This is a genomic window from Flavobacterium pasteuri, from assembly GCF_048286615.1.
Taxonomy (GTDB): Bacteria; Bacteroidota; Bacteroidia; order Flavobacteriales; family Flavobacteriaceae; genus Flavobacterium.
Genome location: NZ_JBLVPN010000007.1, coordinates 57,672 through 115,342, shown reverse-complemented (window position 1 = coordinate 115,342; position 57,671 = coordinate 57,672). Strand labels below are relative to the sequence as shown.

The window sequence follows — 57,671 nt, the reverse complement described above, 5'->3', positions numbered from 1 at the left end:
GTTGCCGAAAATAATCCGCCAATAACTACGGTTGCTAATGGTTTTTGTACTTCGGCACCGCCGCTGGTTGATAATGCCATAGGTAAAAATCCCAGTGAGGCAACCGCAGCAGTCATTAAAACCGGTCGAAGTCTAACTTTAGTCCCTATCAAAACTCGTTGCAAAGGGTCTGTAATTCCTTCCGTTTTGAGTTGGTTGAAATAAGAAATCAATACAATTCCGTTTAAAACTGCAATTCCAAACAAAGCAATAAAACCAATTCCTGCCGAAATACTAAAAGGCATTCCTCGTAACGATAAGGCAAAAACACCTCCTATGGCAGATAGCGGAATGGCTGTAAAAATTAGGCCTGCCTGTTTAACGCTTTTGAATGTAAAAAACAATAACACCAATATTAAACCCAATGCAATTGGCAATGCTACTGATAATCGTTTATTTGCTTCGACTAAATTTTCAAATTGTCCACCATAAGTAATATAATATCCAGAAGGAAGCTTGAAATCTTTATCCAGTTTTTGCTGAATTTCTTCTACTACACTTTTGATATCTCTCCCTCGAACATTTAAACCCACCGTAATTCGGCGCTTACCATCTTCACGGCTTACTTGAACCGGACCTTGCTCATAATTCACAGAAGCGACTTGTGAAAGAGGTACTTGGTTACCATTTGGTAAAGGAATAAATAAATTGCTCACATCAGTTATATCGCTTCGATTGGCTGCATCCATACGAACCACTATATCAAATCGCTTGCTTTCCTCGTAAATTTTACCGGCACTTTCTCCGGCAAAAGAGGAACGGATAATTTGGTTTATATCCGTTATATTCAAGCCATACAAAGCGATTTTATTGTAATCATATTTTACGGTTATTTGAGGTAAACCCGTTACTTTGTCCGCTTTTAAGTCTCCAATACCTTCAATATTATTGACTTTTGTAATCAATTCTTTTGCCTTAGTATCTAAAATTTCTAAATCGTCTCCAAAAATTTTGATGGCAATGTCACTTCGGCTTCCCGTCATTAATTCATTAAAACGCATTTGAATGGGTTGTGAAACTTCAATATTTGCACCAGGAATGGCCTCCATTTCCTCTTTCATTGCATTCGCCAAATCTTCCCAATTTTCATAATCACCAGTCCATTCACTTTTGTCTTTAAGCACAATAATCAAATCGGCACTTTCTATCGGCATCGGGTCAGTCGGGATTTCACCACTACCAATTTTTGAAACTATGGTTTTTATTTCCGGAAATTTTGCTTTTAAGATTTTTTCATACTCGGTAGTGGTTTTAACCATTTGCGAAAGCGAACTACCTGTCATAATTGTAGCATTAATAGCTAAATCACCTTCTTCGATTGTCGGTATAAATTCGCCTCCCATATTTTGGAAAACAATAACTGCAAAGACAAACATTCCTAGAGCAATTGCTAAAACTGCTTTCTTGAAACGCAAGGCGCTATCTAAAAATGGTGCATATATTTTTTCAAACCACGCCATCATTTTGTCACTAAAATTGGGTTTGTGTTCGGTGTTTTTTGATAAAAACATTGCACTCATCATAGGTACGTAAGTAAGTGAAAGTACAAATGCTCCAATAACTGCAAAACCTACGGTCATGGCCATGGGTCTAAACATTTTTCCTTCCGTTCCTACTAATGCCAGTATAGGAAGATAAACGATTAAAATTATGATTTCACCAAAAGCAGCACTGTTCCGGATTTTGGATGCCGATTGATATACTTCGCTATCCATTTCCGTTTGTGTTAAAGCCTTTTGCCTTTTTAGTTTTTGTAAATGGTGCATTGTGGCTTCGACTATAATTACCGCACCATCGACTATAATTCCAAAATCGATCGCTCCTAAACTCATTAAGTTTCCGCTTACGCCAAAAGCATTCATTAAAATTACTGCAAAAAGCATGGACAACGGAATTACGGAAGCGACAATTAATCCGGCCCGAAGATTTCCAAGAAATAATATCAGTACAAATATTACTATTAATGCACCTTCCAATAAGTTTTTGGTAACAGTTCCTATAGCACTATCTACTAATTTTCCTCTGTCTATAAAAGCTTCGGCAACCACTCCCTCTGGAAGGGTTTTGTTGATTTGCTCCATTTTTTCTTTCACTCTATCAACAACCGCACTAGAGTTTTCTCCTTTAAGCATTAGTACTAACCCGGAAACAATTTCGCCTTTTCCATCTTTGGTTGAAGCGCCATAGCGCAATGATATTCCTTCATTTACTGAAGCCACATCCCGAACCAAAACTGGTGATCCGTTTCTGTTTTTGACCACTATATTTTCTAAATCTTTGATTCCAGATGCCATACCAACACCACGAATGAAATAAGCATATTGGTCTTTCTCGATATAGGCACCACCAGTGTTTTGATTATTTTTTTCTAAAGCTTCAAAAATTTCAGTTATTGTTACTCCTAAACTATTTAAGGTATTAGGATTAACTGCAATTTCATATTGTTTTAGTTTTCCGCCCCAAGTGCTGACTTCGGCAACACCTTCTATACCTTGTAGTTGCGGAATAATAATCCAGTCCTGAATGGTTCGTAATTTGACTGCATCGTATTTATCTTCATAGCCCTTTTTGGCATATACATCATATTGGTATATTTCTCCTAGACCGGTAGATATTGGCGCTAATTCTGGTGAACCTGCATATTTTGGTATGTTTTCTTCGGCTTGTTTTATGCGTTGAAATATTTGTTCTCTCGCCCAATAAATATCTACATCGTCTTTAAATACAACAGTAACCACCGATAATCCAAATCGAGAAATACTTCGTAACTCTATGACTTTTGGAATGGTTTTTACAGCTTGTTCAAGCGGATATGTAATTAATTGCTCTACTTCCTGACTGGCCAATGTAGGAGCAGTAGTAATGATTTGAACCTGATTATTAGTTACATCAGGTAATGCATCAAGCGGCAAATTTTTAATGGAATAACTTCCCCATGCTATAAGTACGAGGGTAAATAAAAGTATAATGAACTTGTTCTTTATACTAAACTGTATGATTTTGTCTAACATTGAAAATATTATAATGAATTAGAAATTAGCAAATAGAATATTTGCCATTATTTGTGATAAGATCACAACTTTCTAACCCGAATCCCAATAGCTATCGGGACGGGTATCATTATGCTATTTGAGGGGGTTGCCAAATACTTCCGAAGAAATTGGATGCAAAAATAGATTTATAGAATGGCTCTTTGGTTTTAATAACCGTAAAAATTAAAGGAAAATCGAATTTAATTGGAAAATGACTTAATATTTGCACTCCACAACAATTGCAAGCGCAGAAAGGAGAACACAAATCTTTTTCTTTATTGTGGGAATGGTTTTCTTTATAGGAGGAAAGTTCCTTTGATATATGTACCAAACTATTTACTTCCAAATCAGCACAAGGCAAAAATGAAAGTGCTGTTAGATAAATTGATAGTATGATGTTCATCCATTTCACTTAGGCAAAAGTAGCAATAAAATTTTTATGATTTAAGGATTAATTAATTTTATTGTCATATTTTTATTTAATACGAAATATTTATTTAGTTCTGCCTAAAAATACTTTTTTGCAAATAAAAAACATTTCTTTAATTTATAAAATTACTGCATTACTATTATTAATGGATTTTACATCATGTGAACCCACTTTTACAGATATTCCAGCTGATGATGAAGTTTTAGACGGACCCATTGATGGTCTTTCCCATGAAGAGTCAGCTCGTTTCTTAAAAGGTGACGTTGCATTTAGTGAAGTTTTTACTCGCGAAACAGGCCTTGGATCAACATTTGTTGCAGCAAGTTGTACTAGTTGTCATGCAGGTGATGGTAAAGGACACCCCTCAACCACACTTACTCGGTTTGGACGAATTGATGAAACCGGAAATTTATTTCTAAATCAAGGAGGTCCACAATTACAAAATAGATCATTACCCGGATATTTACCCGAACAAATTCCATTTGGAGCTACTTTTTCTAAATTTACTCCGCCCGCTAATACAGGTCTTGGATTTTTGAATTTTGTAACTGACGATATTATCATCGCAATGTCTGACCCAAACGACAGCAATGGTGATGGGATTTCTGGTGTTCCAAACTGGATAGTAGCTCCATCCTTTATTACACCGAATACTGATGCAATTTCACAAAACGGAAAATACATAGGCCGTTTTGGCAAAAAAGCCGCGGCTTTTAATTTATTTCATCAAACAGCTAGAGTTTCGTTACGTGCGTAGCATGAACAATGAAACTCTAGCTGTTAACAACAGTTATTATTTTTCAACAACTAAGTAGATTAAGAAAAATTCCGAAATTTTATATTTCTCATACCATTTTTCAACATCAATATTCCCTTTTGATACTTCACAATATCCTAAATTACCTTTATCGGGATTGTCATTTGGCGGAGTTATTAAAGCAATTTGTGTTTCTTTTCCAAGTTCAAAATCAATTTTATCAGATTCATTTCCGCTTACATCTCTGAGTAGAAATGAGCCATCTTTGAATTTCTTATTAATTTCAAAAATTTGTTTATTAAAAAAATTTGGAAAGTAAAATCCAATCTTTTCGTTTTGTAAAATATGCTGGCTTACAATTGAAAAATTGAAGTTTTTTCCAATTTTTGGTAGCTCTTCATTTTTAGTATCTATTACATTTTTTTCAATTTCTATTCTACCGTTTTTGTATTTACGAATAATTATTTTAAAGTTTTTATCTTTCAATTTTTCAGAATTTGAAAAAACAATATTTAGTTTTTCAATACCTTGAAAGTTCTGTATTATAAATTCTTTTGAACCAAATTCAGGATTGTCAAATTTGGATATCATTTGTATTTTTTCTTCCTGACCATAAGTTGATAAAGAAATAAGAGTTAAAGTCAATAATAATAGTTTCTTCATTGTATCGTTTTTTTATAATTACTGCTAACGTCAGTCTGTGAAAAAACCTCTGTTGTATTATGATCAAATATAACAAAATACTTGTATAAAAAGAAGATTTTTCGTATTTTTAAGAATGCAACACATCATAGGTATTTCCCTTCACCAAATGCGTTTTTCAAGTTTAGAAGAGACTATAAGTCCAGATAATCAGGTGCGATTTATAGATTCCTTTGTAGAGCTTAGTGATGTTTCTAAGGTTGATTTTGCTGTAAAAACGCTCAAGATCGAAGGTCGCCCGAGTTTCAATAGTAAAGTGTTTCTAAACATCTATTTATACGGTTGTCTAAACGGGTCATAAGTGTTCGAGATCTAGAAAAGGAATGTTTCAGGAACATTGCAATGCAATGGCTTTTAGAAGATATTCGTCCCAATTACCAAAGCATTACCGATTTCAGAAAATATACCCCAATCGTATCAAAGAACACTCTCAAACTATTTGTATCGTTCTTGAAAGATGCTGATTTGATAGGTTGCGAAACCATAGCTATCTATGGTTTTTTGGAGTTAGCCAAAATACAATTTCCTGTTAAAACTAATTTTATGGGTAAGGGAACTTGAGTTCAAAAGTGATGGAAATCACGAAAAAAACAAGCTAAAAACACTGTAAAAAAAAAGAGGCTCACTTGCCTCTTGATATTCTCTCTCAAAACTTTACGATAACTCCACAAGTGTTGACGGTATGTAATCGGTTCCGTTCAAAACGGGTTTCATTGGCCATTCTGCACCCGGAATGAAGTATAGCTGTTAAAATACCCACTCCTTTGTTTTCGGGCCGTTAGCAACATTTTTTGTCTTGCTGAATTGGTGGACAAGCAACACTTCCATAACTACAATAAACACAACAATCTCCTTGTTTTGGTTTAAGAACCTGTTTGCATTTTTCACAGTCGTAAAAAAATTGGCAAGCATCTGTCGGCATTGTTTCTTCTTTCTTGTGTCCGCAGTTTGGGCAAGTGATTGTTGATTGTAATTTGATTTCCATTTTAATTTTCTTTTTTGTCGGTTACAGAATATCCTGTTGAGTTTATTGTTTTTTCAATTTCAGAAATGTTAGTTTTTGAGTTGTCAAATTCTACGATTGCGTTTCCATTTTCGTAAGAAGAGTTTGAACTTATTATTCCTGTCAATTTATTTACTTCGTGATTTACGTGTTCGCCACAACTTGCACAAGTCATTCCGCTAATCGTAAATTCTACTTTTTGAATAGTAGATTTATCCACCACTTTGTTTTGCTTTTCTGTCTTTGGGTAGAAAATACTTGAATAGTATGGAAAGGCAAGCATAACGATTGCAAATGCTGTTACAATTCCTAAAAACATTTTTGACTGAATGAATTTTGGTTTTTCTTCTCTCTCGCAGTTGCAGTAAATTTGCTTTTTTGGTTTCAACTTTTGATACCAAGCAAAACCCAGCACTAAAATTGTCAAACCGATAAAATACGGTCGTAAAGGTTCGAGCCAAGAAAAAGTTGAAGCAAGTCCGCTTGTTCCTGCGATTAAAGCCAAGACGGGTGTAATACAACACAATGACGCTGCAATTGCTGACAAAAATCCTGCACCGATTAGTTTGTTGTCTGTTTTCATATTGTTTCTAAAATTTTGTTTTCGTCAAGTATTTTGAAAAATGGTTTCAGCATTTTTTCATACTCTTTTGTCAATGAGTAAAAAATGGTTTGAGCTTCTCGTTCTGATTCAATGAGTTTTCTGTCTTTGAGTTTACGCAAGTGTTGCGAAACTGCTGAAATTGTCATACCGAGAATGTCGCTTATATCACAAACACAAAGTCGTTTTTCTTCATAAAGCAGAAATAGAATTTTCAGTCTTACGTTGTTTCCCGCCAATTCAAGTCCGTTCGATAAATAGTCAAACGACCCGTTGAGTTCAGATACTCGGTCTTTACAGCGATTTATTTGTTTGATATCTGCTTGTTGTCGTTTGCAAGAATTATTATCCATAATGTAAATATAGTTAATTTGTTTATTTAAGCAATTACTTAAATACAAAACTTCAAAAAAAACCATTTGTTTGTTGGGGGTGTCAGTTACTCCCAAATTGACAAGTATTCGTTATAAAATAAAAAAAGATGCTTTAGCATCTTTTGGGAGTGGTATTAAATTAAGATCAAATTTTATTTTTTGTCAATTTCTTCAAAACTTGAAAAAAAATTGAACTAATTATTTATAACGGCTTTTCAGGCCAAAAATCTTTTGGTGAACAATCTAGAGCTTTTGCAATTAAATTTAAATTAACTACATTGTACTTAGCTTTTTTCGATGGAGCTTCTATTTGAGAAATAAATGTAATGTTTTTACCGATTGATAATGATAGTTCTTCTTGTGTAACTTTTTTAGTTTCTCTAATTTCTCTAACTTTAGAGATAACATAACGTTCTATTTCATCTAATGATTCATGCATAAGTCAAATTGAAACAAAAAATGATTAATATGTTATGTACTATAGTACATATTTAAAATATATTTATATATTTGTAATTGAATTACATTGAAAAATGTATTTTTGCGATTCTTCATATAAAATATTTGAAGCATTCGCTTAGAATCTCGTATCAGAAAATTGGCGTTTTATAACCACGAGATGATAAGTAAGATGCTCACGTCCCATGGCGTGGGCTCACTTATTTGTGGTTAAGGTATGCCAATGCCTCTGATGCAATAAGCTGAGTTCCATGCCATTTTTTATGCGCAAAAGTTACTCCCTTTTATTCTTAGCAAATCTTCTTTTGTACAGTATCGTAAATCAATTAATAGAATTAGTTTGTTTGGAAACGCACTGCCTGAGTTGGGCTGCAACTGGCAACGGCAGTGTACTTTCCTAAAAACAACATAAATTCAAAAGCCTTTGCACCCAAAAAAAGAGTGCTCTCAAGATCTGTGGTAACAGCAATAGCGCAAATCGAAATAATAAATTGAAAGACAGCAAACAACAACGAAAAGATGAAATACTATAAAACTATAAAAGTTACTTTAATTCTGGCTTTAATTACACTGATAATTTGTTGGCTTTCTGGTTCCAATGCTTTTATATAAACAGCAATAACTAAGAAAACTAACTATTTATTTTCAGATCACACGGCTTGCTTAGATGTGACAACACCTAATAAAATACAGATAACGCCTATGACTTAATAAAAAATAAAATCTATGCCTTAGCACTTTCGAGGCTAATCAGAAAAAAAAGGCCCTCTAACTCTTCTTGGCGGACGAATAGAGGACCAAAGCAAACTAAACCGAAGTCTAACTAAACCAATTCAAAAGTATGAAAAAAAAATCATTTTTGAAGTTTTGGACAACAACACAACTGTCCAAACTGTACTGCATCCTTTTCCTGTGCTTCATAACAGGATTAAATGCTCAAACACGATCTATCAAAGGCAAAATTACCGATGATACCGGCACAGTTCCCGGCGTAACCATCAAGGTTAACAATAAGCCAACAACAACATTTTCTGATGAAAATGGAAACTACACCATACTAGCCGCTGAGAATGATGTTTTGGTTTTTTCCTATCTAGGCTATAAAACGATTCAAATTGTAGTTGCAGATCAAGCAACTATCAATGTAAAATTGACTGAAGATGCAACGACTTTAAAAGAAATCGTAATCAATGCCGGATATTATTCTATAAAAGAAAAAGAGCAAACCGGTAGTATTGCAAGAATGACTGCAAAAGACATCGACAAGCAACCTGTCACAAATGTATTAGCCGCAATGCAAGGAAGAATGGCAGGTGTCAATATCATTCAAGATGGGGGAACTCCCGGCGGTGGTTTCCAAATTAAAATTAGAGGTCGCAACAGCATTCGTCTTGATGGAAATGAACCATTATACATTATTGATGGAGTTCCCTATTCAAACGAGTCTATAGGAAGTACGAACACTTCAACGGCATTACCAAGCCAAGCCAGTCCGCTCAACAGTATTAATCCCAATGACATTGAAAGCATCGAAGTATTAAAAGATGCTGATGCGACTGCAATTTACGGCTCAAGGGGAGCAAATGGTGTGGTCTTAATTACCCGAAAAAAAGGAAAATCAGGTAAAACAAACATTTCAGTAACTGCCTCAACAGCCGTTGGTACAGCGACTAAATTTGTAGATCTGATGAATACGCAGCAGTATTTGTCGATGCGTAAACAAGCATTTATCAATGATGGAATTCTAATATCGGATACCGATTATGATGTAAATGGAGCTTGGGATCAAACTCGATATACCAATTGGCAAAAGGAATTATTAGGCGGTTCATCAACAATCAATGACTTTAGAACCAGTATCTCTGGTGGTAGTGAAACAACGCAATTCTTGATTAGTGGGAATTACAGAACCGAGGGAACAGTCCTTCCGGGAGATTTCAGGTACATTAAAGGAGGTATTCTTAGCTCAATAAACCATACTTCTTTAGATAAGAAATTCAAAATCTCTTTTTCGGGAAATTACACGGCACAAGATAATCTACAAGCAGCGACAGATTTGACGTTAACAGCGCGTTATTTGGCACCAAACGCTCCCGCACTTTACGATTCAAATGGAAATCTGAATTGGGAAAATGATACCTTCGAAAATCCTTTGGCACCTCTAAAAAGTACCTACCGTGCGAACACCAATGACTTAGTAGCCAACAGCGTGTTGTCTTATGAACTACTTCCAGGTTTAGAAATAAAATCAAACTTTGGTTTTACCGATTTAAAAACCAAGGAAGTTCGAACGATACCATCCACCATTTACAATCCCGTTTACGAAGTTGGGAGTGACAATTCATCAATGTACTTCAACCTTACCAGCAGACAATCATGGATTATAGAGCCACAACTAAGAGGTTTCAAAAATTTTGGAAACCACAAATTTGATGTACTACTGGGGATGACAAGCCAACAGCAACGTACAGAACGCCTATTCCAATCAGGTATTGGTTTTGCAAACAACAATCTGATTAACAACTTAGCTTCTGCAATTACAAAAAACACAACCAATAGCGATACCTTTTTATACCGTTATCAAGCTTTTTTTGGTCGCATCAATTACAGTTACAACGAAAAATACTTTTTAAACTTTACAGGTCGTCGGGATGGATCCAGCCGATTTGGACCAGGCAAACAATATGCTAATTTTGGTGCTATTGGTGCTGCATGGATTTTTAGCAAAGAAAAATTCAATCCAGAAAATAGTAAAATGAGTTTTGGAAAACTCCGTTTTAGTTATGGAACTACGGGCAATGATCAAATTGGAGATTATCAGTTTTATGATACCTACGGTACAACTGGTGCTAATTATCAGAGCATAATTGGGTTACAACCTACACGACTTTATAATGCCGATTTTGGATGGGAAACCAATCGTAAACTAGAATTAGCTTTAGAAACTGGTTTTTTTAAAGACAGAATTTTTAGCACGCTAGCGTTGTATAGGAATCGTTCGTCGGATCAATTGGTGGGTATTCCTATGCCAGCTACAACAGGTTTCTTGTCATTGAATGCGAATCTTGATGCTACCGTTGAAAATTCAGGTTTTGAATTTTCCGTTAGAACCCTAAATATTGATTCAAACTCTTTTAAATGGTCAACAAACTTCAATGTGGCCGTTGCAAAAAATAAACTACTTTCTTTCCCGAATCTTTCAGGTTCCACTTTTGCAAATCGGTATGTGATTGGACAATCCATTGATATTGTAAAATTATACCAAAGCAAAGGTGTTAATCCACAAACAGGATTATACGATTTTGTAGATTTAAATGGGGATGGAAGCATAACAGCAGGCGACAAGCAAATTATCAAGGACTTATCTCCTAAATATTTTGGAGGCATCCAAAACCAATTGGACTATAAAAATTGGCAATTGGATTTTTTATTGCAGTTCGTAAAAAGAGATAATTACGATTACATTTCAAATGTTCCGGGAGGTGGTCCAGTAAACCAAAGCAACACTAGTGGTGATGCTTGGCAGCAAATTGGGGATCAAAGCAGTTCGCAACTGCACACTACGGGACTAAATGGTGCAGCGGTAAGCACCTATTATAGGTACATAGAAAGTGATGCCGTAATTACAGACGGCTCTTTTATCAGACTAAAAAATATATCACTTTCCTATGATATTCCGTTACAAGCGACCACTAATGTAAAATGCAAACTTTTTATTCAAGGTCAAAACCTGCTGACATTTACATCTTACAAAGCAGGTGATCCCGAGTTTAAGTTCTCAGGATTCCTCCCTCCGCTAAAAGTGATCAGTGGCGGAATGACATTAAACTTTTAATCCTCAAAAAATAGTAATATGAAAAATTTACAATTTATAACGGTACAAACAAAGCCATTTCAGGTGTATCGCATTCTTTTGGTTTTGGCACTGATACTGTCTTCAAGTTCCTGTAGTGATTTTGTGGAGGTTCCATTGCCTAATTCTCAGCTTACAGGAACTACAGTTTTTGAAAGTGAATTGACAGCAAATGCAGCAATGGCACAAATCTATGCACAACTTCGTGACGGCGGCATCCTATCTGGGTTACCTACTGGTGCATCTGTCAGAATGGGATTGTACGCGGATGAATTACAAGATTATACCAACTCTACAATTTCGCTACCTATTTACAACAATGCGCTTACGGCTGACAATGCTACTGTGGCGTCACTTTGGACTTCAAGCTATAGTCAAATATATAACGCAAATTCAGTTATTCAAGGTGTTGAAAATTCGACTGGGTTGCCTATTGTAGTTAAAAACAGAGTGTCGGGTGAAGCACTATTTGTTCGTGCTCTAGTGCATTTTTATCTGTTACAAATTTATGGTAGCATCCCCTATATTACAGGAACCAATTATGAAATTAATAGAAAAGTTACTCGCAGTTCTGCTGATGAAGTCTATGCAGCAATCGCGAAGGATTTAGAAAGTGCCAGTACTAGATTGCCTGAAAATTATAGTTCTTCGGATCGTGCCAAACCCAATAAAATGGTGGCCAAAGCTATGCTGGCCAGAGTATATTTATACATGAATAAAAATACAGAAGCAGCAAATGAAGCAACTACTGTTATCAATAGTCCGCTTTATGCTTGGGAAACGGATTTAAACAAGATTTTTCTAAGAAATAGTAAAACCACTATTTGGCAATTAGCATCAGCAACAGCGGTACGAAACAGTAATGAAGGTACAACTTTTATTTTCGTATCAGGGCCACCACCAGTTTGTGGGCTTCGTACTGATTTTATGAATGCATTTGAAACAGGCGACCAACGCAAAGTGAATTGGACAAAGTCAGTTACCACCGGACTAAATACTTGGAATCATCCCAATAAATACAAACTGCGCACCGCAACTACAAGTTCGCAGGAATATTCTATTGTGTTGCGCTTAGCAGAACAATATTTGATTAGAGCCGAGGCAAGAGCAAAACTAGGCGATTTAGCAGGCGCAAAAGAGGATTTAAATAAGATAAGAACGACCGCTGGTTTACCAATAATTACCTCAACTATTGCAACTGAAATTTTATCTGAAATTCAAAAACAAAGAAGATTTGAATTTTTTACGGAACACGGTCATCGCTTTTTTGATTTAAAGCGCAGTGGAACAGTCGATGGAGTACTATCTGTTTCAAAACCAGGCTGGAACAGTTCAGATATTTTGTGGCCTATTCCAGAGCTAGAATTGAACGCAAATCCAAATTTACAACCACAAAACACAGGATATTAAAGTTATGAAGCTATTAAAAAACAATAGTACTATCGCTTTCAGTTATTCTTGTAAAAAAACAATTTTGTCATTTTGGATAGTAATATCCTGCTCTATTTACGGGCAGGATCATTCCAAAAAGAATATTGCTGAAGCAGAGTATGAAAGGTGGGGCAAATTAGAAAACAGGGCTATTTCCCAGAAAGGAAACTGGATATCATTTGATATGCAGTATAGCAATGGTTCAGATACACTCTTTGTAAAACATACGCAGAAAAATATTGGATTTAGTTTTCCACAAGGAACACAAGGCAAATTTGGTGGTGAAATTGCATTTGGTGCCTTTCAAGGAGATAAAGTAATAGTAACTAACTTAGAAAATAGTGCAAACATTATTATATCAAATTGTACTGCTTTTGAATTTGCCAACAGCGGAAAAATTATTGTGAGCTATTCCAATGATGGGGAATTAATGGTGAGGACCATAAAAAATAAAGAAATCATCCAACTTCCAAATGTAACAGAATACCAATTGGACCAGCCTAACAATATCCTGACTTATCTCACTAACAATAATGGGAAAAGTAGTTTCGGAACAATAAATCTTAGAACAAACCAAAAAACAGAATATCACACAACGCAAAACAAATTATCTGGTCTGACACTAGCAGAATATGGAAAAGGTGTTTTTTGGCTCGAAGAGGGCGTCAACGAGAAATACACAAAACTGAACTTCTACAAAAACCAAGATAACAGTATTCAAACCTTTGAACCAAAATCATTCTCAAATTTTCCAGAAAAGCATGAAATTGTTACCACAAAATCTTTCAAAATTTCAAGTGATGGTAAAAGAGTGTTTTTTGGAATCGCGAAAGTCAAAGAAGAGGCAACACCAAAAAAAGACGATGTTGAGGTTTGGGATACAGAAGATTTATGGATTTATCCAAAAGCAAGCAGGGAAAATTTAGAAGGGTATTCCACTTTATCGGTTTGGTTTATTGAAGAAAAGCACTGGAAAACGATTACAAATAAAGAACTCCCTTTTGTACAGCTTAACGGCAGTAAATCAGTTGCATTACTTTACAATCCAACTGCATATGGGCCTCATTTTAAGCGCTATGGTGAGGTTGACTATTTCTTGTACAATCTGGCTGATGGTACCAAAAAGTTATTTTTAGAAAAGCAACCTGGCGAAAATTACTTATTGTCTTTTTCCCCAAATGGAGCGTACATATGTTATTTTAAAGATAAAAAATGGTGGCTGTACAATATAAAAACACAATCTACGGTGTCAATTGTGCCACCTGCAGGTTCTGAATGGGTTTCAAATGATTTAAAGTACATAACAAGACCACATGTTTTTGGAATGAAAGGATGGAGTGATAATGGAGAATACCTTTTGCTACAAGATGAATTCGATGTCTATCAATTTGACATTAAAACAAATAAACTAAAACGCATTACTAACGGACGAGAAAGCGGTACTTACTTCACTGTAGATGGTTCAAATATCAAGCAAATAGGAAATGATAATTACAATGGCTGGGCACTAACTGAAATTAATTCAGCTAATGATTTAATTGTTTCAGCAAGAAATGCGACCACCAAAGCACAACAATTCAAATTAGTTTCTACATCCAACACTTTAATTCCACTAGCAAATAATGCTACAAAATCAGATGAATTGCGTAGAGCCAATAATGAAGTCTATGTCTATCGAGAACAATCGCATAATGAGTCTCCAAGAATTGTATCATTTAAAAATGGTGTAAATAAAGTTCTGTTTGAAAGCAATAGCCATGATAAAAATTTCAATCAAGGAAAGGTAGAACTAATTTCATTTTCGAATTCAAAAGGAGACAAACTGCAAGGTTTATTATATTATCCTGTAAATTATGAAGTAGGCAAAAAATATCCGATGATTATCAATGTGTACTCGCAAATCACGAACGCACTGCATGAATATTGCATTCCGACTTTATACAACGATACCGGTTTTAATGTGAAACATTTTGTGCAACGGAATTATTTTGTCTTATTACCAGATGTGAAATATTATGAAGGAGAAACCGGAAATAGTGCACTGGATTGTGTTGTTGCGGCAAATAATGCCGTTGTAAAAACAGGAATGATTGACGCAAAGCATATTGGCTTAATAGGGCATTCTTTCGGAGGTTATGAAACAAATTACATTATTACAAAATCGAAAATTTTTGCAGCGGCAGTATCGGGTGCAGCAATTTCAGACATGGTAAGTTGGTATTTTAGTAACTCAAAAAGTCTCAATATCCCAGAATTATGGCGAAGTGAATCGCAACAATGGAGAATAGGAAAATCTATTTTTGAAGACAAAGAGTTGTACCTAAAAAATTCACCAATACTTTATGCAGATAATGTTACTACACCATTACTGTCTTGGGTGGGTAAAATGGAGACTAATTTACCCTACGAACAGAGCTTACTTTTTTATAATGCATTGAGGAGAGCCAAGAAAAAGAATGTTTTATTGGTTTATCCAAAAGACCAGCATGTAATTGTAATCAAGGAGAATAAAATGGACCTTACAAAACGAATTACCGATTGGTTTGACCGATATTTAAAGGAATAAAATAAATAAGTGCAGTTTGAAAAAACTGCACTTATTCGTTAATCTACGGATTAACAGTTCTAAAAAGCGGCGTAGAACAGGTCGTTTCACTATCTTTATCGAATACTTGTGAAGAACCACTCATACAAAAAGCATTTCCAGTAACATCGCAATCTACGTTTACCAGTTTACAACTGGAAGGGAGTGGTGAATGGATATAACCATTAATAATTGCAGTAGCCGTTTGGCTTTCTTTAGCCTTACTAGTGGTTACAGCAGCAGCACTAGCCAATGAGAATGCTACCATTGGAAGCACCATCAATTTTAAAAAATCTGTTTTCATAATAAAAAAATTAATAATTATTATTTCGATCTACTCTTTTCTACAGGTTTTCGATCTTACCCCTGATACCGGCCAGTATATCTTTCATTTTATTTTTTTAGTTGCGTTAACATTGGGGTCCCAAAAGTATATTTTACAATTTGATGTCCTACTATTGCATACAAGGCCTTTTCAGTTATCAATAAATCACTCATTTTCATTTTATTTTCGTGGTAGATGTAGAAACTGAATAAATAGATTTTATTCGTAATATCATAAACATCAATTATAGACGCATAGTTCCAATTTTTTTTACTTTCATAACGACCACGAAGGCCAGATTGATTAAACAAAAGTTGATTAAAGGCCGCACTTCTTAAATTAACAGTATAAGGCGGAGCTGCAAGTTTACTATCCCCTGATTTTTTGACTCTGACTACTTTTAATTTTGCTTTGGTAGTGGTATCAATAGTCGTAACGTGATGGACAAGTTGCAAAGCTGTATCGGCTACAATAAATTGATTCCGATAGAAATACGTATAAACGATTTTCTTTAAACCCTCACTGTAAGTCAGGGTTCCGTCCGTGTCAAAAATACCGTCTATTTGTTTTTGTAATAAGTGCTTTTGCTTTCTAATTTTTAAAGAATCATCTAAAGCTATGGTACCCAATATATTTTCGTAAGTACCTAATTGTTGCCCTCTAAATACACAAAGAGTAGAATCAATTGGCTGTAATGTAGTAAAGTAAGGTTTTTTGGAAACCCAAATGGTAGCTTTCCAATCAGAAACTAAACCCCGATAAATGATAGGAATAGAACCATCATAAAGAAAAAAATGAGCACCCACAATTTTTGTTTTAACGACTCTAAAAGGTAAAGTATCCGGAATAAGTTGAATAGAATATTGTTTTTTATGTTGTAATGTGCTGTCAAACTCAATGATAGTTAATGGAGAAATGGTATTTCCTAAATAGATCTTTCCTTTAGAGCGGCCGGCAAAGTAAAATCCATAATTATTTAAGTTTTTTGTTAAAGTCCTTGATGCAACGTTGGGAGTAAATCGACGAATAAATGGATTTTGCTTCTGCATAGTACCCTCAGATGATAGAAATAAAAAAACAACGAAAAGTACACTTGATACTACTATTAATAACAGTGAGATAATCCCTTTTTTATCATATTGATGAAGCAACAGACTACAACTACCTATGAAAATGAAAAAAAGGTTGAAAATCAAGTGTTCAGTCCATCCTAACTTTTCTAAAATTCCACCACAAGAGCATGGAATAAACGAACTAAAATTCAAAATCAAAATAATATATGTAGTAAAAACAGTCATTAAGCCCACTGATAAATAAAGTGCCTTTATTCGACTTACTCGCAGAGATAAAGCAAGTACTAGTCCCAATTCCGCAAAAATTACAAGAAACGAGATAGAAGCAGCATAAGCACTTAAAAGTGGAGACTGGCCTAATTGTGTTTGAAAGTTTTCAAAATCAATTAGTTTACTGATTGCAGCATACGTAAATAAAATGATATACAGGAAGCAGACCATCTCTAAAAATCCATTTTGTAATTTAATATTCAGTTTCATAGTACTTTTTATTTAAAGCAAAATTCTGAATTATAAAATGACTATAGTTGTCTTTTTGGGAGTAAGAGATGACTAAAACGGATAACTTTAATCCTCAACTGACGAAATAAAACCAACTTCATTTCGCTTTAATTCGTTGGGAGAAAAACCAAATTGTTTTTTAAAAGATTTTGAGAAATTGGGATAATTATTAAAACCATTCATGACAGAAATGTTTTTTAACGGTATTCCAGTATGTTCAATCATAAAGAAAGCTCTTTTGAGTCGCTCTTGATTATAAAACTGATAAATACTAGTCTTAAAAAAATGGCGAAAACCATCTTTTAATTTATGTTCATTAGTACCAAATTTAGAAGAAAGTACCTTTAAGGAGGGAAGGGGTTCTTCAAGGTGTGCTAAAATATAATCATAAAGTTTTTGAATCAATAATGCATCTGCCTTTCGAGTTTTATTATGTTTCTCGTTTTCATTCCCATACAGTAAAGGACTATAAGTATCTTGACGTGCAGGAGTAACCAGATTTATTATAATTTCCGAACGATTAACCAACCTTACAATGTTACTGGCAATCGAAATAGGTAAATGTTCTTTAGGTGTAAAATCTAATGTAATAGTTATAGGCAAAGTACTATTTGCATCAAGTACTTCTTGAAGTTGTTCAAAAGAAACTGTAGTAATAATGTCCGCCAAAGATAGGTTTATCAACTCAGATTCGGAATGACCCAAAAAGGAAGTAACTTCAGGAGTAAAGCTCTTGATTAAAAAAGAGAAATCTAAAACAAATGTACTTAGAGCTGTAACTTGAAAGGTCTTATGTGTATTAATGTAACCAATTTGAAAAACCGACTCCTTCATTTCTTCCGCTACCATATTAATTAAAACAACTATCGTTTCCAATTCTTCATCATTTGAACTTAAAGGAATGCGAGTGTTGAAATTGCCACGTGCCATCTCAAATAACATTTGATGAATTGTAACAATACGCTCTTCGTTGTATGTTTTATTCATAAGATTCAACTTTTAATTCTTTTTTCTTAAATTAAACGCTAAACAAACCCTTTTAGATAAATTAAAGCGTCATCTTCTTTCGTGAAAATTTGAGTAGGTACAGAGGGCTTACTAATCTCTACATAAAAAGTACTAATAATCAAGGAAAGTTTTTCATGTACAATAAGTGCTACTGCTTGCGTCAAAATAGAGCCCGACTGTGCTAAATGATCTCTTCCAGCTTTCTCAGTAGCAACAACACCTCTAATATCACATAAAATAGGATAAGTGCATTCGTTTTGAAAATGAATTCTATCGGTTACAACGCACTGGGCTACTCTTAAATCAATAGTAGTGTTAGGTTTGTATTCAAAAAAGAGAATGCCCCCAGAGATCCAAAACCTGGCAAAATCATTCTCATAAAAATCATGTGCTGCAATCATGTTTTATGGATTTAATTTTTCTAATTTAACAAAAATATAAACATCTATTAATAAGTCACTTGCCAATTTGGGATTATTTGTTGCAATTTGGATGTTTTAGTTGTCAATTCGGGACTTTGACTTGTTATATTGGGAGTATTGAGGTATTAGATGAAATAACTTTCAATTTTTATGATGAATTTTAGATATCTAATTTTTAAAACAACCTAAACAATTTAAAAATGGCAAAAATTAAGCACAATAATTTCATAGACACAGTTGATGAGGTTTTATCAGGAGCAAAAAAAGAAGGAGTACTACATCTATATGCAGAAGACAAAAAATTGACAGGTAGGACAATCCAAGTTAAGGGAAAGGAAATGTTTCATTTTGGTACAACAGGTTACTTGGGACTCGAACAAGACATTCGGTTGAAAGAGGCCGCAATAGCAGCCATAAACAATTATGGTACACAATTCCCACTTTCAAAGTCATATATTTCGCATCCGCTTTACAGTGAACTAGAGCAAAAAATTGAATTAATGTATGGTATACCGCCCATTATAACAAAGAACAGTACATTAGGACATTTAGCTGTTATCCCGACATTGATAAGAGATGAAGATGCCGTAATAATGGATCATCAAGTACATTGGAGTGTACAAAATGCGTGTCAGCTTTTAAAGCTACGGGGAATTCCAGTGGAGATGATCAGACATAGTAATTTGGAAATGTTAGAAGATAAAATCAAACAATTAACTACCAAATGCAATAAAATCTGGTATATGGCTGATGGTGTATATTCCATGTTTGGTGATTATGCACCTATCCCAGAATTATTGGCTTTGACTCAAAAATATTCTCAGCTTAAACTCTATTTTGACGATGTTCATGGTATGAGTTGGCGAGGTAAAAATGGAACTGGTTTTATTTTTGATACAATAGAAGAACTTCCCGAAAATTGTATTGTGGTGAGTACATTAAGCAAAACCTTTGGAGCCAGTGGTGCGACGGTATTTTGCAGGAATCAGAATCTAAGAGATAAAATCAAAAATTTCGGCGGACCATTAACCTTTTCCGCTCAGTTAGAACCTGCATCTGTAGCAGCAGCAATCGCTTCGGCAGACATTCATTTATCTCCTGAAATAGAATTGAAACAAAAAGGGCTAGCGGATAAAATCGATTATTTTAACCAGTTATTATCAAACGGAAACCTCCCCATAATTTCAAAAAATGATTCGCCAGTGTTCTTTTTGGGTATGGGTACGCCTGCAACAGCTTATAAGTTTGTGCATCGCCTATTTGAAGAAGGATTTTTTCTGAACTTGGGAATTTATCCAGCAGTTCCAATAAAGAATACAGGAATCAGAATAACATTATCGAGCCACAATAAGCTAGAAGATATTACAGCCTTAGCTGATGCAATGGAATACCATTTTCCCAAAGCTTTGGAAGAAACAAATAATAGTGAAATCAAAATCAGACAGGCTTTTGGAATGGACAATAAAAAAGCAGAAAATATTGCACAATCAAAAGAGCAGGAGCTTTTTATCGAAGAAAAAAATACCATTCAAGATATTGAAAAATCAGCATGGAACCAATACATGGGAAAACAAAATATCTTTGATTGGGAAGGACTGGTATATTTAGAAAAAGCATTTAGTCAGCATCCAGACTCAACCAACCAACAGGATTTTTACTATTATACCATTAAAGACAACAAAGGTACCATAGTATTAATGACCTTTGTTACCTATGGTCTTTGGAAAGACGACATGCTGGCTACTGAATCGGTCTCCATCCATTTGGAAGAAATAAGAAAGACTAATCCTTTATACCTCACCTCAAGAGTATTGGGTATGGGCTCTCTATTTACCGAAGGAGAACACTGCTTCATCAATCAGGAACATCCTTTGGCAGAAAAAGCATTGAAGCTATTATTGGATAAGCTGGAAGAAAAATACAATGACTTAAATGCAGACATGCTAGTTTTAAGAGATTTCGAAAAAGACAACAGCTACAACAAAACAATAGTAGATCAAGGTTATTTCAAAATAGACATGCCGGAATCCTGTGTAATTGAAAACCAAGTTTGGCATTCATACGAAGAGTTTACAAAAACATTATCGCTGCGTTCCCGTAAACATTTCAATAAAGAGATAGAACCTTATGAGAAGTACTATGATGTTTTGATAAAAGATAAATTGAGCAAATCAGAAATAGCAAGAACATATCAACTTTACAACAATGTAAAAGACAATAATTACGCTATCAATACATTCCGATATACGCAAGAAATTTTCGAAAATATGAATGAAAGTCCCAACTGGGAATTTATAATATTAACCTTGAAAGCAGAACCCGAAAATCCATTTGTTGGAGTTATGTTCTGCTACAAAAACGACAATCATACCTATGTCCCGGAATTAATAGGTATGGATTATAAATGGGCAAAAGAATACGAACTGTACAGGCAATTGTTATTTCAAACCATAAAAAGAGCTAATGAGTTGCAACTTCAAAAGATTGATTTTGGGGTGTCAGCCTCATTTGAAAAAAGAAAATTAGGAGCTAGGATAATACCAAAAGTAGCCTATGTTCAGGCAAGAGACAATTACGCAATGGAACTTATGAATACTTTGCAAAATGATTACAAATCAATTGCAAAATGACGAAAGATATTGACAACTAATATTTAAAAAGATGTTTGAAAAAGCGATCGAATCATTTAATGCTGTCTGCAATGAAATTTTAGAGGCAAACGATACAATGCAAAATAAGGCTTGCAATGGAATTGTATTGTGTAATAAAACATTAACGAACTTAAAAGAGATAGTTGATAAAAATGATTTCAACACCGTTCCGGAGGAGATCGATTTTTTCAAAAATATCAAACCCGTTCCTATGAGTTTATTGATCTATTTTACAGAAGTGCGTTCCTGCGAGCTAAGAATGCCAAAAGCGGGTAACACTTATAAAGTCGAATTCCTCCAAAAAGAATTGCGGAAAATTAATAAGTTCTTTTACAGAAATGCCGATTTTGTGCATTATATGGAACAAGGATACAGTTATCTGGATCATCAATTCTTTACTCGAAACCATCGCGATAATTTTCCCTTTACACCTATGACTGATTATTACCAATTTCCGGAATTTTCAACATCGCAAGACATGCTCTGGGCAAAAGTAAAGGCGATGTATCGATTTATTCATTACATCCGACAAGCACTAAAAAGACTAAAAGTGGATGATTCTGATATTTTTGAAGAAAAAAAGCATAAAGTATTGGTATGGACAGGGCCAAAAACAGCTTTGACAGAATTAATCTACGCCTTGTTTTCTAATGGAACAATCAATCATGGTGCGGCAGATATTAATATGATAACGACATCATTTGAAGATTTTTTCAACATCAAACTAGATAACATCTATAAAACCTATACTGAAATTAAAGCACGTAAAAGCAGTAAGACAAAATTTCTGGAGGAATTAACGCTAAACCTACAGCAAAAAATGTACAGAGAAGACCAAGAATAAAGCCTTAACCACTATGCCCACAAGCAGTAAATCCTAATTTAAAAGGATATACTGCTTTTTTTTATGCCAGAATCAATCAAAGAACAATTACCAGAAAAATTAAGGTTTTTACTTTTTTCGTACTACGAAAGCCATGGGGATAAAATCCAATAAAAGCTGCTGAATTTTATAAAAACATACTAAACAGTACTAATCTAAAAACAGAAATCATGGTTGCACTCATTTTTTATGACAAGATCACTCAAATAATTGGAGCCTAAAAAGATAATATTTTAAATCGAATAAGAAATCATCATTTTATGGAGAATTATTTTCCAGTAAAACCAAGGCTTTAAGAATTTTAAATGTTAAAGTTTTTCAGTACTACGAAAGCCATTGGGATAAAATCCAACAAAAGCAACTGAATTTTGTAAAAGCATTTTAAACAGTACCTCTATCTGGAAGAATTGCTACATACTGCGTATTGAACCTAAATTTTTGATTATGAATATCGACAGAATAGAATTTATGGCTTGGATGGAGCGAATCATGGAGCGATTTGACATCCTTATGGAATTGGCAAGTGGGACTAAAAATCAACATGCGATTATTGATGGAGAAGAGCTGTTGGACAATCAGGATATTTTACAAATACTGAAGATAAGCCCACGATCCTTGCAGCGTTACCGCTCTTCCGGTAAGTTACCCTATTATACAATTAGTGGAAAAATTTATTATAAGCTCTCAGATGTGCACCAGTTCATCAGAGAAAGCTTTACCGCTCCCATGTCCAAAGTAAAAGTCAACGGCTGACAAATGATGTCAATCAAAGCCAAACGAAGAGAAACAGTGACAACTTCTTTACTTTCGATATTGAAATAGAAAATATTCAGATTATGAGCGAAAAAACTTTAGATACACCAAAATCTCCCGAACAATTATCTCAGATATTATTGGTACTGGATAAAGAGAAAAATAAAATTCAGGCTGTAAAGGGCATTGATAAAAATGGCAAGCTGAAAACCGTTGAACCTATAAAGAAAAACCAGAACCAGTTTATGCGGGTGGATAAGAATGGCGATTTATTTTCTAACTTCTTTTCTAATTTTTTCAGCCAATTAAAGGATCCTAGTCGCTTTTCCTTTTTCAAAGTTCCTGAACCTGTTGCTATTGATATGGCAAAGGAAATGCAACAACAGATGGATAAACCAAGTCCCGAAGTGGAACAACTGATGAAGCAATACGAAGTGAAAGCAGAACCTGATAAAAATAATAATAAACAAGAAAATAAAAATAGTATGGCAACAACACAGACAACATCAGAAAAAAGCGAATACCGCTATAAACCAGAACAGATTGACTGGGAAACAATGAATAGTCTCGGACTGAACAAAGAAAAACTTGAAAAGATGAACCTCCTTGATCCTTTATTGAGAGGGTTTAAAACCAATGAGCTTGTACCTGTAAGCCTTAATCTAGGCACTGCCGTTACCCGTATGGATGCACGTCTGTCTCTGCAACAAAATGATGAAGGAGTGGTTGTGGTTGCCATTCACGGTATCCGCAAAGAACCTAACCTGAATTTTGCTTTTTTCGGTCATGAGTTCAGTAAGGAAGATAAAGAGAACCTGCTCCAAACAAGCAATATGGGGCGTGTGGTCAATCTGACTAATCCTAAAACGAATGAGACCATTCCCTCTATTGTCAGCGTAGATAGGCTGACTAATGAGCTTGTTGCTCTGCGAACAGACAAAATCAAAATCCCTGATGAGATCAAAGGAGTGAAACTGGATGATGTACAAAAGCAAACCCTAATGGAGGGTAAGCCGCTTCATATAGAGGGTATGACTTCCAAAAAAGGAACTTCGTTTGATGCAGAGGTACAATTCAATGCCGACAAACGTTTTGTAGAGTTCTTGTTTGACAGAAATAATACCAATAAGCAATTGCAAAACAATGAGCAAAGCCAGTCGAAGGAAACTCCGAAAACTTTTAGAGGAAAAGAACTGGATAATGAGCAATATCAAAAGTTCAAAGACGGTCAGACTGTCTATGTTAGTGGATTGGTGGATAAGAAAGGTAAGGAATACAATGGTTACATCACTTTCAACAAAGAGACAAACAAAACAGATTTTTCTTTTCAAAACCCGAACAAAATTAAAGAAGAGGCAAAACCTACTGAAGCTCATAAAACACAGACGGCAGTCAATTCTGAAGGCAAAACTGATGAAGCGACCAAGAAGATCAAAGAGACTTTAAAATCAGGACAAAAAAATCCCGACAGCAAGGAACAGCTGGAGGAACAGGAAGCAGCCAAAGCGCCGGCCAAATCTAAAGGACGTAAAATGTAATGTGCCATGAAATGCCTTTTGCATTCCATGTGACAAATAAAAAACAGTAAAAATAAACACATGAAAGTAGTTATTGCTGAAAAACCAAGTGTAGCAAGGGAAATAGCCAGCCTGTTGGGAGCCTCCGAAAAAAAGGATGGTTATCTGACAGGTAACGGTTATTATGTTACGTGGGCTTTTGGACATTTGGTGGGCTTGGGTATGCCGGAAGATTACGGCATTTCCGGGTTTCAGAAATCGTCCCTGCCGATACTTCCCAATCCTTTTTTATTGACCGTCCGAAAAGTCAAAAAAGACAAAATCTATGTAGCAGATACAGGAGCGTTAAAGCAGTTAAAAGTAATTGAACATCTCATTGATCGTAGCGAAAAGATAATTGTTGCAACCGATGCCGGGCGTGAGGGTGAACTGATATTCCGCTATATCTATGAATACCTCAAAAGCAACAAACCCTTTGAACGTCTTTGGATTAGTTCACTGACCGAAAAGGCAATCAAGCAGGGTTTTTATAGCCTAAAGCCTGGTAGCGATTTTGACGGATTATATCAGGCAGTACAGGGGAGGAGCCGAGCTGATTGGCTTTTGGGCATCAACGCTTCTCAGGCATTAAGCATTGCTGCAGGCAACGGGATTTATTCGCTTGGAAGAGTACAGACACCTACACTGGCTTTAATATGCAGGCGTTATCTGGAAAATAGAAATTTTTCGGTGCAACAATACTGGCAAATACAGGTGTCCCATACAAAAGAGTTCATAGACTTTAAAAGCCTTTCCAAAAACAAATGGCAAGATAAAAAGCTGGTGGAAAATATATTAAAGTCCATCGAAAGAAATGGCAATACAGTTACGGTTACCACTGTAGAAACCAAAAACGTGACGGAACAATCGCCTTTGCTGTTTGATCTGACTGGCTTGCAAAAAGAAGCCAATAAAAAGTTGAATCTGACGGCTGAAGAAACCTTGAACATTGCCCAAAGCCTGTATGAAAAGAAATTTATTACTTACCCGCGTACTGGGAGTAAATATATTCCTGAAGATATGTGGGCAGAGATTCCAAATCTTATAAGGGCCTTACAGGATATGGGAGCCTTCAAGCAAGCAGTAACCAAAGTGAAATGGGGGCATTTCAATAAACGTATCGTAAATGACCTTCGTGTTACCGATCATCATGGTCTTCTGATTACGGACAAAATCCCATCAGCATTACAGGCCAAGGAAAATGCCGTTTACAATATGATTGCCTTTCGACTACTGGAAGCAATTTCACAAGCCTGTACAAAAGAGATAACCGATATTACTTTACAGGCTTTGCATTATGATTTTGCCCTGAAAGGCTGCAAGATATTGGAACCAGGTTGGCGTTCCATCATAGGTAATTTCTCCAATGATGATGCAGAACCTGTTCAGGAACTTCCCAAACTGAAAAAAGGTGATGAACTCAAAATCAAAGATGCTTCAGTTTTGGAAAAGAAAACCAGACCACCTGTGCTTTATACTGAGGCCGGACTTTTATCAGCTATGGAAACGGCAGGAAAGGAGATTGAAAATGAAGAGGACCGAAAAGCAATGCAAAACGTAGGTATTGGTACACCAGCCACAAGAGCCGCCATTATTGAAACCCTGTTTAGCCGTAACTATATCCAAAGGGAAAATAAATCCCTGATACCTACCGATAAAGGATTGCAAGTCTATGAACTGGTCAAAGACAAGAAAATTGCCGATGTAGCAATGACCGCAGAGTGGGAACTGGCTTTGCAGAAAATTGAAAACAACGAAAGTAATGCGGAAGTTTTCCAAAAAGAAATGGAAATCTATGCCACATCCATTACCAATGAATTGCTGCAAACGGCCATTGCACAAGAAAACCTGCCTACCCTTGTTTGTCCTAAATGCAAAAAGCCGCAACTGATTATTAGGGATAAAATTGTTAAATGTCCTGATGAGGTCTGCAACTGGGTACAGTTCCGAAATATATGTGGTGTGCAGGTAAGTATAACTGATATTGAAAGTCTTGTCAATACTGGCAAAACTTCTCTTATCAGAGGAATGAAAAGTAAAGCCGGAAAGAAATTCGATGCCTATATTGTATTGAATGAGAAAGCGGAAAGCTCCTTTGAATTTGAAAAATCTAAACTTCCGAAGAAATAATGAGCAATTCTATCACTACCCGTCAGGAAATTGAGAACCGAATTTATACTATAAGAGGGGTGCGGGTTATGCTCGACAGCGATCTCGCAAGGATTTATCAGGTAGAAACCAAAGTCTTCAATCAGGCTGTAAAGCGGAATACAGACCGCTTTCCTGAAAACTTCCGTTTCCAGTTGACTCAAGATGAATTTGATACTATAAACTTGAGGTCACAATTTGTGACCTCAAGTTTGAATTATGGGGGAAGGCGTTATCTGTCTTATGCTTTTACCGAGCAGGGTATCGCTATGCTTTCGGCAGTACTCCATAGCGATATTGCGGTTAAAGTAAGCATCGAGATAATGAATGCATTTTTGGAAATGCGTAAGATGCTCGTTGATAACGCAGCTTTGTTTCATCGACTGGATAAGATGGAACTGAAACACGCAGAAGCAAACCAGAAATTTGAAGAAATCTTTAAGGCTCTCGAAAGCGGAAAGTTGCACAGTGAAAAGGGCATTTTCTACAACGGGCAAATTTTTGATGCCTATACCTTTGTATCGGATACTATCCGCAGTGCCCAAAGTTCCATTATTCTTATTGATAATTATGTGGACGATACGGTGCTAACCTTGTTGGGTAAGAGAAATATTAATGTTACCGCAACAATCTATACCAAAAGTAGAAGTAATCAGCTACGGCTAGATGTACAACGATACAATAGTCAATATCCTCTGGTTGAAGTTGAAGTCTTTTCGGATGCCCACGACCGTTTTCTCATCATTGACAATACCGAACTCTATCATATTGGAGTATCATTGAAAGATCTGGGTAAAAAATGGTTTGCCTTTTCAAGAATGGATATTGAGATTGGCAGAATGCTTCAAATTTTATCCGTTTAGCAAAATTATAAACAAAATATAGTATGGAAACACATCAAAAAGACCTGTCGTATTTTAGGTTACGACTACAAGAATTATTGACTACAAGCTTTCCCGAAAAAACGTATGATGTTAAATTTATTGACCAGCGTTCAAGTTGGGCTTCCAATGCTTATGAAGGAGCATTTCGGGCAGGAAACCCCGTCAGTCAATGCGATCATATTGCTGATTATGTTTTATTTGAAGGATTGTACTTCTCCAGATTTGATACCGTTTTTCAGGTGGTTTGCAATGAGTTTGATACTACAATGGCAGACGAAGAACTACGACCGTTTGCCTTCAAGATGTTGCCTGTTTGCGACCCTGTTTTTACAAACTACAAATTGGAGGATGACTTTGCCTATTCTTCGGAGTTTAAACTGCTCTATACCGAACTGACTGGAACTATAGCCATTTGGATAGAAGAAAATGGGCTTCAGTAAACGTCAACATCTCCAAAGGAATATTGATGCCTTACGAATTGCTTTTAAAGTGGAAAGAGACAACCGAAAAGCCTCCGTAAGCGAGAGACAGATAATGATGCAATACAGCGGATTTGGCGGTCTTAAATTCGTGTTGAACCCTGCCCAAAACCCGATAGACATTAACCATTGGAAGAAGACTGAACACGAAATCTTTCCTCTTACACAGGAACTCCATCAGCTACTAAGTGAAAATGCCACTGATGAAAAGCAATACCGCATTTATGTGGATAGTATGCGTAGCTCCGTACTTACGGCATTTTACACACCGCCTTTGGTTATTGATGCCATTTCCACTTCTTTACAGGAGAGCGGTGTAAACATCCAAAAATTTCTGGAACCTTCTGCCGGTATCGGTTCTTTTATACAATCTTTTGCCGATAGAGACTCACCTCAGGTTACCGCTTATGAAAAGGATCTGCTTACAGGAAAAATTTTAAAGCAGCTCTATCCCGACAGTTCTGTCCGAATAAACGGTTTTGAAGAAATACCAGAAAGAGAACAAAATAGCTATGATGTGGTTGCTAGTAATATCCCTTTCGGTGATACTTCCGTTTTTGATCTTTCCTATTCTAGAAGCAGGGACACTGCAAAAGTACAGGCTGCTCGATGCATACACAATTACTTTTTCCTGAAGGGAGCAGATATGCTCCGTGAGGGCGGTATACTGGCTTTTATAACTTCACAGGGTGTACTGAATAGCCCTAAAAATGAAACCATTCGTAGGGCATTGATGAAGGATAATAATCTGGTTTCAGCAGTTCGATTGCCAAACAACCTGTTTACTGACTATGCCGGTACGGAAGTCGGTAGCGATTTGATAATCCTGCAAAAAAATTCTACAAAGAAAAGTTTGACCCAAGCGGAAGAACTGTTTTGTCAAAGCAAAATAGCGGAATACAATAAACCAAACAATGCCTTGTTTCAGGATAACGTAAGGATTGTCCATACTACACGTGTGCTAGGCACTGATCCTTACGGACAACCTATATTTATTTATACGCACAAGGATGGGGTGGAAGGAATTGCCAAAGATCTGAAGCAAATGCTAGCGGAGGATTTTAGAAAACATTTAGATATTGGCTTGTATAAAGGTGAACGGAACGATTTGCCTGTTGTACAAATTCCGATAAAACCAACGGTTACACCTCCCGTTGCCGGGCCTGTAACCATTAAATTGGAAACACAGGCTTTATCTGCTTCAATAACAAATAAGGATATTGTCAAAGAAGAAAGGCAACTGAGTATTTTTGATCTCTTTGAAAATCCAGAAGAACTGACGGCTGTTGCCACTCCTGTAAAAGCAGTTGCAACAACAAAACAACCAGCCAAAAGAAAAAGAACTGTGACCAGGTATCAGGGAAACCTGTTCAGCGGTTTGATGCAGCAATCTCCTGTTCCTATTTCTCCAGTAAATAATAATACTCTAAGTGAAATGAATGCACAGGTAGTCATTGGCGATTTGTTTTCAGTAGTGAGCAGAAATGGTCTGATTGAAAAGATTACCGTAGAGAAAACTATTCCTGAACCTGCAATTTATACCAAGGAAATACACTCTTTTCATCGTAACGATAGTCTTGCAGTGGATAACGGCTGGGTAGGTTATCTCAAAGATATTGAAAGTGAAAAGAAGCAGGCAATGTTTCATCCTCTGAAATTATCGTCCTTGCAGAAAGCAAGGGCTGAAGCCTATATTTCTGTACGGGATAGCTATCTCGATTTATATCAGAAGGAAGCCGATGTGCAAATTGAACATAAAGAAGAGAGAGAAAAATTTAATAAGGTATATGATGCCTTTGTAAAAAGCTACGGAAATCTTAACAGTGCCGAGAATATCAAGCTTATCAAAACAGACAGTTCAGGTAAGGAAATCCCTTATCTAGAACGGGTGGTGGGTGGTGTAGTACATAAGGCAGATATCTTCCACCGTCCGGTAAGCTTCTCCATTACCACATTGACTGCTGATAATCCTGATGAAGCATTAGCTGCATCGCTGAACAAATACGGCAGAGTTGATCTGGGTTATATGTCCAAAATCAGCGGTATGCTATCCGACAATTTGAAAGAGGCATTACAAGGACGTATTTTTTACAATCCTTTGGAAAAGGAATATGAAATAGCGGAAAGATGGGTAGCTGGTAATGTAGTGGAGAAAGTCACAGCAGTAAAAACATATCTCGAAAGCAATCCCGATGATAGGCAGGCCAAACAAAGCCTTACGTCTTTAGAAGAAGCTCGTCCAAGACGAATTGAATTTGAAGAGCTGGATTTCAATCTTGGTGAACGCTGGATACCGACAGGGATCTATGCTCGCTTTGCTTCTCATCTTTTCGACACGGAGGTGCGTATTCAATATTCTGAGACTTCCGATGACTTTTCTATAAAATGTGATCAGAAAAATGTACATATAAGGGATAAATATGCTGTCAAGTCTGAAAGTCGAACATTTGACGGGATTGCTCTGCTGAAAAATGCATTAGTTAACACCACTCCTGATATTACTAAAAAGGTCATAATTGATGATAAGGAGATCAAGGTACGGGATATGGAAGCCATACAGATGGCGAATACAAAGATTGATGAAATACGTACAGCATTTACCGAATGGCTTCACGCCCAAAATGATGAGTTTAAAAAAAGACTAACCAACCAATATAACGATACCTTTAACTGTTTTGTACGACCGCAATATGACGGAAGTCATCAGGAATTTCCCGGACTGGACAGGAAAGGCTTAGCTATTAATGACCTGTATTCGAGCCAAAAGGACACAGTATGGATGATCAAACTGAACAACGGTGCGATTTGCGATCACGAAGTTGGAGCAGGAAAGACATTGGTGATGTGTACCGCAGCACAGGAGATGAAACGTTTTGGAATGGTACATAAACCAATGATAATAGGATTGAAGGCCAATGTTCATGAGATTGCAGAAACGTACCGTATAGCTTACCCACACGCTAAAATTATGTATCCTGGCAAAGAAGATTTTACCCCACAGAAAAGGAAACGGATTTTCGGAGATATTAAAAACAACGATTGGGACTGCGTGATATTGACCCATGATCAGTTTGGCATGATACCCCAGTCACCAGAAATGCAAAAGGAAATCCTACAAGTCGAACTCAACAGCGTGGGAGATAATCTTGCCGCTTTAGAAGCACAGGGCAAGGAGATTTCAAGGGGAATGCTCAAAGGTGTAATCATCAGGAAACAGAATCTTGAAGTTAGACTGAAAACCTTGGAATACGACATCGTAAACCGAAAAGATGATGTAGTGGACTTTAAGATGATGGGCATCGACCATTTATTTGTTGATGAAAGCCACCAGTTCAAAAACCTAATGTTCAATACCCGCCATGACAGGGTTGCGGGTTTGGGTAATATGATGGGAAGCCAAAAAGCCATGAACCTGCTTTTTGCCATCCGCACCATCCAGGATCGCATACAAGGAGATATGGGCGCTACCTTTCTTTCAGGAACAACTATCAGCAATTCCTTAACCGAGCTATATCTATTATTCAAATATCTGCGTCCAAGAGCATTGGAAAAACAGGGTATCAATTGTTTTGATGCTTGGGCAGCTATTTATGCAAGGAAAACAACTGATTATGAGTTTTCAGTAGCGAATAATATCGTTTCAAAAGAGCGCTTTCGTTACTTTATCAAAGTGCCGGAACTTGCACAGTTTTATTCGGAAATCACAGATTACAGAACCGCTAAGGATATTGGTATAGATCGTCCGGAAAAGAACGAGGTGCTTTATAATATACCACCTACGCCTGATCAGGAAGTATTCATCCAGAAATTGATGGAATTTGCAAAATCAGGGAATGCTATCTTATTAGGTAGACCTCCGCTGACAGATCGGGAAGAAAAAGCAAAGATGTTGATTGCTACAGATTATGCCCGTAAGATGTCGCTCGATATGCGGATGGTAAGTGGAAAATACGATGACCATCCCGATAGTAAAGCTTCCCATTGTGCTGCCAATATAGCTAAATACTATCAAAAATTCCATGCGCAGAAAGGAACGCAGTTTGTCTTTTCAGACTTAGGTACTTACAAACCTGGAGAATGGAACGTCTATGGAGAAATAAAACGTAAACTTGTAGAAAATCACGGCATACCACCACATGAAGTCCGTTTTATACAGGAAGCTAAAAATGATAAGCAACGTAAAGAGCTTATCAGCGGAATGAATGATGGAAAAATCCGTGTTCTGTTTGGTTCTACAGGTATGTTGGGAACTGGTGTAAATGCACAGAAAAGAGCAGTTGCTGTCCATCATTTAGATACGCCGTGGCGACCAAGCGATCTTGCCCAACGTGACTGAAGGGCCGTCCGCAAAGGCAATGAAATTGCCAAATTCTTTGCCAACAACAAGGTAGATGTAATTATCTATGCAGTCGAAAAATCGCTGGATGGCTACAAGTTTAATTTGCTGTACAATAAACAGCTTTTTATTGACCAGCTTAAAGCCAACAATCTTGGAAAGCGAACCATTGACGAGGGCAGTATGGACGAAAAATCGGGAATGAACTTTTCTGAATATGTGGCTATCCTTTCGGGCAACACTAATCTTTTGGAAAAAGCGAAGCTGGAAAAACAGGTTGCCGGATTGGAAAGTGAGAAGCAGGCATTCAACCGTTCCAAATTCAGCTCAAAATACAAGTTGGAAGACAGTACCGCTAAATTGGAGTCTGCTGGGTCACGATTGGAACGAATGAGCCTTGATAGGGAAAACCTGGAACAACGCTTACAAAAACGACAGGACGGTACGATACTGAATACTGTCCAACTTGATGGATTGTCGCCTAATGCAGATATGAAACAGATTGGAACCAAGCTTAACCAGATTGCCGATAAAGCTCGTACTGGTGGTCAATATGAAGAAATAGGCAGCCTATATGGGTTTGCATTGTTGGTTAAAACCGAAATGTCCGAAAAAGAGGGTGTTGATATTAGGGTCAATCGTTTTTTGGTACAGGGTGAAGGCAACATAAAATACACCTACAATAATGGCTTGATTGCTAATGATGAAAAGCTTGCGTCAATGAACTTCCTTAATGCTTTGGAAAAAATACCTAGCTATATAGAGCAGGAGCAAAAGAAAATTGCTGAACTGCAAAAAGATCTACCTGTACTTCAGGAAGTTGTCAATGGTACGTGGAAAAAGGAGAGCAGGTTGAGAGAACTAAAAACCGAACTCGCGGCCATTGACAGGAAAATCCAATTATCTATTGCTCCGGAACATAAAGAGCAGGAAGAAACAAGTAAAATGGAGGGTTTTCAGGTGCAGGAAAGACCACATAGGAATTTTGTAAAGCCTTGATAATAATAGAGATTATTTCAATATGATAATTTACTACTAATCTTTTTGTAAGGCTTTCGAACTTGTGTTATTCTAGAGCTTAATTTATGATGTTTTCCATTTGAGTGAATTTTTAAAAACTTTAATTTTAAGTTGATTTCACAATCAGTTGTATTGAAAATCATTAAATTTTGTTTGCCAGTTAATACCTTTTCCCTATCATCATCTTCTTTTAATATATAGCTCAATTCTAATTTTGGGTCATTAGCTCTATGGTATTTTTTTGATTTGTTTTTTAGAAATCGGATATAATCCTCTGTAATCATTTCATTGAAAAAAACCGTGCTAAGACAATTTACAAATTGAAGAATGTTTAATTGGTTCACATCCTCTTTTCTAAAATCTCTACAATTTTATCTTTTCTATTCCCAATTTTATAAATTGATGAGTCAAAAAACACAATTGTTAGCTCAGGACTTAGAGGGATAAATATTTTTAACCCAACAAGAGCATAGCCACTTTTTGAGTGCCTCCATTTTTTTTGTTCAAGGAATTGATTGTACTTGACAATTGGAAAATCAGAAGTTATAAATGGATTTGAAGTTTTATTTACTAAGAGTTTAAAATCTAAATCGGTTATATGTTGAATTATTGTACCTGTCTTAGATAAAGATAATTTAACATGTTCTTCGTGGGTTAATTTAGGGACAAATTTATCGGTATCTACATTTGGGTCAAGTTCCTTAAGTTTTCTCTCCATTTCTAAAAAGTGGTTTTTAATTGCTTCAATAGGAACAGGATTTCTTGCATCAGTAAGAGCTACAAATGATAATAATTCAACATGCTCGACAGAATTTTTCTTTGGAGGTGTTTCATTAGAAATTATTTCTTTGATCACTACGGCAAGTTTTCCTTCAATGTTTGCTAAATCATCTTCAATCTCTCCATCGAGGCCATAAAAAAAATTTTTAGAACCTTGAGTTTTTAACTTTGCTTGTTGAACATATATATTATTGAAAATATTAAAAACTCCAATTTGGTTCTTATTTCCGTCATAAGAAAAGTTACGTAAGTAGAATTTTGGAATATAATGTTGGTTTTTTTTATCTGTTGGCATTATTTGAAGTTTTTCTAATTGTTATAGTAGTAAAATCATTAGATTTTTTTGACTGTATCTACGATAGAATTTTAAATAAGTAATGTAAGTAAAAAAAGATGAAATCAAGAAAATAATTAAATTGTCATTATAAATCACGTTGGCTTTGTTCCGCCCAAGATTGATGATTTTTTAGTAGCAAATATAATGTTTTAATACGGTCTTTGTGTGAGAGAAGGATAGTCTCACTGGATTGCAAACCAACGATGTATTAGCATTTATAAATCCCTTTTGCAATTATCTCTTTTGTACCAGATGCTGCAGATCAGGGTCATTTTTAATACGCTCCAATTCAGTTTCAATAACCTGAATAATATCCAATTTTATCTGTCTGTAATTAGCTTCGATTTCCTGCTTCATCACATCTTCTCCTGCCTCGTTTACGAAAGATAGTATTTCCGGTATTTTTTGATAGTCTTTGGTTTCAGCAGCTACTTTATCATTGTCCACAACAATTTCAGCATGGAAGATTTTCTGTTCGATACGTTCATCAAAATTGTCTGATACAGCCCCTACAAAAACACCTTGGGTCAATGTAGAAATTTTAGATGCAGGAATGAGGCTGTCCAATTGTGTGGAAATGGATGTCGACGTATCATTACGGTTGATTGATAAACTCTGCCTTTTCTGCAACACCTTACCAAAACGTTCCGAGAGGTTTTTGGCAGTTTCTCCTACCACCTGACCACTGAATATATTACCCACGGTATTTTGTATAACCTTACTTTCTTTGTCTCCATAATCGCGGGTTAATTGTGAATAATCCTGAAAGCCCAAACAAACGGCCACCTTATTACTTCTAGCAGTGGCTATAAGATTGTCTAATCCACGAAAGTAGATGGTAGGCAATTCATCAATGATGACTGAACTTTTAAGCTGTCCCTTTTTATTAATAAGTTTCACAATTCTTGAATTGTATAAACCCAACGCTGCGGAATAGATATTTTGACGGTCAGGATTATTACCTACACATAGTATCTTCGGCTCTTTCGGGTTGTTGATGTCCAGTGAAAAATCATCTCCTGTCATAACCCAATACAATTGCGGTGAAATCATTCTTGACAAAGGAATTTTCGCAGATGCTATTTGTCCCTGCAACTGGTCTTGCGCGCCACCTTGCCAGGCATCCATAAAGGGTGATAGATAATTTTCCAATTCCGAATAGGTGGTTAGGATTGTAAAGACGTCAGCGTATTTTTTGTTGAGCAGTTCAATGGCGTGTGGAAATGTACAGTATTTGCCGTTTTCATAGATTTTAAGAAACCATATAATAGCCGCTAAAAGGATGATCGGGCTTTCTACAAAGAAATCCCCTTGCTTTTGTATCCAACTCCTGTTAAGATTCAGCATGATGGTGTACGCCGATTCGTAAGCATCGGATATATCGGTCATAAAATCAGGATTTATGGGATTACAACGATGGCTTTTTCTAGGGTCATCAAAATTAATGACGTAGAATTTCGGTTTTACCTTGTACTTATCAGTGTGTTTTAGTAAATGATTATAGGAAATTGTAGATAGGTCGTCAAACTTAAAATCATAGACATACATTGAAAAACCTTTTTCAATATGCTGCTTGATATAGTTGTTTACTACAGCATACGATTTACCCGAACCGGGTGTACCCAATACAATGGTCGCCCTAAAAGGGTTTACAATATTGATCCAACCATTATACTGTTTTTTGTTATACCAGAATTTGGTGGGTAAGTTCACGGAATATTCATTTTCCATCAGCTTAGTTTCCTGCTGAAAACTTTCGTTCTCATTATTGAAAACATCATCCATCAATTTGGTACGGAGCAGACGGCTTATCCAAACTCCTGCTACCATAAGGGAGATAAAGCCCAAACCTGTGGTAAGAATATAAAGAAATACAGGGATGTTTAATGACAGTTTTAACAATGATGTGTTCAGAAAGAATAGTACAAAACCAATTCCCAAAACCACATATATTTTTGTCCAAGTTATCTTTTCATTCTTTACACCTTTTGTTCCCAAACAGCTTAAAGCTAGAAGAACTATGGCAAATACTTTGGTGTATAAAATTTGTGAAAACAAGCCCGCCGTTCTGTCGAAATTACCTAAAATTTTGTTGATGATTTCTAATGTCCAGCCGCGTTCCATAAAGAAACCGTAACAAAACCAATAAAGGTGCATCAACATTATCAGAATACTCACGGCTCTCATAAATGCCATGATCTTGGCAAGCCCTCTTAAGTCGTCTTCTCCCTGCATTTTTAAAATATTAAAGTTCGGGCGTGAATTTAAAGACTGTAAAGACTGACTCTAGGAAAGTGGCAGTCGATGGCGGTGAGTAGCAGTATTTGGCAATCCTTTATTTTTGACCACTGTTGCGTATTCTTTTCTTCTCCATTTTATTGGCAAAATCCATTTCCTTGGATATACAAATAAAAACTGCACATTAAATTAAGCTACATTTTTGTAATTAATTTGATTGTTAAATTCTTCAATAATTGCATAATTCAAAGCAGAATGTCTCCTTTTTCTGTTGTACAAAATTTCAATGTATTCAAAGATTTTCAGTTTCATTTGTTCTTTTGAAATCAGTTTGTTTCCATAAATCAATTCAGTTTTCAAGGATTTAAAAAAGCTTTACGCTCCTGCATTGTCCCAACAATTTCCATTGCGGCTTATACTACGGGTTATTTTTTTATTGGAATCATGAATATTTACAAACTTTTTGCTAGCATATTGAACACCTTTGTCGGAATGAAAAATCAAACCTTCTTCAATATTTCCGTTTTTAACCGCCATTTTCCAAGCGTAGTTTAGTCTGTACTCATTCCATTGCTCAAACTCCATCCTATAATTTTTCGGTTGTATAAATCCATAATAGTTGTCAGGTATACAAATCCCTCTTTAGTTTGAACATAGGTGATATCAGAAACCTAAACTTTTGAAGGCATTTTTACAATAAACTCCCTATTTAATATATTTTCGACGATTAAGTAATTATGATTTGAGTTGGTCGTTACTTTGAATTTCTTACTTAATTTACTTCGCAAGCCTAACTATTTCATATATTTTGCTACAGTAATTCTTGAAATTTTATAACCAATACTCAGAAGTTCTAATGTTCTTCTAGGACTTCCGTATCGTTGTTTAGATTAAAAATAAATCAATGTTATCTGTTCTTTTATAGCGATTTTTCCTTGCTTTCTTGCAGTGATTATTTGTTTTTCCATCGATAATAACTTCGACTACTCACTTGTAGCACTTTGTATATTTTTAAATCGGGAATAGTTGTTCATTGTTTTTAATGAAACTACAAATCATCGACATCTCTTGGAAAAAATGCCGATTACTTTTTTTAATATAACTCGCTCTAACTCGGCTTCTTTGTGTCTTTTCTCTAGTTCGGGACTTAGTTTTAAACTCCCTTTTCCAGGAAAACTTCCCTCTCCAAACTCCTCGAACTATTTGCGCCATTTGTATAACTATGGTGCTGTTACTCCCAGCTCTCTGACCAGTTGTGATATGTTTGTTCTATCAAAACTCAATTGGACGGCTTTTTCTTTGAAAGCTTTGTCATAAATTTTGCGGACTTGTTTCATAGGTTAAAATTGAGATTATTTCTCAACCTAATGTGATGGCTAAGTTAGTATGTCCAGAGAATCATGTTTATGAATCTCCTTATTTTTTTCTTATACTTCTTCTGGTATAATAAAGTTCATTAACAAGCTAGGCAATACAATCAACAACAACGGTAATGCAATTAAAAAACCTCCAATAACAGCAATAGCAAGAGGTTGGTGTAATTCAGAACCTGTACCAATTCCGATAGCTAATGGTAATAAAGCAATAATTGCTCCTAAAGCAGTCATTAGCTTTGGACGTAAACGTGTAGAAATTGCAAATACTATAGATAGTTTTTTATTTTTAGTTAATTGGTAAGTCTCATTAAATTGGAGATAGGTAAAAATAGCATTTTCACTAATAATACCAACTATCATAATTAAACCAGTATAACTTCCCACATTCAAAGGTGTACGGGTAATAAAAAGTAATAAATAACTTCCTGAAATTCCTAAAACTGAAATAAAAATAATTATTAATGCAACCCTTAAGTTTCTAAATAGGAATAACAAAATACCAAAAACTAATAGGGAAGAAGCAAATAAGATTAGCAAAAGTTCTTTAAAAGATTGTTGTTGATCCTTATATGCTCCAGCATAATCAATATAATAACCAGTAGGTAATACTACTTTACTGGAAACTTCTTGCTTAATTTGGTTCATTACTGTACCTAAATCTTTATTATTTAATCGACCTGTAACAACACACATCATTTGTAGATTTTCTCTTTCTACTTGAGCAATACCTTTTGAAATAGTAATATCAACTAAATTAGTGATAGGAATGGTTTTTCCATTAGGTAAAAAAAGATACGATTTTCTAATATCTTCTAAATTTCGATTTTGCGTATTTGGATAAATTAACCGAATAGGAACTACTTTGTCTAATTCTAATATGGAACCAATAACATTTCCTTCTAATAACGTTTGTAATTGAAACTGAAGATTAGTTGGTGTTATTCCGTATAAAGAAAGTTGTTTATAATTAGGTTGAATACTTATCGAAGGTCCAGCATAAACAATACCATCAAAAACATCAGCAGTACCGTCAATTTTTTCAACTATTTTTGCGACTTCACCCGCTATTTTTTGCAATTCTTTTTGATTGTTACCAAAGACTTTCACTTCAATAGGAGAAACAGAACTCATTAAATCTCCTAACATATCTCCAATAACTTGACCAAAATCTATTCGCAAAGCAGGTTGAGAAGTTTCTACTTTGTGTCTAATTTCATCAATAACATCATTACTAGTTTTGCTTCTATCTTTTTTCAATTGAATCAAATAATCACCTCTGTTGGGTTCGGTAATAAAGAATCCCATTTGAGTACCTGTTCTTCTGCTATAAGCTTCAACTTCTGGAACATTTTGAATAATCTTTTCTACCTCTACTAAAATTCTATCCGTTTCTTCCAAAGAAGTTCCTGGTGGAGATTCATAATCTAAAACAATACTTCCTTCATCCATTTCGGGTAAAAAACCAGTTTCTAATCGAGGAACTATAATAAATATTGAAATGAGTAATACCAAGCAAAAGCCAAAACTAATAAAGGGTCTTTCAACAAAATAACCTACCCAATTTTGAGTTTTTACATCATGATGAGCTTCAACTTTAGTTATTCCTTTATTTTTAGACTGTTTTGGAGTCAATAATAAATAAACTACGGGCAAAAGTATCCAAGTGACTAAAAAAGAACAGATTAAAGTAATAATCATAGTATCTGTTAGCACTTTAAAATAAGCACCTGCAACACCACTCATTAAAACAAAAGGCAGAAAGATAACAATCGTACTCAACGATGAGCCAACCATAGCAGGAAAAAGATAGTGTATTGCTTTTTGTACTAATGTAACAGTTTCTTCATCGGGATGTTCTTCATGGGTACGATGAATCTGTTCTACAACCACAATGGCATCATCGATAATTAATCCTAAAGCTGCCGCAATTGCACCTAAAGTCATAATATTAAAGGTTTGTCCCGTGTGATATAATACTAGTAAGGTTAAACATAAAGTAACCGGAATCACAATTAAAATGGTAGCACTTGCTTTTACTGATTTTAGAAAAATTATAGCAACGATTATAGCTAAAAATAAGCCAATTAATAAGCTATCTGTTACACTTTTTACTGCATCATTTACAAAAGTGGATTGCTTATAATAAGGTGTTATTTTTACGTCTTTTGGAATGATTTTTCGTAATTCTTGCAACTTTATTTCCATGTCTGTTGACATCGTTATTAAATTAGCGTTTGGTTGTTTTATTACTGCAATTAATACACTTTCTTTACCATTGGCATTAACTTTAATGTATTCTTTTGCTTCTTCAATAGCTATAGTTGCAATGTTTTTTAAAGTAATTATTCCTTTTCCTTTATTGCTAACTACCAAATTTTCAATATCCGATTTATTCGTTATTTGAGCATCTGTTAAGGTTAAGTATAGATAACGATTATCTGCTAAATAACCATTAGAAGTGATAAAATTAGTTTGACTCAAAACTTGTGAAACGGCATCAGGTGTAATTCCGTAGGCAGTCATTTTATTTTGGTCTAATTCAATCCAGTATTCTTTTTCTTTTCCACCTATTACTCGCACTTCACTAACTCCTTCTACTTGTGAGAAGAAAGGTTTCATTACATAGTTGGCTATTTTTTTAACTTCAATAGGTGTTCGATTTTTACTTTCAATAGCATAACCAATTACAGGAAGAATAGAAGGATTCATCTTTTCTACTGTAATCTGAATGGATGGTGGTAAATTACTACGAATTTGATTAATTCTAGATTCTATTTGTTGTTTACTGACATCTAAATCTGAATTCCAATCCATAAAAGCGGATATTTCACAGCTTCCTCTACTAGTTGTGCTTCTAACAGTTTTTAGGTTAGGTATTTTTTTAATGGCGTTTTCAAGAGGTTTTGTAACCGTAATCATCATTTTATCAACGGGTTGTTGACCCGCATCTGCAATGACTTTTATTTTTGGAAAGGTTATTTCAGGAAATAGACTGGTTTGCATTTTTGAGTATGTAAAAACACCTCCAATTAAGATCAAGAAAATAAGGGTACTTAAACCACTTTTATATTTTACAAAAAAGTTCTTCATTATTTAAGCGTTTTAATGATTTTTACTTTTAAAGTATCACCTACTCCATAATTTCCAGAAGTTAAAAATTGATCTTTCAAGTCAAATTTAGGGGCAATTATTTCAGTTCTTTCTTGATTTTTTATTCCAATTTGCACAGGAATTTTCACAGCAATAGAATCATTTATTAATTTCATCGTCCAAAATTCAGTTTCAATTTCATCACTTAAAATGGCAGTTTTAGGCAAAGAAATCAAAGAAGCTTTTTGAGATTTTGGTACACGAACCGAAACAATTAAATTTTCAGGTAAGTTTTCTTTCGTATCTATTTTTAAAAATACACTTTGCATCTGAGAACCCACATCAACTGAAGGAATAAATTGTTTTACAGTTGAATTTATAATTCTTCCATCTGGCAAATAAACAGCTAAGAAACTATTTAAATTGATGTACTTTTTTAATTCAAAAGGAACATTAATAATAACTCCATAACTCTCTAAATCATTTATAATAGCTAATACATCACCTTCTTGCACATAGTTTCCTTTTTCAATATTCATAGCAGTTACATAACCATTAGTGCTAGATTGAATGGCAACTGCTTTTCCAAAATGTAGATTTGGATCTAACTTATTTACATCATTTCCTAAGGCAAGTGCTTCTTTAGTTTTTATGGTAAATAAAGTTTTACCTCTATTAATTAAATCATTTGTTTTTATAGATACTGATGTAATATAACCCGTAATATTTGATTTAACAGGAGTCTTTGTGATATAAGAAACGGTACCAGAAACTTCTTCAAAATCATCTATACTTGTAGTGTCTATTTGAGTTACTGTAACAGGCACAATAACTTCTTGTTCTTTACTATTTGTTTCTTGTTTTTTACAAGAATTAAAAAAGAGTATGAACAAAAGAAAACAAGCGTTTAAAAGTATTTTATTTTTCATTGGTATTCCAGTAATTAAATTCATTGATTAGAAGTAATCTGTTGGTATTGTTTTGAGCAATAGTATTATGAATAGTAATGGAATTGTTTAAAGCTAAAACATAATCCGTAATAATTGCATTTCCTGAAACTAGTAATTTAGTAAAGGCTGTGATTAAAGTTTCATTGATTTTTAATTGTTTTTCTAATTTTTGAAGCAGTAATTCATTTTGATTAATCTTTATAATCAGTTGTTCTTGTTGTTGCTTATACTGTCTTTCAAATTGACTTTTGTACGCAATGTTTGTTTTTTGAGCTAAATCATTTTTACTAATTTGTAATTTTCTTTGATGACCATCATACAATGGAATAGAAAAATTAAACCCAAAACTATATCCAAAATTTTTATATGGCTGAACCGTTAATGTAGAATTATAACCTGCATCCGCTAATAAGGATAAAGAAGGTTTATAGGTGTTAGCAATATTTTTTCTTTGATTTTGAATACTTAAACTATCAATTTTATATTGATTATTAAAAATGGATTCGTCAGCTGTAATCAATTGATTTAATTCAAGTTTGGATTCCAATAATTCAACACTTTCCCTTTCGTTAGTACCACATAAATAATTTAGAACAGCTAAATCATTTACAAATTGTTGTTTCATTTGAAGAGTAATTAAATCTTGTTGTGAAACTGTAGACAGAAAAAGTAGATAATCCGTTTGTTTATAAATGGATTTCTGTGTTAGTTTTTTTAATATTTCTAACTCATTATTTAATAAATCAAGTTGTTGCTGTAAAAACACTAATTGTTTATGGTCTGAATAGGCAACAATATATTGCAATTGAACAGCTTTTTTAATATCATTAATTGTAATTCTTTTATTAAAACTCATCTTGTCTTTCAACAAGGTTAAAGATCGTAATTGGTTGTATTTTTGTTCTTTACCAATTATTTTTTGAGAAAAACCAACCAGTCCACTTACAGTTTGACCATTACTTAAAGCAGTATCATATCCAAAATTATTAATTACTGGTGCGTAATTAGTAAATAGATTAGCGTTAAGTTGTGGTTTTAAATTAGCTTTATAAACCAAACTATCAATAGATATTGCACTAGTTTGATTATTCAAATCTTCTAGTAAAGCTGAATTTAAAACTGCTTTTTCAATAAAAAAGTGCACATCTCTTTGCTGTGAAAAAGATAAAAGTGGTAATAGTAAAAAAATTATTTTTTTTATTAAACTCATGTGATTATTTACTGTTTTATTAAAATGCTTGACCAATTCCTATATAAAACAATCCATCTTCTTTTGATTTTCCATAATCAAATGATAGAATAGTTGACTGATTCCATGCAATTCGTAAACCAGCACCATAAGAAAATTTTATTTTTGTAAAATTCAAATCTTGCCAACGATCTCTTACTGTTCCTGCATCGAAAAAAGGAGCTACACCAAAAGCAAATCTTTGTTTTCCTAATTTAGCTTCTAAAAAGCGATATCTTAATTCTAAATTTGTAAACCACATAGAACGTGCTAAAAATCGATTAGCTCTATAGCCTCGTAAGGATTGTTTTCCTCCCAAAGCGTTAATGCTTCCATCTGGACTCCACTGATCTTGAAATTCAAAAAAAGGAGCTTCTGAACCAAAAATAGTTCCAACCCCAATTCTACTGGCAACAACAGTTCTTTTTCCAAAAGGTAATTTCCAAAAAACTTTACCTTGTAAAAATAGTTTATTAAAATTAAACTGCGAACCTATTAAGTTACTTGAGTATTCATTGGCTACTTCAAAATAATACCCTTTTGTTGGGTCGGGTTCAAAATCTCTTGTATCAAAAATAAGAGCTGTTTGAAGTATAGATATCCAACCACCTTCTAATCCAGTTATTTTTCCTTCTTCAAAATCTCTTCTTAAAAGTGAAAACCCATTAGGAGCTGTAGTTTCTCCTCCTGTTATTGGATTTATAGCTTCAGCTTCTTCTCCTTCAAATGTTTTATACCTTAAATGTTGAATTTCATAGCCACCCATTACTCTCCATTTTCCATTTCCAAGTGCATAATCTGCTTTAAGATTAAGCATGTATTCTGTTTCTCTAAATCTATTTGACAAGGCATCTGTTACAAAGGATGCTTCTCCAACTTCTCCAGGACGCAGTATTTTTCTAGCATTGTCATATTCAGCATATGTGCTATATGTTGTTCCTCCTTCTGGTGTTGAAGGTAATCGCAGTTGACCAAGAGTTGAATCTGTGAGACCAAAATATAAGTTTGTTGGATTTTGTTGGGCTTTAAAATCGACTTTAAAACGCCATCTGGTACCTTTGTAGTAAGGAATATCTAAAGACATCACAAGTTCTCTCGCGTTAGAAGTATAATAGGCAGCATTAACTTTTAATTTTGCTAAATAGGGTGTGTAGGGAAATAACGGATTGTTTCTTTGCCCATTCCAATAAACATTAGAACGTACTCCAAAACCAAAACCTGTAACTGGATCCGATGAGAAATCAGGAATACCTGTAAAAAATGTACCTTCATTTTTTTTTAACAAATCATCATCTGACATTCTTTTAGACTTCACAAACGATAGAGTGTCTTTTTCTTGTGCCTCTAGAAAGGGCATGCTTGCAATTGTAAATAAGAAATAATAAATTAACTTTTTTTTCATTTTAATTATATTTTAAATCGCATTAAACTATTGTAAATTAATAATTTAATGCGATTTTAGTATTTATTATTTTTTTAAGCTAATCTCCTTGAACGATTTTCAAAAAACTACCATTAGCATCAAAAAGTAAGTCACTGTTTTTGCCATCAATTTTTATTTCAGCTTCATAAGTAACTACATTTTTAGAATCAGTGATTTTTGCTGTTTCTTTTATGTTTTTTTTTGGATAATTAGTTTTTAAGTAAGTCAATGCTGATCCTGGTAATTCAGATTCAGTAATTTCAATTTCAGTGGCTAACTTGTTACCGTTTTTATCATAATCAGCTGAAGCCTCTTTTCCATTTAATTTAAATTCTGCCTCAAAGCCATCTTCTTCAATATCCCAATCTACTTTTGTATTTGGATATTCTTTTGCAAAGGCTTCAGTTACCACTTTTGGAACTTCTTTGTTTTCTTTAGATTGTGCACAACCTACTGAGCTTATAGCTATTGCAGCTAATAAAATTACTTTTTTCATGATTATAAGTTTTAAATTATAATGTAAAAGTCATGCAGAAATCTATTTAAAATCTATGTTAGTTGATGCATTGTAAAAACATGCAATTTATTTTCATAAGAATAAGAAATGTTGATATTGTAAACTTCAGCTATTTCTTTTACTATAGACAAACCTAACCCAATTGAATTGGGATTGTTAGATTGTTTCTCAAAGCGTTCAAATATTAGATGACTATTTAATGGAGTTTGAATACCTGTATTACTTATACAAATACTGTTATTTTTAATAGAAATAATTATTGAACCATTTTCAACATTATGACGAATAGCATTTTGCATTAAATTATTAAATAAAATATAGCATAGTTCATAGTTTATTTTAAAGTATAATTCTTCGGAATCTTCAAGGTTAAATTTTATATTTTTATCCAAAATAAAATCTTCGTTCAAAGCTTTGCATTTATCTATTAAAGAAAGAAGTGATACATTGTCTGAATGCTGATATTGTCTGTTTTCTATTTTAGAAAGTAATAATAATGATTTATTAATTCTACTTAATCGAATCGTTGCATCATCAATAGATATTAATGTTTTAAGTGTATCTAAATCTAAATCCTTATTCTGTAACAAAATATCTATTTTCCCTTTTATAATAGCAAATGGAGTTTGAAATTCATGAGAAGCATTTTCAGCAAATTTCTTTTGATTGTGATAATCACTAACCATTTTTGAAGTCATTTGATTCATCGAAGAATTTAATTCTTTGAATTCATCTATATCGCTTGATTCAAGTTTTATAATTGCTGATGTTGTAACATTGAAGTTTTTTATATAGTCTAATGTAAACCAAAAAGGCTGCCATAATTTTTTTGAAATTTTTATATTAATAAAATATATAATAGAAAAAAGCAAGAACACTATAGCAACAAAATTAATCAAAACAACTTCCATTAATTCATCAAATTCAATAGTGCTTTTTAAAACTTTTATTTTATAGTTTTTTCCTTTTATTATTGAATTTACTTCTAATACTTTATATGCAATATCTTCTTTTAAATGCTTTGAAAAAATTAATGTGTCCTCTATTTTTTGATTTATAATTTTATTTTTTTCAATTTCTTTTATAAAGACTTCGTTATTAGATTCAAGGATGCTTATTACTGAAACGTCTTCATTTTGAATGTAATTTTCAATAACCTCAACTCTTTGTTGTAATATTGATTCATTACTTTCTCCTATTTCATTTAGTAGAAAAAAATAGAATAATATGGTAGTCAATATTAATACTGGAATAGTATATAAAATATAATAATAACTTGTTTTTGTCAATAATTTCATTGTTCTGTATTAAAGGTGTAGCCAATTCCATATAAAGACTGAATATAATCTGAAGAACCTGCAGCTATTAATTTTTTTCTTAAGTTTTTTACATGGTTATAAATAAAATCAAAATTATCAAATTGATCTGCATTATCACCCCATAAATGTTCCACCAAGGCACTTTTTTGCACAACCCTATTTTTATTACCAATAAAATAGATTAAGAGATCAAATTCTTTAGCAGTAAGGTTTATTATTGAATCATGAATTAGAGTTTTTCTTTCATCTGGATAAATAGTAATTTCATTAATTGTAATTACATCTACTCCATCATATATATTTCGTCTTATTAAAGACTTTACACGAGCATTAAGTTCGGCTAAATAAAATGGTTTTGGTAAATAATCATCAGCGCCAAGATTCAATCCATCTATTTTATCATCTAATGAGTTTTTTGCAGATATAACAATTATACCCGTTTTTGGTCTCGTCTTTTTTATAGCTTTTATCAACTCTAATCCGTTTCCATTAGGTAAAGTAATATCCAGTAAAATACAATCATACTGATACAATTGTATTTTCTCAAAAGCAATCTCAAAATCATTGGCTACTTCTACTTTAAACTTTTCAAGTTCTAAATAGTGCACAATGCTTTTTTGCATTTCTGGTTCATCTTCAATAAGTAAGATTTTCATAAAATTTAAGTATTAGAAAAGTAATATTAATTAAAATTACAAAGCAAATCTATTCTAATTCTATGGTTGAACAACAAAATACAGTTTTACTACAGATTTCAATTAGTTATTTACGACCTAAACTCCAGCAAATGAACAAAAATGTTATTACTAATTTTGACAAACTTAAACTATCACTATTCTTTATCCCTTTTTGTTTATTAGTGATGATTTCCATATTTTTATATGTTAATCATTCTTTTAACGTTAGTAATTATGTGAAAATTCAAAAGGATGTTTTCTATGATATGAATAATTTCTTAGGACAGTACCCAAATTTCGAATATAACCTTACGCAAATAGGAGATGCATCAATATTTCTTTCATTTATCATTTTTTTAATTTTATATACCCCAAAAATATGGGAGTCGTTACTTACAGCTTCATTGGCTTCACTTATATTTTCATTTACTCTAAAAAGAATTTTCAGTGTACCAAGACCTGCTCAAGTATTTGATAACAATACATTTATAATCACGGGTAAAGCAATTGTTGGCAATACGAGCTTACCATCTGGTCATGCTTTAACAATGGTGACGATACTAACAGTATTAATGTACGGATTTATGCCAAAAAGTAAAATAAATAGAATTTTCTATAAAATCATGTTTTTACTTATTGCATTAGTACTTATATCGACAAGAGTTGGGGTAGGGGCTCATTATCCTCTTGATGTACTGATAGGTGGGATTATTGGTTATATTTGTGGCCTCATAGGTGTTTTTGGTAGTAGAAAATATGAAATATGGACTTGGATTGGCAATAAAAAATACTGGCCTCTTTTTATGGTACTAATTATTGGTTGTAGTATCACGTTAATAATCAAAATCATAAATCAAAATTTCATAATTTACTATTTGGCATTGCTAGCTTTAATTGTATCACTTTATAAATTCATTCATGTTTACACTAAAAAATAATATTAAAATATCTCATTTTGTTTTATTAATGAGTGTTTTTAACTTTTTATTCTTTCATTATCCTTTTTTTAAATTTGTCGCTAATAATCTCGATTATAATAGTTTAAGTGGTATTTCAATTGTAATAAGTTTAATTATTTTAATGTTAACTCTTAACGCTTTTGTTTTTTTTCTGTTTTTTTTTCTGTCTCGTTTTTTGGGAAAATTCATATTGGTATTATTCTTTCTAATTAACGCAATTGCTGTTTACTTTGTAAATACATACGGAGTGATAATAGATGAAAGCATGATAGGTAATGTATTCAATACCAATTATGATGAATCAAGTAGTTTTTTTTCAATAAAATTAGTACTTTATATAGTGATACTTGGAATCATTCCAAGTATCTATATAATTAAAGTAAAAATAATTAATGTAACAGTAAAGAAATTCTCAATCATTTCTTCACTTGCCTTACTGTTTGTTTTATTTTTAGTGTTGGTAAATGCTAGCAATTGGCTTTGGATTGATAAAAATTCCAAAACGTTAGGTGGTCTTGCGATGCCTTGGTCTTATGCTGTCAATACTTCACTTTTATATATTCATGAGAATAAGAAAAATGAAAAAGAAATTTTATTACCAAATGCTACAATTAAAGACAATCAAAAATCAGTTGTAGTATTAGTTATAGGAGAATCTGCAAGAAGTCAAAATTTTTCTTTGTATGGTTACAAGAAAAATACAAATCCGCTGCTTTCTAAAATAGACAAGGTATTTCATTTTGAAGCTACTTCTGATGCTACATATACAACAGCTGGTGTGAAAAGTATTTTGGAACATAAAAATACAGATGATTTATATGAAATTTTGCCCAATTATTTATACAGAAATAATGTAGAAGTGGTTTGGAGAACTACAAACTGGGGAGAACCACCAATCCATATTAAAAATTTCCAAAACAGAGATTTCCTAAAGCCAAACTGTATAGGCGAAGGATGTAATTATGACGAAGTTCTTTTAACAGGATTAAAAGAACAAATTTTAGCCAGTAAAAAAAATAAAATATTGATTGTATTGCATACAAGTACTAGTCATGGACCTACATATAGCAAAAAATATCCACCTCAATTTGAGAGTTTTAAACCCGTATGTAATAGCGTTGAATTAGGTAATTGTTCTCAAACAGAATTGATAAATGCTTATGACAATACTATTGTATATACAGATTATATTTTATCAAATGTAATTGATGATCTAAAACAACTAAAGGAATATAAAAGTACAATGCTTTTTATATCGGATCATGGAGAATCTTTAGGAGAAAAAAATCTTTATATGCACGGCGTACCGATTAGTATAGCCCCAAAAGAACAGTATGAAATTCCATTTATAGTATGGCTATCTGCTAATAGTTCAAAAAAATTAAAACCTAATAAGAAATTGACTCAAAATCATGTATTTCATAGTGTCTTAAATTTTTTAAACATAGAAAGTCCTATTTATAATGAGGATATGAATATTTTTAAAGAGTAATTTTTAAAATAGAATTAAAAAATTATTAAAGGAGATAATATAGTTAAACTGCTAAATTGCCTCAATCATTCCTAAATATATATTATTTTAAATTATCCAAATGATTTAATTATAAAACTTAATTTCAAAACAATGGGAAATTATGAAGTAAACTGCATCGAATTATAGATTGATACTACAGGAATATTTCTTGATACTGGATATTGTTTCGGTGACTAACATAATTAAATTAAAAATTAGCAAATTCAATTTTAATGAAAGTCTTTTGTAATGGGAGACTTTTAATTTTAAAACTTTATTATATGAAATCAATTACGCTTTTTTTTATCTCTGTAACTAATGTCTTCTAACCAGTTTTAACAATGATGTGTACAGAAAGAATAGCACAAAACCAATTCCCAAAGCCACATAAATTTTGTCCATGTTATCTTTTCATTCTTTACGCCTTTTGTTCCCAAACAGCTTAAAGCTAGAAGAATTATGGCAAATAATTTGGTGTATAGCGAGTGTGAAAACAAACCAGCAGTTCTATGGATATTGCGCAATATCTTATTGATGACTTCCAGTGTCCAACCTCTTTCAAGAAAAAAAACATAACAGAACCAGTAAAAGTTCATCAGAACAATCAGTATACTTACTGCTCTCATAAATACCATAATCTTGGCTAAACCTCTTAAATCGTCTTCTCCCTGCATTTTCTAATTATTAAATCTTTCGGGTGTTAATTTAAATGCAGTGCAGCTTGGCTATAAAATAGTGGCGGGCATTAGCGGTGCGTGACAACGCTTGGCGTTAAGTCGTTCCAATAAGGTTCAGATTTTATAATGATTTTTTATTAAATTTATACTCTTGAAAATTTTTTGGGTTATCTCATCAATTTGATAATCAATATTAAAGGGGAATAATATGAATTGGAATAATCCTGATGCTGATCCGGGAGAAAGTGAAGATGAATATATAGCTCGGAAAAGAGAAGAAAGTGATTCTGCTACTGGACTAATGTTTGTGGTCGTTGGGGGTTTTATTTTCGCCTTAAAAATAGCTGCTATTTTCGGTATGTTTTTTTATGCAGGATTTTTACTGTCTCAAAAGTTCTGGGGAGAAGAAACCGACAAATTTAAAATTTTGGGTTTCTCCCTATTATTTACCTACCTTATTTTCTGCATTATTTATTTCTTTAAAGGAGCTGTAATTGGCTTGCAGGCAAAGAATAAGAAGTTATGGATATTACCGTGGGTAATCTGTGTATTAATATGCTGTATTATTCCCGCATTTATAGTAAAATCATTTGTTACTGGTATGTTCAATCTGACAGAACGACAAAGTATATTGTGTATTGGATTGAGTTGGGGAGCATTTATACTTTTTTCATTATATCTCTATGGTATTTATCAGTTCAAGACACCAACTGTTCCGAAGATTTTGTACTGGAGCTATGCATTGGGATTGAAAGTGACTTTATAATCAGGACTTCATAATAAACGTAAAACCTACTGACCTCTCTTACGTCTTCTTTTCTTCTTCATTTTATTGGTAAAGTCCTGTTCTTCGTAATCTTCTCCTTGTGGTTCAGGCAACAGTCCCCCAAAACTTTCCATGATACTAGTTTCATTTGTGCTGAAAGCGGGGACTTCTTTGTTTATGAAATCGAATAATTCATGGGGCTTTTCGGCTGGTAGATCTTCTATAAAGTTGTGCCGGGGTATTTTTGAAGGTAGCTCGTTAAGCCTTTTTATCTCCGGTTTAATTGTAAGGTTCCAATAGTCGTTAAATGCATTAGCTGCAAATTCTTTTCCTAAACGGGAGCCATTCCAAACGGTTCTGGAATTATGGTCGATAAACGTAATGCCATAAATACGTCCTGTATCATTTCTACGAACAATTACATTAACTCCCTGTTCCGCTAATTGCTTCTTAAAGTTCTTTTCATCATTTGTCGATTGGAAGGCAATTTCAATCGAAGCTTTGATGGTTAGTTTTGCTGTCTGGTTTTTTAAGGCTTCCTTGGATTCTTCAAAATGTAAGGCTAAAGCCTGAAGCCCAGCATTTTTACCGAATAGGGAAGCCTTGAGCGGATGCCCAGCTTTTTCTCCTTTTTCATTTAAAGGAAAGTATAATAAGCCTTGCTTGATTTTTGCTTGCAGTTCGCCCTCTATTTTTTCAGTGGTAATATTGAATAGGGAAAGCAAAGCATTATACTCCCCCACCGTCTGGAATTTATAATACTTAGGCAGATACCGGACAACCGAAGCAATCTGGCTTTTTATATCTCCTGTGTGATAATTAACGGGACGAAAAATCTTGTCATTCTGCCGATGTCCTTTCTCCGTAGCCGCTAGTAATTCATATTTGTTTTCGAGTTCACGGCATACATTCATAGACCGTCTTTTTTCAAACGTATCCGAAATTTTTTTACCTTCTTCATCCACACAAACCGATACAATATGAATATGGGTACGGTCAATATCCGTGTGCTTGAATACTACAAAAGGCTGTTCCCCATAACCCAGCTCCTGCATATAATCCTGAGCCATCAGTTTGAACTTTTCATCACTTACATTATCCTTCGGGTCAGGATTGAGTGAAATATGCAAAATTGGTTTTTCAGTATTGCGGTTGGCTATCAGATAAGGTTCGAAAGATTGGGTTAATTGGCTAGCAGAATAACGACCGTGAGGTGCCTCTATTATTCTATTGGTAAACAGAATTTGTCCGTTTTCTTTCTCCACTTTGAGCTGATTGTATGCCAAAGCGCCGTATAAATTGCTCCCTCTTCCGATTTTTGCTATCATTTCAATGCTATTTTTTCAAATGATTTGCTTCAAATTCTTCTGTGAGCTGAATGATTTTTTGACATAATACTGCCATTGCAGCCGTTTGTTTTTCCAATTTGTAGAGATAAGCTGCCGCTTTTTTTTCCGAAAAATTGCGGTACAACAGCTTTACGACCTGATTATAATTAACGCCAATGGAACGGAACTGACTGTGAAAAGAGGTTAACCTCATATAAAAATCCAACACAGCTTTGTCTATTTTGACCGTTTTAATCTCTTTTCCAAACAGTACGGAAATGATAAATTTTGCTTTATTGACCATTCCCGATGCTTCAAAAAGCGATAATAATTTTGCGTTTTCTTCGTCCGTAAGGCGAAAAACGTGGCGGTTAATACTGGGATTGCTCTTGGGCGTCCGTCCGCCTTTATTCTGTTTTCTGTTACTGTTTTCGTTCATCACTAATCCATTTTTAACTTTAGCAAAAAGCCTGACTTCGGAAGGCTTTTCAGCCCCCAGCAGGGAAAGTTGTTTTCAGGCACGAACTCAGTTTCGAGTGCCTCAAAACACAACTTGCCGTGTTCTGGTGAACACAAAAATCCGCCCTTCGGGACGGATTAAATAAAGCAGGGATAAACGGCTTCGGGCCGTTCACTTTCTTACTTGATATTTCATAATATTTTTGCATAAGTCCGTTAATAAAAATCACTTTACAAAGTAAACTCCTCTTCAGTAGAGCATTGAGCTGTGTTGCAGTGCCAAACAGTGCCAATGAACGCCAATTCGTTCCACCTTTGAATAAGGACGTATATATCTGCATTTCTTTGTACCTGCAAGCGGATGTAAACAGATAACTATGTTGGTATGTAGTTACTTATTTATGTATGTAGTCACTTGTGTGTGTAAAAGCGTCCGGATGTGGATAGATGCAGTTGAGGATATGAAATCATATAGTTATATATGTGCATATTTACAGACTTGGGTTTGCATATAACTAGGTCTGATGATACAAACCTATATGTATAGGTGCCTAAAAATAGAGGTACATATGTTAGTATTCAAGCAGAGCAATACCTGTTTAAATGACCACATAGCTTTCTACAAAACTGCATATGTATTGGCAATAGCAGATAAGTATCTACCAACGCAACGATATAAGTAAATAATTAAATACAGTTAAAAATGAAAACAGAACACAAAACAGTATTCATTGCTTTTTCTTCCCAAAAGGGAGGTGTAGGCAAAACCACCTTTACGGCACTTGTGGCCAGTACGCTACATTATCGCTTGGGCTACAATGTAGCCGTATTCGATGCCGATTTTCCACAACATAGTTTAATGAAAATGAAGACCCGTGATTTGGCTATGGTGATGGAAAATGAATTTTTAAAAAGGGTGGCATTCAAACAATTTACAACCATTAACAAAAAAGCTTATCCAATCATTCAACATAAAGCTGAAGGTGTACTGGAAGCTGCGCATGATTTTTTAGAATCCATTTCTTTTCCGGTTGATTTTATCTTTTTTGATCTTCCGGGTACAGTAAACACTCCCGGTATTTTGAAAGCTCTGGCGGGGATGCACCATATTTTCACACCTATCATAGCAGATCGTGTAGTTATGGAAAGTACGCTCATTTTTACCCAGCTGATGAAGGATGTTATTATGAAAAAAGGAGAAACCTCCATTGAAACCATTAACCTGTTTTGGAATCAGGTAGATGGTCGTGAACGCTCGCCCTTGTATGAGGTTTATAATAAATTGATTGATGAGTTGGGATTAAGTCTGATGCAATGCCTTATCATGAACAGCACACGTTTCCGCAAGGAGAGCGAAGCCGGTGCCAAGACCGTTTTTCGTTCAACTTTAATGCCTCCCGATGAACGTTTGATGAAAGCTTGCCGCTTAGACCAGTTTATGACGGAATTTTTAAGAATCGTTCAATTATAATAGTATGGAAAAAGACAATAAGAAAAAAGCTATTCCTGAAATCAACGAAGAGCTAATGATGAATTTAATGGTAGATGGAGTAAAAATGGAAGGGTTGCAACTTCCGCCGGAAGAACCCGAAGCTCCTATGAAACCGTTACAGGAAAAGCCTTTAGCGGAGGAACGGAACAAAGGCAAAAAAGCAAATGATCAGGACTACATAAGTATATTTTTTAAAAGGCCTGGTACCAATGCCCGTGATGGCAAAACTGTATATATCCGACCTGATTTTCATGAGAAACTGTCGCGTATAGTACAGGTAATAGGTGAAGATAAGATAACCATTTACGCCTACTTAGACAATCTTCTCGAATATCATTTTCAGGAGTTCGGTGAGCAGATTACCACAAGCTTCAACGATAAGTACAAACCTATTTTATAATTATGGAAACAGTAATCGTTATATGCCTACTCATTGTTATTGCCCTGTTGTTGGAGGATAAGATTATCATCAGGAAAGGGGAGGAGCAAAAACCAACGCAGGAAAGACCGAATCCGAAACTACCTGATATTATGGGGCAACCCAAACCGATGAGAAGCCTTCCAGTGCCAAAGAGTGCCACTGAAAGCCAGATTAAAGAGCAGGAACAGGAAATAGATAATTTTGATGTTGAAATCGACGAAGAAGATATCGATATGCAAATTCCGCAGGAAGAACTGGACGAGGTTTTTGGGAATATGCCTGATTTGGAGGAAGAGGAAGAAGAATGGAACAGGTATGGAATATCTAGTGGGGATAACGGTTTTGCCCAAGGGGTTACCTTTGAAGAACTTAGCTCCGTGGGGATGCTGCTGCAAAAAGAAAAATTGGAGCCATCTCAAAAGGAAACAGCAGTTGCTATAGTTCAGAAAATACAAGGAACCGAATTATTCACCTTACTGGAGAATTCTATGGAAAGTGCTTCCCGTAAAATAGCTGAGCTATTAGACGGGAGCTTTTCTTCTGAAACGGATCCTGCTTCTTCCATTTTGCGGAAAAAGGAATTGGAGGATTTTGATATTGGGGAGTTTGTGTAGAATCCCCAATGTTTTTTAGAATCTCAAATTATAATTTTATTTATACAACGTCAAATTTTAAGTATTTCTCTATTCCATAAACTACTTCAAAATTATACTCTGCATAAATGCTACTATTCTCATTCTTGAAAATACTTCTCAGGGTTTCATTATCATAAGTGAAATGAAATTTATATTTAGAATTTATTGTACGCCTTTTATTTTTTAATATTCTTGCAATACATTCTTTAGAAGGTAAATTATGTTTGTTTTCTCCATTAACACTGAATAAATAATTCTCACATTTAATTATGTCATAAAGAGCATCATTGTTATTACTCTTACTACCATGGTGTGTTACTTTGACCCATTCACATTCTAATTCATTTGCAGGATTAAATCCTATATTATTTAATGATTTTACTACATCATTTGGATGAGAATCTGCCAACCAAAGAAATTTTTTATTATTAAATTCTGTAAGTACAGAGATACTACTTCCATTTTCAACCGAAACATCTTCTTTCCATTTATCCAAAGTAAAATCGCTGATGAGCATTTTGTAGTCGTTTTGTTGTGGTGCTACTGCGTAACTTATTTTTTCATCTTCTTCTCTTTCAAATGATTTTGTGCTATCTAAAGGATATTTTAACCTTAAGTTATCTAATTTTTGAGGAGATGGTGACAAAATCGTTATTTTTAATCCAAACAATTCAACTGGTTCCATTGAATTTGTAATGTCAATATTTAATAACTTATTATTCGATTTTAAGTACTCATATAATATATCTCCTTGTCCAATACTGGCAAATTTACTTGCACTCTTTGTTGATGGATTGAAATCATAAACTCTTGGTGGATTATAAAAATACTGATTTACGATTTCTTTATATTCACCATCATTAATAGTATCAATATACTTTATTATTCCACCAATATGATCATCGTGAATATGTGAGATAATCCATATATCAATTTGTTCTCCTCTATTTGTGATTTCTTGAATTTCTTTCTCTAATACATAACGAAAAGTCCTTTCATAACCTGCATCAATAAAAATATTATGATATTTATTATCAGTGCCAAGATACCTTAAGCTTGCAGCATCGCCACATTCAGCTTGAAAAAATTTAATTTCCATATTTTAAAAACTTTCTTCTTCAAAAGATTTAATTTGACCTTTAATAATGCCATTTTCAAAATAATAAACACCGCTTAACTCCTTATGAAAATTAGTATGTCTACTTGATTGATAAGACATTTTTTCACCTAGTACTGTCCAAATTATATCTAAATTATTTACATCCAAAAACTTTAAAAATTCTTTCTTTTTTATCATTAGACCTTTATAGTTTTTGTTGGTCACGATTATTTCATTTAATTCATTTTTAAATTGTCCATCAATTGGTGCATATTGAAGATTCATTCCTTTAAATATTGTCTCACAAGGCATATCATAACTAAAATGAGCATCTGATTTATCATCACTCATTTCTCCAACAGCATTTGAAGAGGCAATTATAAGCTTAAAGTTGGTATCACGAATTATCTCCCATTTATTTTCTTTATCACTATCTAAATATGCAGGTGACCAAAATTTCTCTCTATTTATTAATTTACTATAATCACTACTTTCTGGCATCCAATTTCCCCAGAAATTTTGATAAACAAGCCAATTTAGTATTTTATTCTTATCTTTTTTATTTATTAAATAACCTTGAATTTTATAAAATATCTCTTTATGTTGAACATCATATTTATCTTCGCCAATTGGTTTTGGTTCATTCCAAGAAACAAATTTTTTCAAAAAAAGCCAACTTTCATTATTTTTAGAGTCATTTTTCTCAAGAATATCTTTTACTATTGGCAAATCATCTAGTTTTTCAATCCATTCAGAATTAGTTTGATTCCAATATTTATAATCTAAATCTTCCCACCATTCTTTTTTTTCGCTCAAAATTCCTAAATCATCTTTTTCTTCATTTTCCTCTGGATTTTTTAAAGTAAAAGCAGGATCTATATCTCGAATATAAATTTGCCAAGGACCTTTGAAAAATTCATATTTTTTATCACTACTCCAACTAAATTTATTTAGTTTATAGTTATCCGAAATCATAGCTAAAATTTCAAAAAAAGCGATTCTTTGATATTTTTTTCCAATTCGCTCAATAGTATTTTCGCTTCTTGAAGTATAACGTGAAATTGAATCATCATATTGACCGTG

At 34.1% G+C, this 57,671-nt stretch carries 47 protein-coding genes and 2 pseudogenes (2 of these 49 cut by a window edge); 20 read left to right on the top strand and 29 right to left on the bottom strand.

Translation table 11 applies throughout. From position 1 onward, the window contains the following. Both ACNQF6_RS11730 and ACNQF6_RS11725 read right to left on the bottom strand, forming a co-directional pair. On the bottom strand, positions 1 to 3,050 hold the 5' portion of the coding sequence (locus ACNQF6_RS11730) for a CusA/CzcA family heavy metal efflux RND transporter (protein ID WP_417966076.1). 1,273 nt of this gene lie to the left of the window's left edge; 3,050 of the gene's 4,323 nt are visible here — the first part of the coding sequence; its start codon is at positions 3,048 to 3,050; the stop codon falls past the left edge of the window. A gap of 109 nt (positions 3,051 to 3,159) precedes the next feature. Continuing rightward, positions 3,160 to 3,474 (bottom strand): DUF6660 family protein, encoded by a 315-nt coding sequence (locus ACNQF6_RS11725; RefSeq protein ID WP_417966074.1) that lies wholly within the window; start codon positions 3,472 to 3,474, stop codon positions 3,160 to 3,162. A 118-nt stretch (positions 3,475 to 3,592) separates the two neighbouring features. Between ACNQF6_RS11725 and ACNQF6_RS11720 the strand changes: the two genes are divergently transcribed. Beyond that, on the top strand, positions 3,593 to 4,258 hold the full coding sequence (locus tag ACNQF6_RS11720; RefSeq protein WP_417966071.1) for a di-heme oxidoredictase family protein: 666 nt from the start codon (positions 3,593 to 3,595) through the stop codon (positions 4,256 to 4,258). Positions 4,259 to 4,294: 36 nt separating this feature from the next. On the opposite strand, the gene ACNQF6_RS11715 is transcribed toward ACNQF6_RS11720, so the two are convergent. Then, positions 4,295 to 4,744, bottom strand: coding sequence for a hypothetical protein (locus tag ACNQF6_RS11715; protein ID WP_417966069.1), 450 nt, complete (start codon positions 4,742 to 4,744; stop codon positions 4,295 to 4,297). A gap of 292 nt (positions 4,745 to 5,036) precedes the next feature. Between ACNQF6_RS11715 and ACNQF6_RS11710 the strand changes: the two genes are divergently transcribed. Together ACNQF6_RS11710 and ACNQF6_RS11700 are read left to right on the top strand one after the other, a co-directional pair. Continuing rightward, positions 5,037 to 5,261, top strand: coding sequence for a hypothetical protein (locus ACNQF6_RS11710; RefSeq protein ID WP_417966067.1), 225 nt, complete (start codon positions 5,037 to 5,039; stop codon positions 5,259 to 5,261). 41 nt (positions 5,262 to 5,302) lie between these two features. Then, on the top strand, positions 5,303 to 5,521 hold the full coding sequence (locus ACNQF6_RS11700) for a hypothetical protein (protein ID WP_417966217.1): 219 nt from the start codon (positions 5,303 to 5,305) through the stop codon (positions 5,519 to 5,521). A gap of 217 nt (positions 5,522 to 5,738) precedes the next feature. Here the strand turns inward: ACNQF6_RS11700 and ACNQF6_RS11695 are convergent, their stop codons facing one another. The 4 genes from ACNQF6_RS11695 to ACNQF6_RS11680 form a co-directional block, all read right to left on the bottom strand. Continuing rightward, entirely contained in the window at positions 5,739 to 5,945 is a 207-nt protein-coding gene (locus ACNQF6_RS11695; protein ID WP_417966065.1) for a GDCCVxC domain-containing (seleno)protein, read from the bottom strand. Position 5,946: 1 nt separating this feature from the next. Then, positions 5,947 to 6,546: a mercuric transport protein MerTP gene (gene merTP, locus ACNQF6_RS11690; RefSeq protein ID WP_417966063.1), complete on the bottom strand. Its 600-nt coding sequence runs from the start codon at positions 6,544 to 6,546 to the stop codon at positions 5,947 to 5,949. Next, positions 6,543 to 6,917 (bottom strand): ArsR/SmtB family transcription factor, encoded by a 375-nt coding sequence (locus ACNQF6_RS11685; RefSeq protein WP_417966061.1) that lies wholly within the window; start codon positions 6,915 to 6,917, stop codon positions 6,543 to 6,545. Before ACNQF6_RS11685 ends, merTP begins: the two co-directional genes overlap by 4 nt. Positions 6,918 to 7,140: 223 nt before the next feature. Continuing rightward, positions 7,141 to 7,377, bottom strand: a complete 237-nt coding sequence (locus ACNQF6_RS11680; RefSeq protein ID WP_417966059.1) for a helix-turn-helix domain-containing protein — start codon at positions 7,375 to 7,377, stop codon at positions 7,141 to 7,143. Between the two features lie 861 nt (positions 7,378 to 8,238). Between ACNQF6_RS11680 and ACNQF6_RS11675 the strand changes: the two genes are divergently transcribed. From ACNQF6_RS11675 to ACNQF6_RS11665, 3 genes are read left to right on the top strand one after another with little or no spacing between them, the layout of a single operon-like run. Further along, the gene (locus ACNQF6_RS11675) at positions 8,239 to 11,232 is read left to right on the top strand and encodes a SusC/RagA family TonB-linked outer membrane protein (RefSeq protein WP_417966057.1); all 2,994 of its coding nucleotides are present in this window, start codon (positions 8,239 to 8,241) and stop codon (positions 11,230 to 11,232) included. An 18-nt stretch (positions 11,233 to 11,250) separates the two neighbouring features. Beyond that, positions 11,251 to 12,660 (top strand): RagB/SusD family nutrient uptake outer membrane protein, encoded by a 1,410-nt coding sequence (locus ACNQF6_RS11670; RefSeq protein WP_417966055.1) that lies wholly within the window; start codon positions 11,251 to 11,253, stop codon positions 12,658 to 12,660. A 4-nt stretch (positions 12,661 to 12,664) separates the two neighbouring features. Continuing rightward, positions 12,665 to 15,247 (top strand): S9 family peptidase, encoded by a 2,583-nt coding sequence (locus ACNQF6_RS11665; protein ID WP_417966053.1) that lies wholly within the window; start codon positions 12,665 to 12,667, stop codon positions 15,245 to 15,247. A gap of 43 nt (positions 15,248 to 15,290) precedes the next feature. On the opposite strand, the gene ACNQF6_RS11660 is transcribed toward ACNQF6_RS11665, so the two are convergent. From ACNQF6_RS11660 to ACNQF6_RS11645, 4 genes are all read right to left on the bottom strand, one after another. Continuing rightward, positions 15,291 to 15,569 (bottom strand): DUF6520 family protein, encoded by a 279-nt coding sequence (locus ACNQF6_RS11660; RefSeq protein ID WP_417966051.1) that lies wholly within the window; start codon positions 15,567 to 15,569, stop codon positions 15,291 to 15,293. An 89-nt stretch (positions 15,570 to 15,658) separates the two neighbouring features. Continuing rightward, positions 15,659 to 17,143 carry a MauE/DoxX family redox-associated membrane protein gene (locus ACNQF6_RS11655; RefSeq protein ID WP_417966049.1) on the bottom strand — a complete coding sequence of 495 codons (1,485 nt, stop codon included), beginning with the start codon at positions 17,141 to 17,143 and terminating at the stop codon, positions 15,659 to 15,661. A gap of 87 nt (positions 17,144 to 17,230) precedes the next feature. Then, complete coding sequence (locus ACNQF6_RS11650; RefSeq protein ID WP_417966047.1) at positions 17,231 to 18,151, bottom strand: AraC family transcriptional regulator; 921 nt, start codon at positions 18,149 to 18,151, stop codon at positions 17,231 to 17,233. A gap of 38 nt (positions 18,152 to 18,189) precedes the next feature. Next, entirely contained in the window at positions 18,190 to 18,573 is a 384-nt protein-coding gene (locus ACNQF6_RS11645) for a DUF7793 family protein (protein WP_131910610.1), read from the bottom strand. A 221-nt stretch (positions 18,574 to 18,794) separates the two neighbouring features. On the opposite strand from ACNQF6_RS11645, the gene ACNQF6_RS11640 reads away from it, so the two are divergent. The 8 genes and pseudogenes from ACNQF6_RS11640 to ACNQF6_RS11605 all read left to right on the top strand — a co-directional run bounded on the left by ACNQF6_RS11640 (position 18,795) and on the right by ACNQF6_RS11605 (position 33,283). After that, positions 18,795 to 21,224 (top strand): aminotransferase class I/II-fold pyridoxal phosphate-dependent enzyme, encoded by a 2,430-nt coding sequence (locus ACNQF6_RS11640; protein ID WP_417966045.1) that lies wholly within the window; start codon positions 18,795 to 18,797, stop codon positions 21,222 to 21,224. Positions 21,225 to 21,255: 31 nt separating this feature from the next. After that, the gene (locus tag ACNQF6_RS11635; protein WP_113667154.1) at positions 21,256 to 22,089 is read left to right on the top strand and encodes an RteC domain-containing protein; all 834 of its coding nucleotides are present in this window, start codon (positions 21,256 to 21,258) and stop codon (positions 22,087 to 22,089) included. Between the two features lie 483 nt (positions 22,090 to 22,572). Further along, the gene (locus ACNQF6_RS11630; protein ID WP_072944053.1) at positions 22,573 to 22,881 is read left to right on the top strand and encodes a helix-turn-helix domain-containing protein; all 309 of its coding nucleotides are present in this window, start codon (positions 22,573 to 22,575) and stop codon (positions 22,879 to 22,881) included. A gap of 83 nt (positions 22,882 to 22,964) precedes the next feature. Continuing rightward, positions 22,965 to 24,419: a DUF3945 domain-containing protein gene (locus ACNQF6_RS11625; protein ID WP_417966043.1), complete on the top strand. Its 1,455-nt coding sequence runs from the start codon at positions 22,965 to 22,967 to the stop codon at positions 24,417 to 24,419. Positions 24,420 to 24,479: 60 nt separating this feature from the next. After that, entirely contained in the window at positions 24,480 to 26,567 is a 2,088-nt protein-coding gene (locus tag ACNQF6_RS11620) for a type IA DNA topoisomerase (RefSeq protein WP_417966041.1), read from the top strand. Continuing rightward, positions 26,567 to 27,448 (top strand): ORF6N domain-containing protein, encoded by an 882-nt coding sequence (locus tag ACNQF6_RS11615; protein ID WP_417966039.1) that lies wholly within the window; start codon positions 26,567 to 26,569, stop codon positions 27,446 to 27,448. Before ACNQF6_RS11620 ends, ACNQF6_RS11615 begins: the two co-directional genes overlap by 1 nt. 23 nt (positions 27,449 to 27,471) lie before the next feature. Next, positions 27,472 to 27,909 (top strand): DUF1896 domain-containing protein, encoded by a 438-nt coding sequence (locus tag ACNQF6_RS11610; protein ID WP_417966037.1) that lies wholly within the window; start codon positions 27,472 to 27,474, stop codon positions 27,907 to 27,909. Further along, positions 27,896 to 33,283, top strand: a pseudogene (locus ACNQF6_RS11605) (N-6 DNA methylase). Before ACNQF6_RS11610 ends, ACNQF6_RS11605 begins: the two are co-directional and overlap by 14 nt. Positions 33,284 to 33,644: 361 nt before the next feature. On the opposite strand, the gene ACNQF6_RS11600 reads toward ACNQF6_RS11605, so the two are convergent. The 13 genes from ACNQF6_RS11600 to ACNQF6_RS11545 form a co-directional block, all read right to left on the bottom strand. Beyond that, positions 33,645 to 34,379, bottom strand: a complete 735-nt coding sequence (locus ACNQF6_RS11600) for a DUF4238 domain-containing protein (RefSeq protein WP_417966035.1) — start codon at positions 34,377 to 34,379, stop codon at positions 33,645 to 33,647. Between the two features lie 276 nt (positions 34,380 to 34,655). Then, a complete protein-coding gene (gene mobC, locus ACNQF6_RS11595) occupies positions 34,656 to 36,656 on the bottom strand; it encodes a conjugal transfer protein MobC (protein ID WP_417966033.1) in 2,001 nt (666 codons plus the stop codon). A 192-nt stretch (positions 36,657 to 36,848) separates the two neighbouring features. Continuing rightward, positions 36,849 to 37,007 (bottom strand): IS3 family transposase, encoded by a 159-nt coding sequence (locus tag ACNQF6_RS11590; RefSeq protein ID WP_417966210.1) that lies wholly within the window; start codon positions 37,005 to 37,007, stop codon positions 36,849 to 36,851. Positions 37,008 to 37,034: 27 nt separating this feature from the next. After that, positions 37,035 to 37,244 carry a hypothetical protein gene (locus tag ACNQF6_RS11585; RefSeq protein WP_417966031.1) on the bottom strand — a complete coding sequence of 70 codons (210 nt, stop codon included), beginning with the start codon at positions 37,242 to 37,244 and terminating at the stop codon, positions 37,035 to 37,037. Beyond that, positions 37,211 to 37,285 carry a hypothetical protein gene (locus ACNQF6_RS11580; RefSeq protein ID WP_417966209.1) on the bottom strand — a complete coding sequence of 25 codons (75 nt, stop codon included), beginning with the start codon at positions 37,283 to 37,285 and terminating at the stop codon, positions 37,211 to 37,213. The genes ACNQF6_RS11585 and ACNQF6_RS11580 overlap by 34 nt, the downstream gene beginning before the upstream one ends. Positions 37,286 to 37,879: 594 nt before the next feature. Then, on the bottom strand, positions 37,880 to 37,996 hold the full coding sequence (locus ACNQF6_RS15735) for a transposase (RefSeq protein ID WP_470303392.1): 117 nt from the start codon (positions 37,994 to 37,996) through the stop codon (positions 37,880 to 37,882). 90 nt (positions 37,997 to 38,086) lie between these two features. Next, on the bottom strand, positions 38,087 to 41,125 hold the full coding sequence (locus tag ACNQF6_RS11575; RefSeq protein ID WP_417966029.1) for an efflux RND transporter permease subunit: 3,039 nt from the start codon (positions 41,123 to 41,125) through the stop codon (positions 38,087 to 38,089). Beyond that, complete coding sequence (locus tag ACNQF6_RS11570) at positions 41,125 to 42,078, bottom strand: efflux RND transporter periplasmic adaptor subunit (protein WP_417966027.1); 954 nt, start codon at positions 42,076 to 42,078, stop codon at positions 41,125 to 41,127. Before ACNQF6_RS11570 ends, ACNQF6_RS11575 begins: the two co-directional genes overlap by 1 nt. Continuing rightward, positions 42,044 to 43,285, bottom strand: a complete 1,242-nt coding sequence (locus ACNQF6_RS11565) for a TolC family protein (RefSeq protein ID WP_417966025.1) — start codon at positions 43,283 to 43,285, stop codon at positions 42,044 to 42,046. The genes ACNQF6_RS11570 and ACNQF6_RS11565 overlap by 35 nt, the downstream gene beginning before the upstream one ends. Before the next feature lie 19 nt (positions 43,286 to 43,304). Then, positions 43,305 to 44,705 (bottom strand): Omp85 family outer membrane protein, encoded by a 1,401-nt coding sequence (gene omp85, locus ACNQF6_RS11560; protein WP_417966023.1) that lies wholly within the window; start codon positions 44,703 to 44,705, stop codon positions 43,305 to 43,307. 79 nt (positions 44,706 to 44,784) lie between these two features. Further along, the gene (locus ACNQF6_RS11555; RefSeq protein WP_417966021.1) at positions 44,785 to 45,222 is read right to left on the bottom strand and encodes a PepSY-like domain-containing protein; all 438 of its coding nucleotides are present in this window, start codon (positions 45,220 to 45,222) and stop codon (positions 44,785 to 44,787) included. A 53-nt stretch (positions 45,223 to 45,275) separates the two neighbouring features. Next, the gene (locus tag ACNQF6_RS11550; RefSeq protein WP_417966019.1) at positions 45,276 to 46,541 is read right to left on the bottom strand and encodes a sensor histidine kinase; all 1,266 of its coding nucleotides are present in this window, start codon (positions 46,539 to 46,541) and stop codon (positions 45,276 to 45,278) included. Beyond that, complete coding sequence (locus ACNQF6_RS11545; RefSeq protein ID WP_417966017.1) at positions 46,538 to 47,218, bottom strand: response regulator transcription factor; 681 nt, start codon at positions 47,216 to 47,218, stop codon at positions 46,538 to 46,540. Before ACNQF6_RS11545 ends, ACNQF6_RS11550 begins: the two co-directional genes overlap by 4 nt. Before the next feature lie 131 nt (positions 47,219 to 47,349). On the opposite strand from ACNQF6_RS11545, the gene ACNQF6_RS11540 reads away from it, so the two are divergent. Both ACNQF6_RS11540 and eptA read left to right on the top strand, forming a co-directional pair. Further along, positions 47,350 to 48,177, top strand: a complete 828-nt coding sequence (locus ACNQF6_RS11540; RefSeq protein ID WP_417966015.1) for a phosphatase PAP2 family protein — start codon at positions 47,350 to 47,352, stop codon at positions 48,175 to 48,177. Next, the gene (gene eptA, locus ACNQF6_RS11535) at positions 48,158 to 49,690 is read left to right on the top strand and encodes a phosphoethanolamine--lipid A transferase EptA (RefSeq protein ID WP_417966013.1); all 1,533 of its coding nucleotides are present in this window, start codon (positions 48,158 to 48,160) and stop codon (positions 49,688 to 49,690) included. Before ACNQF6_RS11540 ends, eptA begins: the two co-directional genes overlap by 20 nt. A gap of 351 nt (positions 49,691 to 50,041) precedes the next feature. Here eptA and ACNQF6_RS11530 read toward each other — a convergent pair. After that, a pseudogene (locus ACNQF6_RS11530) lies at positions 50,042 to 50,385 on the bottom strand (YWFCY domain-containing protein); the annotation flags it as partial. A gap of 211 nt (positions 50,386 to 50,596) precedes the next feature. Here ACNQF6_RS11530 and ACNQF6_RS11525 point away from each other — a divergent pair. Beyond that, positions 50,597 to 51,154, top strand: coding sequence for a hypothetical protein (locus tag ACNQF6_RS11525; RefSeq protein ID WP_417966011.1), 558 nt, complete (start codon positions 50,597 to 50,599; stop codon positions 51,152 to 51,154). 26 nt (positions 51,155 to 51,180) lie between these two features. Here ACNQF6_RS11525 and mobB read toward each other — a convergent pair whose 3' ends face one another. Together mobB and mobA are read right to left on the bottom strand one after the other, a co-directional pair. Next, positions 51,181 to 52,482 carry a conjugal transfer protein MobB gene (mobB, locus tag ACNQF6_RS11520; RefSeq protein WP_417966009.1) on the bottom strand — a complete coding sequence of 434 codons (1,302 nt, stop codon included), beginning with the start codon at positions 52,480 to 52,482 and terminating at the stop codon, positions 51,181 to 51,183. A 7-nt stretch (positions 52,483 to 52,489) separates the two neighbouring features. After that, entirely contained in the window at positions 52,490 to 52,921 is a 432-nt protein-coding gene (gene mobA / locus ACNQF6_RS11515; RefSeq protein WP_417966208.1) for a conjugal transfer protein MobA, read from the bottom strand. A gap of 723 nt (positions 52,922 to 53,644) precedes the next feature. Here mobA and ACNQF6_RS11510 point away from each other — a divergent pair. The 3 genes from ACNQF6_RS11510 to ACNQF6_RS11500 are packed head-to-tail and all read left to right on the top strand — an operon-like array spanning position 53,645 to position 55,468. After that, positions 53,645 to 54,412 (top strand): ParA family protein, encoded by a 768-nt coding sequence (locus tag ACNQF6_RS11510; protein ID WP_072944024.1) that lies wholly within the window; start codon positions 53,645 to 53,647, stop codon positions 54,410 to 54,412. Positions 54,413 to 54,416: 4 nt separating this feature from the next. Continuing rightward, positions 54,417 to 54,833 carry a DUF3408 domain-containing protein gene (locus ACNQF6_RS11505; protein WP_417966007.1) on the top strand — a complete coding sequence of 139 codons (417 nt, stop codon included), beginning with the start codon at positions 54,417 to 54,419 and terminating at the stop codon, positions 54,831 to 54,833. A 50-nt stretch (positions 54,834 to 54,883) separates the two neighbouring features. Next, a complete protein-coding gene (locus tag ACNQF6_RS11500) occupies positions 54,884 to 55,468 on the top strand; it encodes a conjugal transfer protein TraD (protein ID WP_470303391.1) in 585 nt (194 codons plus the stop codon). A gap of 40 nt (positions 55,469 to 55,508) precedes the next feature. Here the strand turns inward: ACNQF6_RS11500 and ACNQF6_RS11495 are convergent, their stop codons facing one another. Together ACNQF6_RS11495 and avs2 are read right to left on the bottom strand one after the other, a co-directional pair. After that, positions 55,509 to 56,588, bottom strand: a complete 1,080-nt coding sequence (locus tag ACNQF6_RS11495; RefSeq protein ID WP_417966003.1) for an MBL fold metallo-hydrolase — start codon at positions 56,586 to 56,588, stop codon at positions 55,509 to 55,511. Between the two features lie 3 nt (positions 56,589 to 56,591). Then, positions 56,592 to 57,671, bottom strand: the end of a protein-coding gene (gene avs2 / locus ACNQF6_RS11490) for an AVAST type 2 anti-phage system protein Avs2 (protein ID WP_417966001.1). The gene runs 3,666 nt beyond the window's last position; 1,080 of the gene's 4,746 nt are visible here — the last part of the coding sequence; its start codon lies beyond the right edge, outside the window; it ends in the stop codon at positions 56,592 to 56,594.

Coding starts and splice junctions, on each gene's coding strand:
- mobA (WP_417966208.1), bottom strand. CDS start 52,921: ATGAACGAAAACAGTAACAGAAAACAGAATAAAGGCGGACGGACGCCC.
- ACNQF6_RS11585 (WP_417966031.1), bottom strand. CDS start 37,244: ATGGAGTTTGAGCAATGGAATGAGTACAGACTAAACTACGCTTGGAAA.
- ACNQF6_RS11625 (WP_417966043.1), top strand. CDS start 22,965: ATGAGCGAAAAAACTTTAGATACACCAAAATCTCCCGAACAATTATCT.
- ACNQF6_RS11540 (WP_417966015.1), top strand. CDS start 47,350: ATGAACAAAAATGTTATTACTAATTTTGACAAACTTAAACTATCACTA.
- ACNQF6_RS11620 (WP_417966041.1), top strand. CDS start 24,480: ATGAAAGTAGTTATTGCTGAAAAACCAAGTGTAGCAAGGGAAATAGCC.
- ACNQF6_RS11575 (WP_417966029.1), bottom strand. CDS start 41,125: ATGAAGAACTTTTTTGTAAAATATAAAAGTGGTTTAAGTACCCTTATT.
- ACNQF6_RS11675 (WP_417966057.1), top strand. CDS start 8,239: ATGAAAAAAAAATCATTTTTGAAGTTTTGGACAACAACACAACTGTCC.
- ACNQF6_RS11645 (WP_131910610.1), bottom strand. CDS start 18,573: ATGATTGCAGCACATGATTTTTATGAGAATGATTTTGCCAGGTTTTGG.
- mobB (WP_417966009.1), bottom strand. CDS start 52,482: ATGATAGCAAAAATCGGAAGAGGGAGCAATTTATACGGCGCTTTGGCA.
- ACNQF6_RS11545 (WP_417966017.1), bottom strand. CDS start 47,218: ATGAAAATCTTACTTATTGAAGATGAACCAGAAATGCAAAAAAGCATT.
- ACNQF6_RS11600 (WP_417966035.1), bottom strand. CDS start 34,379: ATGCCAACAGATAAAAAAAACCAACATTATATTCCAAAATTCTACTTA.
- ACNQF6_RS11510 (WP_072944024.1), top strand. CDS start 53,645: ATGAAAACAGAACACAAAACAGTATTCATTGCTTTTTCTTCCCAAAAG.
- ACNQF6_RS11655 (WP_417966049.1), bottom strand. CDS start 17,143: ATGAAACTGAATATTAAATTACAAAATGGATTTTTAGAGATGGTCTGC.
- ACNQF6_RS11570 (WP_417966027.1), bottom strand. CDS start 42,078: ATGAATTTAATTACTGGAATACCAATGAAAAATAAAATACTTTTAAAC.
- eptA (WP_417966013.1), top strand. CDS start 48,158: ATGTTTACACTAAAAAATAATATTAAAATATCTCATTTTGTTTTATTA.
- ACNQF6_RS11525 (WP_417966011.1), top strand. CDS start 50,597: ATGAATTGGAATAATCCTGATGCTGATCCGGGAGAAAGTGAAGATGAA.
- ACNQF6_RS11550 (WP_417966019.1), bottom strand. CDS start 46,541: ATGAAATTATTGACAAAAACAAGTTATTATTATATTTTATATACTATT.
- ACNQF6_RS11700 (WP_417966217.1), top strand. CDS start 5,303: ATGCAATGGCTTTTAGAAGATATTCGTCCCAATTACCAAAGCATTACC.
- ACNQF6_RS11565 (WP_417966025.1), bottom strand. CDS start 43,285: ATGAGTTTAATAAAAAAAATAATTTTTTTACTATTACCACTTTTATCT.
- ACNQF6_RS11665 (WP_417966053.1), top strand. CDS start 12,665: ATGAAGCTATTAAAAAACAATAGTACTATCGCTTTCAGTTATTCTTGT.
- ACNQF6_RS11610 (WP_417966037.1), top strand. CDS start 27,472: ATGGAAACACATCAAAAAGACCTGTCGTATTTTAGGTTACGACTACAA.
- ACNQF6_RS11635 (WP_113667154.1), top strand. CDS start 21,256: ATGTTTGAAAAAGCGATCGAATCATTTAATGCTGTCTGCAATGAAATT.
- ACNQF6_RS11670 (WP_417966055.1), top strand. CDS start 11,251: ATGAAAAATTTACAATTTATAACGGTACAAACAAAGCCATTTCAGGTG.
- omp85 (WP_417966023.1), bottom strand. CDS start 44,705: ATGAAAAAAAAGTTAATTTATTATTTCTTATTTACAATTGCAAGCATG.
- ACNQF6_RS11725 (WP_417966074.1), bottom strand. CDS start 3,474: ATGAACATCATACTATCAATTTATCTAACAGCACTTTCATTTTTGCCT.
- ACNQF6_RS11630 (WP_072944053.1), top strand. CDS start 22,573: ATGAATATCGACAGAATAGAATTTATGGCTTGGATGGAGCGAATCATG.
- ACNQF6_RS11555 (WP_417966021.1), bottom strand. CDS start 45,222: ATGAAAAAAGTAATTTTATTAGCTGCAATAGCTATAAGCTCAGTAGGT.
- ACNQF6_RS11640 (WP_417966045.1), top strand. CDS start 18,795: ATGGCAAAAATTAAGCACAATAATTTCATAGACACAGTTGATGAGGTT.
- ACNQF6_RS11710 (WP_417966067.1), top strand. CDS start 5,037: ATGCAACACATCATAGGTATTTCCCTTCACCAAATGCGTTTTTCAAGT.
- merTP (WP_417966063.1), bottom strand. CDS start 6,546: ATGAAAACAGACAACAAACTAATCGGTGCAGGATTTTTGTCAGCAATT.
- ACNQF6_RS11695 (WP_417966065.1), bottom strand. CDS start 5,945: ATGGAAATCAAATTACAATCAACAATCACTTGCCCAAACTGCGGACAC.
- ACNQF6_RS11660 (WP_417966051.1), bottom strand. CDS start 15,569: ATGAAAACAGATTTTTTAAAATTGATGGTGCTTCCAATGGTAGCATTC.
- ACNQF6_RS11650 (WP_417966047.1), bottom strand. CDS start 18,151: ATGAATAAAACATACAACGAAGAGCGTATTGTTACAATTCATCAAATG.
- ACNQF6_RS11685 (WP_417966061.1), bottom strand. CDS start 6,917: ATGGATAATAATTCTTGCAAACGACAACAAGCAGATATCAAACAAATA.
- ACNQF6_RS15735 (WP_470303392.1), bottom strand. CDS start 37,996: ATGAAACAAGTCCGCAAAATTTATGACAAAGCTTTCAAAGAAAAAGCC.
- ACNQF6_RS11495 (WP_417966003.1), bottom strand. CDS start 56,588: ATGGAAATTAAATTTTTTCAAGCTGAATGTGGCGATGCTGCAAGCTTA.
- ACNQF6_RS11615 (WP_417966039.1), top strand. CDS start 26,567: ATGAGCAATTCTATCACTACCCGTCAGGAAATTGAGAACCGAATTTAT.
- ACNQF6_RS11505 (WP_417966007.1), top strand. CDS start 54,417: ATGGAAAAAGACAATAAGAAAAAAGCTATTCCTGAAATCAACGAAGAG.
- ACNQF6_RS11680 (WP_417966059.1), bottom strand. CDS start 7,377: ATGCATGAATCATTAGATGAAATAGAACGTTATGTTATCTCTAAAGTT.
- mobC (WP_417966033.1), bottom strand. CDS start 36,656: ATGCAGGGAGAAGACGACTTAAGAGGGCTTGCCAAGATCATGGCATTT.